Origin of the sequence: Agromyces ramosus, assembly GCF_030817175.1 — a bacterium.
GTDB classification, from domain to species: Bacteria; Actinomycetota; Actinomycetes; order Actinomycetales; family Microbacteriaceae; genus Agromyces; species Agromyces ramosus_A.
In genome coordinates, this window is the sequence record NZ_JAUSYY010000001.1 from 2,542,093 (window position 1) to 2,598,293 (window position 56,201).

Annotated in this window: 57 protein-coding genes and 2 pseudogenes (2 of these 59 only partly in view); 41 read left to right on the forward strand and 18 right to left on the reverse strand. The window is 66.2% G+C overall.

The features are described 5' to 3' along the window. From QFZ26_RS11910 to QFZ26_RS12020, 23 genes and pseudogenes are all read left to right on the forward strand, one after another. On the forward strand, positions 1-286 hold the 3' portion of the coding sequence (locus QFZ26_RS11910) for a LacI family DNA-binding transcriptional regulator (protein ID WP_307042348.1). It extends 734 nt beyond the left edge of the window; 286 of the gene's 1,020 nt are visible here — the last part of the coding sequence; its start codon lies off the left edge, out of view; it ends in the stop codon at positions 284-286. A gap of 269 nt (positions 287-555) precedes the next feature. Beyond that, positions 556-684, forward strand: coding sequence for a hypothetical protein (locus tag QFZ26_RS11915; RefSeq protein ID WP_307042350.1), 129 nt, complete (start codon positions 556-558; stop codon positions 682-684). Continuing rightward, the gene (locus QFZ26_RS11920; RefSeq protein ID WP_307042352.1) at positions 681-1,487 is read left to right on the forward strand and encodes an L-ribulose-5-phosphate 4-epimerase; all 807 of its coding nucleotides are present in this window, start codon (positions 681-683) and stop codon (positions 1,485-1,487) included. Before QFZ26_RS11915 ends, QFZ26_RS11920 begins: the two co-directional genes overlap by 4 nt. Beyond that, positions 1,484-1,615 (forward strand): hypothetical protein, encoded by a 132-nt coding sequence (locus tag QFZ26_RS11925; protein WP_307042354.1) that lies wholly within the window; start codon positions 1,484-1,486, stop codon positions 1,613-1,615. Before QFZ26_RS11920 ends, QFZ26_RS11925 begins: the two co-directional genes overlap by 4 nt. 190 nt (positions 1,616-1,805) lie before the next feature. Further along, positions 1,806-2,885, forward strand: a complete 1,080-nt coding sequence (gene chvE, locus QFZ26_RS11930) for a multiple monosaccharide ABC transporter substrate-binding protein (protein ID WP_307045064.1) — start codon at positions 1,806-1,808, stop codon at positions 2,883-2,885. 140 nt (positions 2,886-3,025) lie between these two features. Further along, positions 3,026-4,555 carry a multiple monosaccharide ABC transporter ATP-binding protein gene (gene mmsA, locus QFZ26_RS11935; RefSeq protein ID WP_307042356.1) on the forward strand — a complete coding sequence of 510 codons (1,530 nt, stop codon included), beginning with the start codon at positions 3,026-3,028 and terminating at the stop codon, positions 4,553-4,555. A 23-nt stretch (positions 4,556-4,578) separates the two neighbouring features. Further along, positions 4,579-5,832, forward strand: a complete 1,254-nt coding sequence (gene mmsB, locus QFZ26_RS11940; RefSeq protein ID WP_307042358.1) for a multiple monosaccharide ABC transporter permease — start codon at positions 4,579-4,581, stop codon at positions 5,830-5,832. Between the two features lie 341 nt (positions 5,833-6,173). Further along, positions 6,174-6,314 carry a hypothetical protein gene (locus QFZ26_RS11945; protein ID WP_307042360.1) on the forward strand — a complete coding sequence of 47 codons (141 nt, stop codon included), beginning with the start codon at positions 6,174-6,176 and terminating at the stop codon, positions 6,312-6,314. Then, positions 6,311-7,031: pseudogene (locus QFZ26_RS11950) on the forward strand (L-ribulose-5-phosphate 4-epimerase). The gene QFZ26_RS11945 and the pseudogene QFZ26_RS11950 overlap by 4 nt, the downstream one beginning before the upstream one ends. After that, the gene (locus tag QFZ26_RS11955) at positions 7,028-8,638 is read left to right on the forward strand and encodes a xylulokinase (RefSeq protein ID WP_307042362.1); all 1,611 of its coding nucleotides are present in this window, start codon (positions 7,028-7,030) and stop codon (positions 8,636-8,638) included. The pseudogene QFZ26_RS11950 and the gene QFZ26_RS11955 overlap by 4 nt, the downstream one beginning before the upstream one ends. Before the next feature lie 49 nt (positions 8,639-8,687). After that, positions 8,688-10,211 carry an L-arabinose isomerase gene (gene araA, locus QFZ26_RS11960; protein WP_307042364.1) on the forward strand — a complete coding sequence of 508 codons (1,524 nt, stop codon included), beginning with the start codon at positions 8,688-8,690 and terminating at the stop codon, positions 10,209-10,211. A 10-nt stretch (positions 10,212-10,221) separates the two neighbouring features. After that, positions 10,222-11,379, forward strand: coding sequence for a LacI family DNA-binding transcriptional regulator (locus tag QFZ26_RS11965; RefSeq protein WP_307042366.1), 1,158 nt, complete (start codon positions 10,222-10,224; stop codon positions 11,377-11,379). A 674-nt stretch (positions 11,380-12,053) separates the two neighbouring features. Then, on the forward strand, positions 12,054-12,683 hold the full coding sequence (locus QFZ26_RS11970) for a hypothetical protein (RefSeq protein WP_307042368.1): 630 nt from the start codon (positions 12,054-12,056) through the stop codon (positions 12,681-12,683). 86 nt (positions 12,684-12,769) lie between these two features. Beyond that, positions 12,770-13,813, forward strand: coding sequence for a hypothetical protein (locus tag QFZ26_RS11975; RefSeq protein WP_307042370.1), 1,044 nt, complete (start codon positions 12,770-12,772; stop codon positions 13,811-13,813). A 41-nt stretch (positions 13,814-13,854) separates the two neighbouring features. Next, positions 13,855-16,788, forward strand: coding sequence for a carbohydrate binding domain-containing protein (locus QFZ26_RS11980; RefSeq protein WP_307042372.1), 2,934 nt, complete (start codon positions 13,855-13,857; stop codon positions 16,786-16,788). Positions 16,789-16,973: 185 nt separating this feature from the next. Then, positions 16,974-19,325, forward strand: coding sequence for a family 43 glycosylhydrolase (locus QFZ26_RS11985; RefSeq protein WP_307042373.1), 2,352 nt, complete (start codon positions 16,974-16,976; stop codon positions 19,323-19,325). Between the two features lie 100 nt (positions 19,326-19,425). Next, positions 19,426-19,758 carry a hypothetical protein gene (locus QFZ26_RS11990; protein WP_307042375.1) on the forward strand — a complete coding sequence of 111 codons (333 nt, stop codon included), beginning with the start codon at positions 19,426-19,428 and terminating at the stop codon, positions 19,756-19,758. 97 nt (positions 19,759-19,855) lie between these two features. Beyond that, positions 19,856-20,884, forward strand: a complete 1,029-nt coding sequence (locus QFZ26_RS11995; RefSeq protein ID WP_307042378.1) for a LacI family DNA-binding transcriptional regulator — start codon at positions 19,856-19,858, stop codon at positions 20,882-20,884. After that, a complete protein-coding gene (locus QFZ26_RS12000; protein ID WP_307042380.1) occupies positions 20,881-22,425 on the forward strand; it encodes a sugar ABC transporter ATP-binding protein in 1,545 nt (514 codons plus the stop codon). Before QFZ26_RS11995 ends, QFZ26_RS12000 begins: the two co-directional genes overlap by 4 nt. Before the next feature lie 190 nt (positions 22,426-22,615). After that, entirely contained in the window at positions 22,616-23,617 is a 1,002-nt protein-coding gene (locus QFZ26_RS12005) for an ABC transporter substrate-binding protein (protein ID WP_307042382.1), read from the forward strand. 129 nt (positions 23,618-23,746) lie between these two features. Continuing rightward, positions 23,747-25,393, forward strand: a complete 1,647-nt coding sequence (locus QFZ26_RS12010; protein ID WP_307042383.1) for a sugar ABC transporter ATP-binding protein — start codon at positions 23,747-23,749, stop codon at positions 25,391-25,393. Continuing rightward, on the forward strand, positions 25,390-26,484 hold the full coding sequence (locus QFZ26_RS12015; protein WP_307042386.1) for an ABC transporter permease: 1,095 nt from the start codon (positions 25,390-25,392) through the stop codon (positions 26,482-26,484). Before QFZ26_RS12010 ends, QFZ26_RS12015 begins: the two co-directional genes overlap by 4 nt. Continuing rightward, complete coding sequence (locus QFZ26_RS12020) at positions 26,481-27,536, forward strand: ABC transporter permease (protein ID WP_307042388.1); 1,056 nt, start codon at positions 26,481-26,483, stop codon at positions 27,534-27,536. The genes QFZ26_RS12015 and QFZ26_RS12020 overlap by 4 nt, the downstream gene beginning before the upstream one ends. A 198-nt stretch (positions 27,537-27,734) precedes the next feature. Here the strand turns inward: QFZ26_RS12020 and QFZ26_RS12025 are convergent, their stop codons facing one another. Continuing rightward, on the reverse strand, positions 27,735-28,115 hold the full coding sequence (locus QFZ26_RS12025; protein WP_307042390.1) for a glyoxalase superfamily protein: 381 nt from the start codon (positions 28,113-28,115) through the stop codon (positions 27,735-27,737). 67 nt (positions 28,116-28,182) lie between these two features. Between QFZ26_RS12025 and QFZ26_RS12030 the strand changes: the two genes are divergently transcribed. Next, entirely contained in the window at positions 28,183-28,758 is a 576-nt protein-coding gene (locus tag QFZ26_RS12030) for an HhH-GPD-type base excision DNA repair protein (RefSeq protein WP_373460717.1), read from the forward strand. 37 nt (positions 28,759-28,795) lie between these two features. Here the strand turns inward: QFZ26_RS12030 and QFZ26_RS12035 are convergent, their stop codons facing one another. After that, on the reverse strand, positions 28,796-29,593 hold the full coding sequence (locus tag QFZ26_RS12035; RefSeq protein ID WP_307042394.1) for an alpha/beta fold hydrolase: 798 nt from the start codon (positions 29,591-29,593) through the stop codon (positions 28,796-28,798). A gap of 245 nt (positions 29,594-29,838) precedes the next feature. On the opposite strand from QFZ26_RS12035, the gene QFZ26_RS12040 reads away from it, so the two are divergent. The 6 genes from QFZ26_RS12040 (at position 29,839) to QFZ26_RS12065 (ending at position 35,782) form a co-directional block, all read left to right on the forward strand. Further along, positions 29,839-30,615 carry a class I SAM-dependent methyltransferase gene (locus tag QFZ26_RS12040; RefSeq protein ID WP_307042396.1) on the forward strand — a complete coding sequence of 259 codons (777 nt, stop codon included), beginning with the start codon at positions 29,839-29,841 and terminating at the stop codon, positions 30,613-30,615. Between the two features lie 392 nt (positions 30,616-31,007). Then, positions 31,008-31,241, forward strand: a complete 234-nt coding sequence (gene nrdH, locus QFZ26_RS12045) for a glutaredoxin-like protein NrdH (RefSeq protein ID WP_026481845.1) — start codon at positions 31,008-31,010, stop codon at positions 31,239-31,241. Between the two features lie 60 nt (positions 31,242-31,301). Next, positions 31,302-31,724: a class Ib ribonucleoside-diphosphate reductase assembly flavoprotein NrdI gene (gene nrdI, locus QFZ26_RS12050; RefSeq protein ID WP_307042399.1), complete on the forward strand. Its 423-nt coding sequence runs from the start codon at positions 31,302-31,304 to the stop codon at positions 31,722-31,724. Between the two features lie 26 nt (positions 31,725-31,750). Then, entirely contained in the window at positions 31,751-33,856 is a 2,106-nt protein-coding gene (gene nrdE / locus QFZ26_RS12055; protein ID WP_307045067.1) for a class 1b ribonucleoside-diphosphate reductase subunit alpha, read from the forward strand. A 61-nt stretch (positions 33,857-33,917) separates the two neighbouring features. Beyond that, the gene (gene nrdF / locus QFZ26_RS12060) at positions 33,918-34,940 is read left to right on the forward strand and encodes a class 1b ribonucleoside-diphosphate reductase subunit beta (RefSeq protein ID WP_307042401.1); all 1,023 of its coding nucleotides are present in this window, start codon (positions 33,918-33,920) and stop codon (positions 34,938-34,940) included. 98 nt (positions 34,941-35,038) lie between these two features. Next, complete coding sequence (locus QFZ26_RS12065) at positions 35,039-35,782, forward strand: hypothetical protein (RefSeq protein ID WP_307042403.1); 744 nt, start codon at positions 35,039-35,041, stop codon at positions 35,780-35,782. 337 nt (positions 35,783-36,119) lie between these two features. Here the strand turns inward: QFZ26_RS12065 and QFZ26_RS12070 are convergent, their stop codons facing one another. Beyond that, complete coding sequence (locus QFZ26_RS12070) at positions 36,120-36,635, reverse strand: hypothetical protein (RefSeq protein ID WP_307042405.1); 516 nt, start codon at positions 36,633-36,635, stop codon at positions 36,120-36,122. A 45-nt stretch (positions 36,636-36,680) separates the two neighbouring features. Between QFZ26_RS12070 and QFZ26_RS12075 the strand changes: the two genes are divergently transcribed. Then, positions 36,681-37,091: a hypothetical protein gene (locus QFZ26_RS12075; RefSeq protein WP_307042407.1), complete on the forward strand. Its 411-nt coding sequence runs from the start codon at positions 36,681-36,683 to the stop codon at positions 37,089-37,091. 258 nt (positions 37,092-37,349) lie between these two features. Then, positions 37,350-37,844, forward strand: coding sequence for a hypothetical protein (locus tag QFZ26_RS12080; protein WP_307042409.1), 495 nt, complete (start codon positions 37,350-37,352; stop codon positions 37,842-37,844). A gap of 201 nt (positions 37,845-38,045) precedes the next feature. Here the strand turns inward: QFZ26_RS12080 and QFZ26_RS12085 are convergent, their stop codons facing one another. The 3 genes from QFZ26_RS12085 to QFZ26_RS12095 all read right to left on the reverse strand — a co-directional run bounded on the left by QFZ26_RS12085 (position 38,046) and on the right by QFZ26_RS12095 (position 40,648). Further along, entirely contained in the window at positions 38,046-38,507 is a 462-nt protein-coding gene (locus QFZ26_RS12085; protein ID WP_307042411.1) for a hypothetical protein, read from the reverse strand. Positions 38,508-38,930: 423 nt separating this feature from the next. After that, entirely contained in the window at positions 38,931-39,686 is a 756-nt protein-coding gene (locus QFZ26_RS12090; RefSeq protein ID WP_307042413.1) for an SDR family oxidoreductase, read from the reverse strand. A gap of 116 nt (positions 39,687-39,802) precedes the next feature. Continuing rightward, positions 39,803-40,648 (reverse strand): SDR family NAD(P)-dependent oxidoreductase, encoded by an 846-nt coding sequence (locus QFZ26_RS12095; RefSeq protein ID WP_307042415.1) that lies wholly within the window; start codon positions 40,646-40,648, stop codon positions 39,803-39,805. Positions 40,649-40,770: 122 nt separating this feature from the next. Between QFZ26_RS12095 and QFZ26_RS12100 the strand changes: the two genes are divergently transcribed. Next, positions 40,771-41,679 (forward strand): helix-turn-helix transcriptional regulator, encoded by a 909-nt coding sequence (locus tag QFZ26_RS12100; RefSeq protein WP_307042418.1) that lies wholly within the window; start codon positions 40,771-40,773, stop codon positions 41,677-41,679. 529 nt (positions 41,680-42,208) lie between these two features. On the opposite strand, the gene QFZ26_RS12105 is transcribed toward QFZ26_RS12100, so the two are convergent. Further along, a complete protein-coding gene (locus QFZ26_RS12105) occupies positions 42,209-42,844 on the reverse strand; it encodes a hypothetical protein (protein ID WP_307042420.1) in 636 nt (211 codons plus the stop codon). 562 nt (positions 42,845-43,406) lie between these two features. Here QFZ26_RS12105 and QFZ26_RS12110 point away from each other — a divergent pair. Continuing rightward, positions 43,407-43,802: a hypothetical protein gene (locus QFZ26_RS12110; RefSeq protein ID WP_307042422.1), complete on the forward strand. Its 396-nt coding sequence runs from the start codon at positions 43,407-43,409 to the stop codon at positions 43,800-43,802. Positions 43,803-44,356: 554 nt separating this feature from the next. On the opposite strand, the pseudogene QFZ26_RS12115 reads toward QFZ26_RS12110, so the two are convergent. From QFZ26_RS12115 to QFZ26_RS12130, 4 genes and pseudogenes are all read right to left on the reverse strand, one after another. Next, positions 44,357-45,489: pseudogene (locus QFZ26_RS12115) on the reverse strand (IS30 family transposase). 79 nt (positions 45,490-45,568) lie between these two features. After that, entirely contained in the window at positions 45,569-45,733 is a 165-nt protein-coding gene (locus QFZ26_RS12120) for a hypothetical protein (protein WP_307042425.1), read from the reverse strand. A gap of 146 nt (positions 45,734-45,879) precedes the next feature. Beyond that, positions 45,880-46,482, reverse strand: a complete 603-nt coding sequence (locus tag QFZ26_RS12125) for a hypothetical protein (protein ID WP_307042426.1) — start codon at positions 46,480-46,482, stop codon at positions 45,880-45,882. Positions 46,483-46,564: 82 nt separating this feature from the next. After that, positions 46,565-46,969, reverse strand: coding sequence for a hypothetical protein (locus QFZ26_RS12130; protein ID WP_307042428.1), 405 nt, complete (start codon positions 46,967-46,969; stop codon positions 46,565-46,567). Positions 46,970-47,539: 570 nt separating this feature from the next. Between QFZ26_RS12130 and QFZ26_RS12135 the strand changes: the two genes are divergently transcribed. Next, positions 47,540-48,037 (forward strand): flavodoxin family protein, encoded by a 498-nt coding sequence (locus tag QFZ26_RS12135; protein ID WP_307042430.1) that lies wholly within the window; start codon positions 47,540-47,542, stop codon positions 48,035-48,037. A gap of 2 nt (positions 48,038-48,039) precedes the next feature. Here QFZ26_RS12135 and QFZ26_RS12140 read toward each other — a convergent pair whose 3' ends face one another. Together QFZ26_RS12140 and QFZ26_RS12145 are read right to left on the reverse strand one after the other, a co-directional pair. Continuing rightward, the gene (locus QFZ26_RS12140) at positions 48,040-48,684 is read right to left on the reverse strand and encodes a WS/DGAT domain-containing protein (RefSeq protein ID WP_307042433.1); all 645 of its coding nucleotides are present in this window, start codon (positions 48,682-48,684) and stop codon (positions 48,040-48,042) included. 29 nt (positions 48,685-48,713) lie between these two features. Continuing rightward, positions 48,714-49,319, reverse strand: a complete 606-nt coding sequence (locus QFZ26_RS12145; protein ID WP_307042435.1) for a wax ester/triacylglycerol synthase domain-containing protein — start codon at positions 49,317-49,319, stop codon at positions 48,714-48,716. A 374-nt stretch (positions 49,320-49,693) separates the two neighbouring features. On the opposite strand from QFZ26_RS12145, the gene QFZ26_RS12150 reads away from it, so the two are divergent. After that, positions 49,694-49,930 (forward strand): hypothetical protein, encoded by a 237-nt coding sequence (locus QFZ26_RS12150; RefSeq protein WP_307042437.1) that lies wholly within the window; start codon positions 49,694-49,696, stop codon positions 49,928-49,930. 518 nt (positions 49,931-50,448) lie between these two features. Beyond that, positions 50,449-50,820, forward strand: a complete 372-nt coding sequence (locus QFZ26_RS12155; protein WP_307042438.1) for a hypothetical protein — start codon at positions 50,449-50,451, stop codon at positions 50,818-50,820. A gap of 103 nt (positions 50,821-50,923) precedes the next feature. Here QFZ26_RS12155 and QFZ26_RS12160 read toward each other — a convergent pair whose 3' ends face one another. From QFZ26_RS12160 to QFZ26_RS12170, 3 genes are all read right to left on the reverse strand, one after another. Then, positions 50,924-51,079: a hypothetical protein gene (locus tag QFZ26_RS12160; RefSeq protein ID WP_307042440.1), complete on the reverse strand. Its 156-nt coding sequence runs from the start codon at positions 51,077-51,079 to the stop codon at positions 50,924-50,926. Positions 51,080-51,275: 196 nt separating this feature from the next. Continuing rightward, positions 51,276-52,082: a hypothetical protein gene (locus QFZ26_RS12165; protein WP_307042442.1), complete on the reverse strand. Its 807-nt coding sequence runs from the start codon at positions 52,080-52,082 to the stop codon at positions 51,276-51,278. A gap of 82 nt (positions 52,083-52,164) precedes the next feature. Next, a complete protein-coding gene (locus QFZ26_RS12170; protein ID WP_307042443.1) occupies positions 52,165-52,896 on the reverse strand; it encodes an NYN domain-containing protein in 732 nt (243 codons plus the stop codon). 55 nt (positions 52,897-52,951) lie between these two features. Here QFZ26_RS12170 and QFZ26_RS12175 point away from each other — a divergent pair, with 55 nt between their 5' ends. The 3 genes from QFZ26_RS12175 (at position 52,952) to QFZ26_RS12185 (ending at position 54,605) form a co-directional block, all read left to right on the forward strand. Then, entirely contained in the window at positions 52,952-53,482 is a 531-nt protein-coding gene (locus QFZ26_RS12175) for a GNAT family N-acetyltransferase (RefSeq protein WP_307042445.1), read from the forward strand. A gap of 76 nt (positions 53,483-53,558) precedes the next feature. Further along, positions 53,559-53,855: a hypothetical protein gene (locus QFZ26_RS12180; RefSeq protein ID WP_307042447.1), complete on the forward strand. Its 297-nt coding sequence runs from the start codon at positions 53,559-53,561 to the stop codon at positions 53,853-53,855. 84 nt (positions 53,856-53,939) lie between these two features. Continuing rightward, entirely contained in the window at positions 53,940-54,605 is a 666-nt protein-coding gene (locus QFZ26_RS12185) for a hypothetical protein (RefSeq protein ID WP_307042448.1), read from the forward strand. A gap of 503 nt (positions 54,606-55,108) precedes the next feature. Here the strand turns inward: QFZ26_RS12185 and QFZ26_RS12190 are convergent. Next, entirely contained in the window at positions 55,109-55,555 is a 447-nt protein-coding gene (locus tag QFZ26_RS12190; RefSeq protein WP_307042450.1) for a hypothetical protein, read from the reverse strand. Positions 55,556-55,582: 27 nt separating this feature from the next. Here QFZ26_RS12190 and QFZ26_RS12195 point away from each other — a divergent pair, with 27 nt between their 5' ends. Further along, positions 55,583-55,729: a hypothetical protein gene (locus QFZ26_RS12195; protein WP_307042452.1), complete on the forward strand. Its 147-nt coding sequence runs from the start codon at positions 55,583-55,585 to the stop codon at positions 55,727-55,729. Here the strand turns inward: QFZ26_RS12195 and QFZ26_RS12200 are convergent. Beyond that, positions 55,726-56,201, reverse strand: the final stretch of a protein-coding gene (locus QFZ26_RS12200) for a hypothetical protein (RefSeq protein WP_307042454.1). It continues 2,455 nt past the right edge of the window; only the last 476 of its 2,931 coding nucleotides appear in the window; its start codon lies off the right edge, out of view; its stop codon occupies positions 55,726-55,728. The genes QFZ26_RS12195 and QFZ26_RS12200 overlap by 4 nt on opposite strands.

The window sequence follows — 56,201 nt, forward strand, 5'->3', positions numbered from 1 at the left end:
CGCGATCTTCTCGTCGAACGACCAGATGGCGCTCGGCCTCATGCACGCGATCCGCGACGCCGGGCTCGAGATCCCGCGCGACGTGTCGATCATCGGCTTCGACGACATCCCCGAGGCGGCGCACTTCTGGCCGCCGCTCACGACCGTTCGCCAGGACTTCGCGGAGCTCGGGCGCCGCTGCGTGGCGCTGCTTCTCGGCGACCTCGACCCCGCGGCGCCCGACTACCGCGGCACGATCGTGCCCGAACTCATCGTGCGCGCCTCCACGGGCGCCCCGGCGTTCTGAAACCGGCGGGCTCCCGCCCGGGCGACGCATGCCGCGCGCGACGCTGCCCGGGCCGCTCCACCGCCGGGGCGTCGGGGCCGGCGAGCGGCGAGCGGCGAACGGACGCGGCATCCGCCCGGCGTTATCGTTCCGTGACCTCACCGAGTTGACAGGTCGAACGTCGATGTGGCTAACATGAAACTCGCCATGTGAACGGTCACATCGAAGCGTCACATTGCACGAAGACCGAAGCCTGCGACCTGAAACGCCCAGACGAAGGAGTCCACACCGTGAGTGTCACGCCCGCCGATGAGCACCTGAGCACCGAACGCGGTGCAGCGAACGAGGTCGGCGAGCGGTACGTCATCGGTGTCGACTACGGCACCGAGCACGACGGCGCCGAGGCGGTGACCGCATGAGCAGCTACGGGCCCCAGGTCGAGGTGGCGATCGCGCGAGTGCGGGCAGACGTCGCGAAGCTGCATGCCGAGCTCACCCGGTACGGCCTCGTCGTCTGGACCGGCGGCAACGTCTCGGGCCGCGTTCCGGGCGCCGACTTGTTCGTGATCAAGCCTTCGGGCGTCTCGTACGACGAGTTGGCACCCGAGAACATGATCCTCTGCGACCTCGACGGCAACGTCATCGAGGGCACGCCGGGCAGCGACCGGTCGCCGTCGAGCGACACGGCGGCGCACGCCTACGTCTACCGGCACATGCCCGAGGTCGGCGGGGTCGTGCACACCCACTCGACGTACGCGACCGCCTGGGCCGCCCGCGCCGAGGAGATCCCCTGCGTCATCACGGCGATGGCCGATGAGTTCGGCGGGCCGATCCCGGTCGGGCCGTTCGCGATCATCGGCGACGACTCGATCGGCCGCGGCATCGTCGAGACGCTCAACGGCCACCGCAGTCGCGCGGTGCTCATGCAGAACCACGGACCGTTCACGATCGGCTCGAACGCGAAGGATGCCGTGAAGGCCGCGGTCATGGTCGAGGATGTCGCGCGCACCGTGCACCTCGCCCGCGAGGCCGGCGCGCTCATCCCCATCCCGCAGGAGTCGATCGACCGGCTCTACGACCGCTACCAGAACGTCTACGGGCAGGCGAGCGACGCGCGCCGGCCCGAGTCGGCGGAGCAGGCCGAGCCGGCGGAGCAGGCCGAGCCGGCCGAGCAGTCGGACCACCCCGAGCAAGCCGAGCAGAAGGAAGTCAGCGCACGATGAGCCGCACCCCTCTCCTCACGGCGAAGGTGGCCGAGCTGCTCGTCATCGACGAGCAGACCACCCTCCCAGACTTCCAGCGCGAAGTGCGCTGGAACCAGGCCTACTACCGCCTCGCGCAGGGCCTGTAACACCCACAACTCAACACGCTTGCGACCTCCGCATTACCCGAGCGGATGCCGCGGGGGAGCCGGCTTTCATGGACGAAGCCTGCTCCGACTGTCACCAAGACAACGACGTCCAAGACGGACACACACAGTGAAAGGACACACCGTGAAGAACACGAAGAAGGTGCTTCTCGCAACGCTCGCGGCCGGTTCGATGCTCGCGCTCAGCGCGTGCGCGGGCGGCGCCGGCGGCGGAGGCGGCGAAGGCGGCGGCGACGGCGGCCTCATCGGCGTCGCGATGCCCACCAAGAGCTCGGAGCGCTGGATCCAGGACGGCGACGCCGTCAAGGAGCAGCTCGAGGAGCAGGGCTTCACCGTCGACCTGCAGTACGCGGAAGACGACATCCCCACGCAGGTCTCGCAGATCGAGAACATGATCACGAAGGGCGCCGAGGCGCTCATCATCGCGTCGATCGACGGCACCACGCTCACGAGCGTGCTGCAGGACGCCGCTGACGCGGACATCCCCGTCATCGCGTACGACCGACTCATCCGCGACACTGAGAACGTCGACTACTACGCGTCGTTCGACAACTTCGTCGTCGGACAGCAGCAGGCGTGGTCGGTGCTCAACGGCCTCGGCCTCGCCGAGCTCGACGGCACGCCGATCGAGGGCGCGCCCGCCGGTCCGTTCAACATCGAGCTCTTCGCCGGCTCGCTCGACGACAACAACGCGTTCTTCTTCTTCGACGGGGCGATGGACGTGCTCCAGCCGCTGATCGACGATGGAACGCTCGTCGTGAAGTCGGGCCAGACCGACATCGAGCAGGTCGCGACGCTCCGTTGGGACGGCGAGACCGCACAGAGCCGCATGGAGGACATCCTCACGGCCGACTACTCCGACGGCTCGACCGTCAACGCCGTGCTGTCGCCCTACGACGGCATCTCGCGAGGCATCATCTCGGCCCTCACCGACGCCGGCTACTCGGTCGGCGAAGGCTGGCCGGTCATCTCCGGCCAGGACGCCGAGCTCGACTCGGTCAAGGCGATCAACTCGGGTGAGCAGTACGCCACCATCTTCAAGGACACCCGCGAGCTCGCGGTCGTGGCCGTGGACATGGCGACCGCCCTGCTGAAGGGTGAGGAGCCCGAGGTGAACAACACCGAGGACTACGACAACGGCGTGAAGACCGTTCCCTCGTTCCTCCTCGACCCGGTCATCGTCGTCAAGGACAACATCACCGAGGTCCTCGTCGACAGCGGCTACTGGACCGAAGAGGAAATCAACGGCTAGTCACCACCGGTACACGCCGGCCGGATGACGGTCCACCCCCGCGTGTCGGGGCCTGAGCGGGAGTACTCTCGCCTCAGGTCCCGACCGCGGCGGCATCCGTCATCCGGCCGGCCCCACCCGGCAATGAAGCAGGAGCAAGGATGACCACCAACATTCTCGAGATGCGCGGCATCACGAAGACGTTCCCCGGCGTCAAGGCGCTCGCGAACGTCACCCTGTCGGTCGAGCGCGGCGAGGTGCACGCCATCTGCGGCGAGAACGGCGCCGGCAAGTCGACCCTCATGAAGGTGCTGTCGGGCGTCTACCCGCACGGCACCTACGACGGCGACATCGTCTTCGAGAACGAGACGGTGGAATTCCGCGACCTCACCGACAGTGAGGCCAAGGGCATCGTCATCATCCATCAGGAGCTCGCCCTCAGCCCGTACCTCTCGATCGCCGAGAACATCTTCCTCAACAACGAGCGCAAGGGCCGCGGCGGCCTCATCGACTGGAACCAGACCAACTTCGAGGCATCCAAGCTCCTCGCCCGGGTCGGCCTGCGCGAGAACCCGACGACGAAGATCATGGACATCGGCGTCGGCAAGCAGCAGCTCGTGGAGATCGCGAAGGCGCTCTCGAAAGAGGTGAAGCTCCTCATCCTCGACGAGCCGACGGCCGCCCTCAACGACGAGGACTCCGATCACCTGCTCGACCTGATCCTGCACCTGAAGGGGCAGGGCATCACGTCGATCATCATCAGCCACAAGCTGAACGAGATCAAGAAGGTCGCCGACTCGGTCACGGTCATCCGCGACGGCAAGACGATCGAGACGATCGCGAAGCAGGATGTCACGGAAGACCGCATCATCAAGGACATGGTCGGTCGGGATCTCGAGCACCGCTATCCCGACCACACGCCGCACATCGGCGAGGAGCTGCTCCGCGTCGAGGACTGGACGGCGCACCATCCCCAAGACACCACCCGCGTCATGGTCGACAACGTCAACCTGCACGTGCGCGCCGGGGAGATCGTCGGCATCGCGGGCCTGATGGGCGCCGGCCGCACCGAGTTCGCGATGAGCCTCTTCGGCCAGAGCTACGGCTCGAAGATCACCGGCAAGGTGTACCTGCGCGGCAAGGAGATCAAGACCCGCACGGTCGCCGAGGCGATCGAGCACGGCATCGCGTATGCGACCGAAGACCGCAAGACCTACGGCCTCAACCTCATCGAGGACATCAAGCGCAACATCTCGATGGCCTCACTGAAGAAGCTCGAAAAGTACGGACTCGTGCACGACAACGAGGAGTACAAGGTCGCCAACGAGTACCGCAAGTCGATGAACATCAAGGCGCCGAGCGTGCTCGTGAAGACCGGCAAGCTCTCGGGTGGCAACCAGCAGAAGGTGGTGCTGTCGAAGTGGATCTACTCCGACCCCGACGTGCTCATCCTCGACGAGCCCACCCGCGGCATCGACGTCGGCGCGAAGTACGAGATCTACTCGATCATCAATCGCCTCGCCGCCGAGGGCAAGGGGATCATCGTGATCTCGTCGGAGCTGCCCGAGCTCCTCGGCATCTCAGATCGCGTCTACGCGCTCTCCGAGGGCCGCATCACCGGTGAACTCCCGGTCGCCGATGCCACACCCGAGGCGATGCTCAAGCTCATGACCATGGAAAAGCCCCGCTAGCGCGCGGACGACCAGGAGACATCATGTCGAACCCAACCCCCACCCAGGCACCCCCGACCGGCGACTCGCAGGCTGTCGGCGGCACCATCAACCCCGTCGAGAACAAGTTCACCGAGCGACTGAGCCACGTGCTCGCCGACCTCGGCAAGAACGGCATCTTCATCGCGCTCATCGCGGTGGTCGTGCTGTTCTCGTTCCTCACCAACGGCATCCTCCTGCGGCCGCAGAACATCTCGAACCTCGTGGTGCAGAACGGCTACATCCTCGTGCTTGCGATCGGCATGGTGATGGTCATCATCGCCGGCCACATCGACCTGTCGGTCGGGTCGGTGGCGGCCTTCGTCGGCGCGTGTTCCGGCGTGTTCGCCGTGCAATGGGGGCTGCCATGGTGGCTCTCGGTGATCCTCTCGCTCGGCATCGGAGCCCTCGTCGGCGTCTGGCAGGGCTTCTGGATCGCCTACGTCGGCATACCCGCGTTCATCGTGACCTTGGCGGGCATGCTCATCTTCCGAGGGCTCGCGCTCGTCGTGCTCGGCAACGCGAACATCGGCTCGTTCCCGGTCGAGTACCGCGCCCTCGGCAACGGCTTCGTCACCGATGTGTTCGGCGAGTTCGAGATCGATCCGCTCACCATGGGCGTCGGTCTGATCGCGATCATCGCCCTTATCGTGCAGCAGGTGCGCACCCGCCGTGGCCGCCAGAAGTACGGCCAAGACGTCGAGCCCATGCTGTGGTTCATCACGAAGCTCGTGCTGATCTCGGCCGCGATCGGCTTCTTCGCCTACTCGCTCGCCTCCTACAAGGGCATCCCGATCACGCTGATCATCCTCGCGGTGCTCGTGCTGGTCTACGGCATCGTCATGAACCGCACGGTGTTCGGCCGCCACATCTACGCGATCGGCGGCAACCGCCACGCGGCCGAGCTCTCGGGCATCAAGACGCGCCGGGTCGACTTCTGGCTGTTCGTCAACATGGGCACCCTCGCCGCGCTCGCGGGCCTCATCTTCACCGCGCGACTCAACCTCGCCGGGCCCAAGGCGGGTGACGGCTTCGAGCTCGAGGCGATCTCGGCGGCGTTCATCGGAGGTGCGGCCGTGCAGGGCGGCGTCGGCACCATCGGCGGCGCGATCATCGGTGGTCTCATCATCGGTGTGCTCAACAACGGCATGTCGATCCTCGGCATCGGCATCGAGTGGCAGCAGGCCGTGAAGGGCCTCGTGCTGCTCCTCGCGGTGGCGTTCGACGTCTACAACAAGCGTCGCTCCGGCGGCAGCTGAGACGGATCGACCGAGGGGGCGGATGCTGCGGCATCCGCCCCTTTGTCGTGCCGGGGGCGGAGGCTGCGGCATCCGCCCCATTCGCTGTGTCCGGATGATGCGACATCCGCCGCAGTGTGGGCTCGCCCGCCAGAGGTACGAGCACAACGTGAGGAACTTCTGGCGTGCTCGCGGCGTGCCGCGGTGGGGCGGCGGCGTGTCGCGCGGTTCTTCCTGCAGTTGATCCGAGGCTGGACGGATGCCTCGGGCAGCGGGATCAGCCCGGGGTTGAACGAGCGCCTCGTTAGCGCTAACATCTTGCTTCGTTAGCGCTAACGAAACGCCATGACGAAGGAGTGCCCGTGTCGGACCAGCAGCGGTATGTGACCGGCACCGAGCTCGACGAGTTCGCCGACTTCGTCAAGGGCAACGAGGATGGGCACGAGGCCGCCGAGCTGATGGACCGCTGGTTCGAGCCATTCGAACGGGCGGCGTCGGCGTGAGCGGCCCGGCCTCCGAGGTTGCGCCCGAGGTCGATGCGGCGATCGCGCGAGTGCGGGCAGACGTCGCGAAGCTGCACGGCGAACTGACCCGCAACGGCCTCGTCGTCTGGACCGGCGGCAACGTCTCGGGCCGCGTTCCGGGCGCCGACTTGTTCGTGATCAAGCCTTCGGGCGTCTCGTACGACGAGTTGGCACCCGAGAACATGATCCTCTGCGACCTCGACGGCAACGTCATCGAGGGCACGCCGGGCAGCGACCGGTCGCCGTCGAGCGACACGGCGGCGCACGCCTACGTCTACCGGCACATGCCCGAGGTCGGCGGGGTCGTGCACACCCACTCGACGTACGCGACCGCCTGGGCCGCCCGCGCCGAGGAGATCCCCTGCGTCATCACGGCGATGGCCGATGAGTTCGGCGGGCCGATCCCGGTCGGGCCGTTCGCGATCATCGGCGACGACTCGATCGGCCGCGGCATCGTCGAGACGCTCAACGGCCACCGCAGTCGCGCGGTGCTCATGCAGAACCACGGACCGTTCACGATCGGCTCGAACGCGAAGGATGCCGTGAAGGCCGCGGTCATGGTCGAGGATGTCGCGCGCCACCGTGCACCTCGCCCGCGAGGCCGGCCCGCTCGTGCCGATCCCGCAGGAGTCGATCGACCGGCTCTACGACCGCTACCAGAACGTCTATGGACAGAGTGGAGATGCACGCCGATGAGCGAGACCGCAGAGACGACGGATGCCGCCCGCACCGCGATCCTCGAGGGGCGCACGTCGCTTGGGATCGAGTTCGGATCCACGCGCATCAAGGCCTGCCTCGTCGGGCCCGACCCGAGCGAGGTGCTCGCCGTCGGCAGCCACGAGTGGGAGAACCGCTTCGAGGACCGCGTCTGGACCTACTCGCTCGAGGACGTCTGGTCGGGTCTTCAGGCGGCGTACGCCGACCTCATGGCCGACGTGCGACGCCGCTACGACGTGCAGCCGCAGACGTTCGGTGCCATCGGCGTCTCGGCGATGATGCACGGCTACCTCGCGTTCGACGCCGGCGACGAGCTGCTCGTGCCATTCCGCACATGGCGGAACACGTCGACGGGCCCGGCCGCAGCCGAGCTGAGCGAGCAGTTCGGCGTGAACATCCCGCTCCGGTGGTCGATCGCCCACCTGCACCAGGCCGTGCTCGACGAGGAGCCGCACGTTCTGCAGATCGCCTTCCTCACGACCCTCGCCGGCTACGTGCACTGGCGCCTCACGGGCCGAAAGGTGCTCGGCGTCGGCGACGCGTCGGGCATGTTCCCGATCGACTCGACGACGGGCGACTACGACGCGCGGCTCATCGGCATCTTCGACGACCTCGTCGCAGATCGCGCGCCCCGACTGAATCTCGCCGAACTCCTGCCCGAGGTGCTGCCCGCGGGCCGCGACGCCGGGCACCTCACCGCCGAGGGCGCCGCGCTCCTCGACCCGTCAGGTGTGCTGCGGCAGGGCGCACCATTGTGCCCGCCCGAGGGCGACGCAGGCACCGGCATGGTCGCCACGAACTCGGTCGCCCCGCGCACCGGCAACGTCAGCGCCGGCACGAGCATCTTCGCGATGGTCGTCCTCGAGCGGCCGCTCTCGCACGCCCATCACGAACTCGACCTCGTCACCACTCCGGCGGGTGATCCCGTGGCGATGGTGCACTGCAACAACGGCGCGAGCGAGCTCGCCGCGTGGGCGGGCGTGTTCCGGCGGTTCGCCGCCGCGGCCGGCGCCGAACTCGACGGCGATGCCGTGTTCGAGCTGCTCTTCCGCGAGGCGCTCGAGGGCGAACCCGATGCCGGTGGCATCCTCGCCTACAACCACCTCGCGGGCGAGCCGATCGCCGGGCTCGCCGAGGGGCGTCCGATGGTCGTCCGCACGCCCGACAGCCGGCTCACGCTCGCCAACCTCATGCGCGCCCAGCTCTACGGTGTGTACGGCACGCTCGCGCTCGGGATGCGGGTGCTCGACGGCGAAGGCGTCGAACTCGATCGGATGTTCGCACACGGCGGCATCTTCCGCACCGCCGGAGTGGCCCAGCGGCTGCTCGCCGGCGCGCTCGACGCGCCGGTCGCGGTCGGCGAGACGGCATCCGAGGGCGGCGCGTGGGGCATCGCGGTGCTCGCGTCGTACCTCTCCGCCGCCGACGCGCTCGGCCTGGGCGGATACCTGAACGACCGCGTCTTCGCGGACGCCGGCTTCGACACCGTCGAGCCCGATCCCGACGACGTCGCCGGATTCGCCGCCTACCTCGACCGCTACCGGGCGGGCCTCGCGGCCGAGGCCGCCGCCGTCGACGCACTCTGACCGGCCGCCACCAGCTCGCACCGAAACCTCGCACCAGAAGGACACCAACATGACCCGCACCCCGCTCACCACGTCGCTCAACGGCTACGAGGTCTGGTTCCTCACCGGGAGCCAGCACCTCTACGGCGAAGAGACCCTGCGCCAAGTCGCCGCCCAGTCGCAGGCGATCGCGGCACAGCTCGGCGAGGCATCCGATGTGCCCGTTCGCATCGTGTGGAAGCCCGTGCTGACCGACTCCGACGCCATCCGCCGCATCGCCCTCGAGGCGAACGCGGCCGACCACGTCATCGGCCTCATCGCGTGGATGCACACCTTCAGCCCCGCCAAGATGTGGATCGCCGGCCTCGACGCGCTGCAGAAGCCGCTCCTGCACCTGCACACGCAGGCGAACGTCGAGCTGCCGTGGGGCGACATCGACTTCGACTTCATGAACCTGAACCAGGCCGCGCACGGCGACCGTGAGTTCGGCTACATCCAGACCCGCCTCGGCGTTCCCCGCAAGACCGTCGTCGGTCACGCGAGCGACCCGCGCGTCACGGCCGAGGTCGGCACGTGGCAGCGCGCCGCGGCCGGGCTTGCGGCATCCCGGAGCCTGAAGCTCGCCCGCTTCGGCGACAACATGCGCTTCGTCGCGGTCACCGAGGGCGACAAGACCGAGGCCGAGCTGCGCTTCGGCGTGCAGGTGAACACGTGGGGCGTCAACGAGCTGGCCGACGCCGTGCACGCGGCATCCGACGCGGACATCGACCTGCTCGTGGCCGAGTACGAGGAGACCTACGACGTCGTCGCCGAGCTGCGGAAAGGCGGCGAGCGGCACGACAGCCTCCGCTACGGCGCCGCGATCGAGCTGGGCCTGCGCTCGTTCCTCGAGGAGGGCGGCTTCGGTGCCTTCACGACGAGCTTCGAAGACCTCGGCGCGCTGCGTCAGCTGCCGGGCCTCGCCGTGCAGCGCCTGATGGCCGAGGGCTACGGCTTCGGCGCCGAGGGCGACTGGAAGACCGCCGTGCTCGTGCGCGTCGCGAACGTCATGGGGGCCGGCCTGCCCGGCGGCGCCTCGCTCATGGAGGACTACACCTACGACCTCACGCCCGGCGACGAGCTCATCCTCGGCGCGCACATGCTCGAGGTCTCGCCGTCGCTCACGACCGCGAAGCCGACCCTCGAGGTGCACCCGCTCGGCATCGGCGGCAAGGAAGACCCCGTCCGCCTCGTCTTCACCGCCGACCCGGGCCCCGCCGTCGTCGTCGCGCTCAGCGACATGCGCGACCGGTTCCGCCTCACGGCGAACGTGGTCGAGAACGTCGCGCCGCGGCATCCGCTGCCGAACCTGCCAGTCGGACGCGCCGTGTGGAAGCCCGCTCCCGACTTCGCCACGAGTGCCGCTGCGTGGCTCACCGCGGGCGCCGCCCACCACACCGTCATGTCGACCGCCGTCGGCGTCGACGTGTTCCGCGACTTCGCCGACATGTCGAAGACCGAGCTGCTCGTCATCGACGAGCAGACCACCCTCCCCGACTTCCAGCGCGAAGTGCGCTGGAACCAGGCCTACTACCGCCTCGCGCAGGGGCTCTGAGCGAGGCCGCATGAGCGCGACGGATGCCCCGGGCGGGCCAAACGAGTCCGCCCAGGCGTCGGGCGCGCCGCCGCAGCCGCAGCACGCCGACGAGGCGACGGACGCGACGGAGGGGGCAGGCGGGACGGCCGTGCCCCTCGAGGCTCCCGATGTCGGGGAGCCCGCCGGCGTCCCCACCATGTTCGACGTCGCCCGCCGGGCCGGCGTCTCGCACCAGACCGTGTCGCGCGTGCTCAACGACCTCACCGGCGTGGCCGCGTCAACGAGGCTGCGCGTGGAGCAGGCGATCGCCGAGCTCAACTACACGCCATCGCCGACCGCCCGGGCGATGGCCCGGCGTCGTTCGGGCTCGATCGGACTCATCCAGGCGGGGCGCCCCGACTACGGGCCGTCGAACGCCGCCCTCGGCTTCAACGAGGCGGCGCACTCGGCCGGGTACACCGTGACGCAGGCGAGCATGCGCTCGCTGGACTCCGACGTGCTGCGCCAGGCCGTGCACCGCCTCGCGCTCCAGCGCGTCGAGGCGATCGTGCTCATCTCGGGCGAGCGCGAGGGTGTCGGCGTCCTGGCGGGCATCGATGCGGGCGTGCCGCTCGTGGTCGTCGCGTCGGAGCCGGCTCCGGGCCTGCACCGCGTGTCGATCGATCAGTACGCGGGCGCGCGCCTCGCGACCGAGCACCTCCTCGCGCTCGGGCACCGCGAGATCCGCCATGTCACCGGGCCGGACGACTCGATGGATGCCGCGGAGCGCCGCCGCGGCTGGGCCGATGCGATGCGCGCCCACGGTCTCGACGCGCCGGCGCCGATCATGGGGGACTGGCTCGCCGCGTCGGGCGACTCCGCCGGACGCGCGATCCTCGCCGGCGACGGTGCCGCGACGGCGGTGTTCGTCGCGAACGACCAGATGTCGCTGGGATTCCTGCACGCCTGCCATGACCGCGGCGTGCGCGTGCCCGACGACCTCAGCGTCATCGGCTTCGACGACATCCCCGAGGCCGCCTACTTCACGCCGCCGCTCACGACCATGCGTCAGGACTTCGACTCCCTCGGTCGCGACATCATGGCCACCGTCCTCGATGTGCTGCGCGATGAGCCGGATGCCCCCGACCGCACGTCGCGGGTCCCCGACGTGGTCGTGAGGGCGAGCACGGCGGCGCCGCGACGCTGAGGTCATTCGGCCCCCGGATCCGCTCAGAATCTCACCCTCGACCCGTGCGAACCGATGCGCATGCTCTACCAGGGCGTAGCCCACACGGCAGAAGGGGCATCGAGTCAGCACAACTCGATGCCCCGTGGCTGCGGTCTGGCTCGACACGGTGTACTCGACCGTGAAGTCACTGTCGGCAGACGGGCGCATGGTTCTCTTTGCAGTCGCCATTGAGGGAGGGGGGCGGACGAGGAACGGCAGGCCGCGAGAATGTTACCGGACACATTGCCGGAAAACCAAGGATCTGAGACGAAGTGCCCGTCTGTCGAATGTGCTGGCGAGACTTCGCGACTCTGTGCTACGGTCTGGCGTTACCGGTAACAAACGCATGATCGCCGGATTCGCCGCCACCGAAGTCGTAGGCCCGAGGAGCTGTCAATGTCGACGCACGCTGCCACACCGCAACGTGCGTTCTCGACCCGTGAGGCACTCCTCATCGACCGATGCAGTCCAGTCGGCCTGCATCCCCACGCTGTTCCCGCCGACATGGCGGGACGACGCACGGCTCCCCCCGGAGTCGCGCGCGGCAAGGACGCCGGCCCCGGTCGCGCTCCGAGCCTGAAAGCGAACGTGTCAGCATCCTGGCTGCACGCCGATTCGGTTCGGCCGACGCCGTCCGAGGAACTGGAGAAATCATGATCAGCAAAGGTGCTGCGGCGCGCTGCGCCGCGGGCGTGCTCGGCGGGCTCATGCTCGTCGGAGTCGGAACGGCGGCGTTCGCCGCCTATCCCGACCCCGAAGGCAGCTCGGGCGTCGATGTGCGGGTCGACATCGCCGAGGTGCAGAACGGTGCCCTGAGCCTGACGGTGGAGAACACCGAGACGGCACTGACCGAGACCGGCTCGACGGCGGAATACCGCCAGTTCACCGGCGCCCTGCCGAACGTCACCGTCACCGACACGCGCACCGAGGTGCCCTCGGGCGTCTTCTGGTACGTGACGGGCCAGGCGAGCGACTTCGTGGGTGCGGCAGGTCAGCCGTCGATCACCCCCGATCACCTCGGCTGGTCGCCCGCGCTCGTGACCACGGGCAACGGCGAGGTCGCCGCGGGCGACGAGGTGAAGACGTCGCTCGATGCGGCGCCGAACAACGTCGGCCTGACCGGCGAGGAACTGCTTGCCCTCTCGCTCGACTCCGCGAGCTCGACCGCGGCTTCCGGCCAGTGGACGGCCGGCGCGACCCTCGTGCTGAAGACGCCGGTCGACGTCGCTCCGGGTGGCTATGCGTCGCTGCTGACGCTGTCGCTGTTCGAAGACGCGCTCTGACCCGGCTCCACCGGCGGTCGGGTCGGCGCGACATCGCCGACCCGACCCCACCTGCACCGACCGCACCCCTTCGACCAGGACTTGCCGTGAACAGAACTCGTCTCCGCACCGCGCTCGCCGCACTCGCGACCCTCGCCGGTGTCGCCGCACTCACGGTGACCGCGACCCCCGCTGGGGCCGATGAGGCCGCGGCGGTGTCGTGGTCGGTCACGCCGGCCGATGCATCCGGGCCCGACGGCCGAGTGGCCATCGAGCATTCGCTCGACGCGGGTGCGACGATCGACGATCATTTCGCGGTGCGCAACCTCGGCACCGAGGCGGTCTCGTTCCGGGTCGCGGCCGCCGACGGCTTCTACACCCGCAACGGGCGCTTCGACATGCTGCCGTCGGATCAGGAGTCGGTGGACGCCGGCACCTGGATCGCCCTGCCCGAGAGTGTCACGGTGGAACCCGGCGGCACCGTCGTCGTTCCCTTCACGATCTCGGTTCCCGAGAACGTGGAGCCCGGCGATCACGCCGCCGGCATCGCCGCCTCGGTGCTGTCGCTCAAACAGGGCGAGGGCGCAGAGGTCGGTGTGGAGAGCCGCGTGGGATTCCGTGTGATGACCCGCGTCACGGGCGAGCTCGCCCCGGCGTTCTCGGCTCAGAACGTGCGCGCCGACTACCGCACCTCGTGGAATCCGTTCGAACCCGGCCGCATCGATGTCTCGTTCGACGTGGTCAACGAGGGCAACACGCGTCTCGAGGTGGGCGGGGTGCTCGCTCTCGCCGGGCAGCAGGTTCCGTTCCCTGATGAGAGCGCGGGCGGGCAGGAGATCCTGCCGGAGGAGCGTCACACTCTCTCGCTCGTCGTCGACCAGGTGTGGCCGCTGTTCGCCTTCCCGGGCGAGATCGCACTCGCACCATCCGTCACCACTGCCGACGGCCAGTCGACCGAGGTCGTGCCTGCGGCCACACCACTGTTCATCTGGGCGATTCCGTGGCCGCAACTGCTGGTGCTCGCCGGACTCACCCTCATCGCCATGGCACTGCTCTGGCGCCGCAACCGCTCGACCCGTCGCATCGAAGAACTGGTCAGGCAGGCCCGCGAAGCAGGTCGTCGCGACGCGGTTCCCGAGCGCGCGGCATGAACTGAACGGTCTTTTCTCGCTGACGCATCAAAGGAGAACGCGTGTTCCAAACGAAGTTCGCACTCAGGTCGGTTTCACTCGCCACCGCGGCGCTGCTGGCCAGCGTCGGCCTCTTCGCGACGACGAGCGTCGCGCAGGCCGCCGACGAGTGGAACCCCGAGTCGTCGTATACGACGACGGACAACGGCGACGGTACCTACTCGGTTCCGCAGCTGAACGCCGACGTGCCCGATGTGAGCGTCGACCGCGTGCCTGCGTCGGAGAACGACGAGGGCCGCGACATCTACTACATGATCAGCACCACGATGCAGCTGAGCCCCGGCGCTCCGATCATGAAGTCGTACGACCTCGTGAACTGGGAGATTGTGAACTACGCGTTCGACCGGCTCAGCATCAGCGACGCGTACTCGTTGCGCAACGGATCGAACTCCTACGGGCAAGGCCAGTGGGCGTCCTCCTTGCGGTACCACGACGGTACCTTCTACGTGCTCGTCAACTCCCTGAACCTCGGTGGCGCCTACATCTACCGCACCGACGACATCGAGAACGGCGCATGGACGAGGACGGCGCTCGGCCGGAGCCTTCACGATCCGTCGCTGTTCTTTGACGACGCCAACGGTGGAACCCCATACATCATCTACGGCGGCGTCAGTGCGGTGCGGCTGAACCCGACCCTGACCGCGATCGAGCAGGACTATCCGAACTTCATCCAGCGCAGCGACTACGCGAGCCAACCATATGTCGGCAGCAGCGGGCTCTTCGAGGGCGCCCAGGCGTTCTACATCGACGGGTACTACTACGTCGTGATGATCACCTGGCCGAGCAGCGGTCGCCAGGTCGCCATGTTCCGGTCGACCGAGCTGCTGGGCCGCCTCGCCGGTTCCCCGACGCCCTATGAGTCTCGCGGCGTCCTGAACTCGAACGGATTCGCGCAGGGCAGCCTGGTGCCGATCGCCGACGACGACGGTACGGACGACTGGCATGGCTTCTTCTTCCGCGACACGTTCCCGATCGGTCGTATTCCGGCGTTGATCCCGGCGACCTGGAGCGACGGATGGCCCACGTTCGGCAACAACGGCGCGGTGCCGGTCAACGGAGTCTTCGAGAAGCCGATCGAGCTCACGCCGGAGCAGGAGCGCTTCGAGCGGCTCAAGAGCATCGTCGGCTCGGACGAGTTCGACAACGATGCGCCGCATCGGTCGTACCAAGACGAACAGTGGACGATCCCCACGCCCCCGGTGCTCGACCAGTCGCTGATCGGCGTCGAACTGTTCGGCAATCCTGGTGCCGAGTCCGGAACCACCGGCGGATGGATGGTCAACGACACCGCGACCCTCTCGACGACGACCGATGCGCGCACCGGCTCGTCGGCCATCGCGGTCACCGGGCGGACCACCACCGGATCAGGGCCGGCGCAGAGCGTCACCGGCAAGGTGCAGCACGGCGTCACGTATGACGTCTCCGCGTGGGTCAAGTACGAGAACCCTGCCAGCCCTGCGACCAAGCAGTTCTACATCACCGCTCGCTACGGCGGCAGCAGCACGACCTACACCAACCTGTCTTCCGCGACCACATTGACGCGTGGGAGCTGGGGCAAGGTGTCGGGAACCTTCACGATCCCGGCGTCGCAGGCTCTTTCCGACGTGCGCATCTTCATCGAGACGCCGTGGACGAGTACGCCGTCGTCCGCGCCCGACACTCACCTGATGGACTTCAAGGTCGACGATGCGTCGCTGATCGGGCGCCCGGTCACCACGGAGGTCGCTCATCCCGACGAAGTCGCCCCGAACGGGTCGAACCTCGACCTCGTCTGGGAGTGGAATCACGCGCCCGACAACCGCTACTGGTCGCTCACCGATCGGGACGGGTGGTTGCGCATGACGACCGGCAAGGTCGTGACCGGGGCGTACTCGCACCGCAACGCGGGCGGTGAACTCACCTGGCTCGAGGAGGCGCGCAACACGCTGTCGCAACGCACTTTCGGACCGCGGCAGTCGGTTGAGACCAAGCTCGACATCTCCGGGATGAAGGACGGGGACGTTGCCGGCCTCGCTGCGTACAACCGTGATTTCTCGTACGTCGCGGTGAAGCGCGTGAACGGCACGAACACGGTGGGCGTCGTCCATCGCGGGCAGCCCTTCGCCTCGTCCATCGACCAGGCGGCGATCGAGAGCTTCCTGCCGGGCCGGACGGCCGCACTCGACAACGCCTCGGAGGTCCACCTCAAGGCGGATCTGGACTTCGCCCGGACTCCGGGCCAGCTCTTCACGACCTTCTCCTACAGTCTCGACGGGATCGAATGGACCACGTTCGGCGACGCCGTCGGGCCGCTCCGGCTCGACGGAGGGCTGACGCACTTCATGGGACACCGGGTCGGACTGTTCAACTACGCGACACAGCAGGCCGGCGGCCACGTCGACTTCGACCGCTTCCTGCTGAGCGACACGCTGACATCGCAGAACCAGCCACTCGACGAGGGCGAGCTGGACGCCGCGATCGCACACGCCGAGGCACTCGATTCCAATGACTACCCCGTCGAGGAATGGGCGGCGATGCTCGATGCGCTCGCCGAAGCACGAACGGTCGCGGCCGCAGCAGTCGGAACGCAGAACCAGATCGACGCCCCCGAGCGCGCGCTGAGCTACCACCTGGCCCGCCTCGGAACGCTGAAGGCGCCCTCGCCGTCTCTCGATGTCGAGCTGACAGCCGGCACCCGTTGCGTGGCCGGAAAGGCGGTCATCACGGTGCACGCGACCAACGCGGAGGAGGTGCCGATCTCGATCGCCTTCGAGACGCCGTACGGCAGCAAGTCCTTCGCGTCGATCGCCCCCGGCAAGAACGCGGTGCATGCGTTCACGACCCGCCTGCCGAGCGTGCCCGCGGGAGCGGCATCCGCTCAGTTCTCGGCGACCATCGACGGGGAATCCGTCTCGATGGAGAGCGAGGCCGGGTACCCGGCCCGCGCGTGCAATTGATCTGGGCGGTCGGACCCGGTGGCCCCGGGTCCGTGCCGCTCGGAACCCGGTCCCGAGGCTGACCTCGGGACCGGGGCTCCAACGTCCCACGACACATCAATCAAGGAGGATTCGTGGAACTGCAACAGGAACGGCGCAGACGCGTGCCGAGGCGGACCATGGCCGGTCTCGCCCTGGCGGCGTTGATGACCGCATCATTCGCTGCGACGACGACATCGTACGCCGCCGATGAAGAGCTCGTGCTGAACGGCGGCTTCGAGAACGGCACGACCAACTGGATCGTGAACAACGGCAACGGGGCGGACGGCGGAACTCTCGCCACGACGACCGATGCGTACTCAGGTACGAGCGCGGGCATCGTGACCGGTCGCACCACGACCGGATCGGGTCCCATGCAGGACCTGACGGGCAAGGTGACCGCAGGGCAGACCTACGCGCTCAAGGGCAGGATCAAGTATGAGAACGCGAACGGGCCCGCGACGAAACAGTTCTTCGCCACCATGCACTACGGCGGGAGCACGTACACGAACCTGGTGAGCGTCACGGCGACGAAGGGGGAGTGGGCGTACTTCAACGGCACGTTCACCATCCCGGCCGGGCAGAGCGTGGCAACCGCCCGGCTCTTCTTCGAGACGCCGTGGACCCAGACTCCGTCGACGGCGCCCGACACGCACCTGATGGACTTCAAGCTCGACGACGTCTCGGTGATCGGCGCGCCGCCGCCTCCGCCGCCATCGAAGACCATCGAGGTCGCGGGCAAGCTCCCCGGCGAGCACAACCCCCTGATCGGCCACAAGTTCGGCGCCGACGGATTCGGGTTCGTCGACAACGGTCGCGTGTACATGTACATGACGAATGACACGCAGGGATACGCGCCGAATCCGACCACCGGTGTCTCGCCGTCGATCAACTACGGCAACATCAACCAGATCACCCTGATCTCCACGACGGACATGGTGAACTGGGTGGACCACGGTGAGATTCAGGTCGCCGGGCCGAACGGCGTCGCACCGTTCACGAACAACTCGTGGGCGCCCGGGATGGCAAAGCAGGTCGTCAACGGCGAGGAGAAGTACTTCCTCTACTATGCCAACGGCGGCGGCTCGAGCAACGTGATCACCGGTGAGAGCCCGACCGGCCCGTGGTCCAGCGAGCGCACGAGCACGCTGATCAACGGCAGCACTCCTGGCGCGCAGGGTGTCTCCTGGCTCTTCGACCCGGCGCCACTTGTGGACGACGACGGCGAGGAGTACCTCTTCTTCGGCGGCGGGCCCGCATCGACGAGCATGCCGGCAGCGGAGCGCTTCAACAACCCGAAGAACATCCGCGTCATCGAGCTCGGCGATGACATGATCTCGACGGAGGGCACGGCCGCGGTTGTGGACGCACCGGTGGCCTTCGAAGCCGCACAGGTGTTCAAGCGCGGCGACAAGTACTACCTCTCCTACTCGTCGCACTTCGGCGGCACGGACTTCGGCGGCAGTCAGACGCCGCTGCCCGGATACCCGGGCGGTGGCCAGATCGGCTACATGATGTCGGAGGATCCGATGTCGTGGCCGAAGGAGGCGTACGCCGGTGTCATGTTCCCGAACCAGTCGCAGTTCTTCGGAGCCGGCACTGGCGGCAACAACCACCAGTCGGTGTTCGAGTACGAGGGCAAGTACTACTTCACGTATCACGCCCCCACCCTGAACAAGCGCATCAACGGCAACACCACGCAGGGGTATCGCAGCCCGCATATCCAGGAACTGACCTTCAAGGAGGACGGCACCGTGAACCAGGTCGTCGGCACCTACGCGGGTGTCGATCAGGTGCGGGACTTCGATCCCTACCGCGTGTTCGAGGGCGAAACCCTCGGCTGGACGAAGGGCGTCGCGACGGCCAAGATCGATGGCGGATCCGCCGAGTTCGGCGCCTCGGCCCCGAACCTCGTGGTGAAGGACATCGACGCCGGGGACTGGACGGGCCTGTCGTCGGTGGCGTTCGGCGAGAACGGCGCAGCAACGGTCACGGCCAAGGTCAAGCCCATTCAGGCCGGCGGCGCGATCCAGGTGCGCCTGGACTCCGCCGACGGGCCCGTGGTGGGCACGATCGACGTCGACGGTGCAACCGGTGCGTGGGCGGAGGTGACCGCCGACCTCGAGGGGGCGACGGGCACGCACGACGTCTACTTCACGTACAGCGGTGCCACTGGCGACTTGTTCGAGCTCGACACCTTGGCGTTCACCGAGGGCGAGGCGGCTCCGTCGCTCGACGTCGCGGTGACGGCCGGCACCCGTTGCGTCGCCGGCAAGGCGGTCGTGACGGTGCAGGCGACGAACCACGAGGACGTGCCGGTCTCGCTCGTCATCGAGTCGTCGTTCGGCACCAAGTCGTTCGCATCGCTCGCTCCGGGCAAGAGCGTGGCCCACGCGTTCACGACGCGTCTGACGAGCGTGCCGGCGGGCGTGGCATCCATCGATGCCGCGGCGACCATCGAGGACGAGCTGGTGACGGCGTCGCACGACGCGCCGTACAACGCACGGTCCTGCGGCTGAACGCGGGTGGTGGGGTCGCCACCGGCGGTCCCACCACCCTCGATCTCGACCGGCCGGCGTGCACGACCGACAATGGACATGAAGGAGTAGGGAGAAGCGAATGACCCGCACCATCGCTGCAGTCGTCCTGCTCGGGCTGTTCGTCGGGGGGCTCCCTGCCCAGGCTGCGGCCGAACCGGTCGATGACGGGGCGGACATCGAGATCGGCGTTCTCATCGAACCCCGCGCCGACTGCGCCGACGTGCGGCCGCCCTGCCGCTGCGACGCCCTGGGCACCCCGACGCTGCCGCCGGGCCTCGCCAAGAAGCTCATCCTGCCACGGGGGCAAGCCAAGAAGGCGACGCTGCCGCCAGGACAAGCCAAGAAGGCGACGCCGCGCGACTGGTGCGCGCCCCGCCCCGCCGGCGCGTCGATTCAGGGGTCGAACGAATAGGCTGGTGCCGTCGGCGCGCCGGTGCGCGCTCGAATACGGCGCGTCCGCGCCCGGGGACGAATCAGCGGCGAGGGTTCCGCAAGGCAGGAGTTCGGTGGTGAGCGACATCGAGACCGGGGAGCGCCCCGAGAAGCTCGGCATCCGCGAAGTCGCCGCGCTTGCCGGGGTGTCGCACATGACCGTCTCGCGCGTGCTGAACGGGCACCCGAACATTCGGCCGGCCACCCGCCAGCGCGTCCTCGACGTCATTCAAGAGCTCGACTTCAAGCCGAACAGCGCGGCACGGGCGCTCGCGACGCAGCGCACCCAGCGCATCGGCGTCATCGTCGACAGCTCGGTCGAGTTCGGCCCGACCAGCACGCTCCGCGGCTTCGAGCTCGCCGCGCGATCGAGCGGCTACTCGGTGGCGTCCGTGGCGATGCAGGATGACGTGAGCCTCACGCCCGAGGGGGCGGCGGGCCATCTCATCGCCGAGGGTGTGGATGCCCTCTGCATCGTGGCCCCGCGCTCCTCGTTGGTGTCGGCGCTGCGCCGCATCTCGATCGACGTGCCCGTGCTCGTAGTCAAGGCCGCGAAGGACCCGAACTTCCTCACCGTCAGCGTCGACCAGCAGCTCGGCACGACGCTCGCAGTCGACCATCTGGTGTCGCTCGGCCACCGCGACATCCTGCACCTGGCGGGGCCGCTCGACTGGCTCGACGCCCGTGGCCGGGAGCGCGCGTTCCACACGCGCATCGAGCAGTGGGGACTGAAGGCGCGGCCGATCGTCGTCGGCGACTGGACCGCCGACTTCGGCTACGACTACGCGATGGGCCTCAAGGGCTTGCCCGAGTACACGGCGATGTTCGTGGCGAACGACGATATGGCTTTGGGCATCGTGCACGGCTTCCACGATCGCGGCATCCGGGTGCCCGATGACGTCAGCATCGTCGGGTTCGACGACCTGCCGCTGTCGCGGCACTTCATCCCGCCCCTCACGACGGTCAGGCAGGACTTCTACGCGCTCGGCATCAAGGCGATGGAGGTGCTGCGCGCGGCACTCGAGGGGCGCGAGATCCCGCAGCGCTCGAAGATCCCGAGCGAACTCGTCATCCGCTCGTCGACCGCGCCGCCGAGGGCATCATGACCGCGAAGGACGCCTCGACGCGGCCGGTCGTCGAAATGACGGGCATCACCGTCGAGATCGACGGCACCACCGTGCTGCACGACATCGACCTGCGACTGTTCGCGGGGGAGGTCCACGCCCTCATGGGCGGCAACGGTGCGGGCAAGTCCTCTCTCGTGAAGGCGCTCACGGGCGCGTACCGCATCGACCGCGGCGTGGTCAGGATCGACGGGGAACCGGTCGTGCTCTCCGGCCCGGCAGCGGCCGAGGCGGCGGGCATTGCGGCCGCGTTCCAGGATGTCGACCTGTGCGGCAACCTGTCGATCGCCGAGAACGTGATGATTGGTCACGAGGAGCGCCGCTGGTACGGCATCTCGTGGGCTCCGACCAGGCGAAGGGCCGTCGCCGCGCTCGACGAGCTCGGGCTCGGCCACCTCGATCCGCGACAGGCGGTGTCGACGCTCCCGCCCGCGATCCAGCAGCTGGTCGCCATCGCGCGGGCGATGGTCACCCACCCAAAGGTGCTCGTCCTCGACGAACCGACGTCGAGCCTCGACGCCGACGAGGTGGCCACCCTCTTCCGTGCGCTGCGGAGGCTGCGCGACCATGGCATTGCGATCCTCTTCGTCTCGCACTTCCTCGAACAGGTCTACGCGATCAGTGATCGCATCACTGTGCTGCGCGACGGCGTAGGGCAGGGCGAGTACTCGACTCGGGAACTCGATCGTGCCGTGCTCATCGCGAAGATGATCGGCAAGGATCTGACCGAACTGCGCCGTATCGGGTCCGAGCGGCGTGCCCACCGCGCTGACCCGACGGGGGAGCCCGTCTACCGGGCGATCGGCGTCGGTCGACGCGGCGAGTTCGAGGCGACCGACCTCGAGTTGCACCGCGGCGAAGTGGTCGGCTTCGGCGGCCTGCGCGGCTCGGGGCGGAGCGAGCTCGGCCAATTGCTCGCGGGCGTCGCGCGCCGCGACTCGGGCACGATCCGCATCGACGGCCGCGACGTCGCACTGCGCAACCCTGCGGCGGCGCTGCGACGCCGCATCGCCTTCGCGAGCGAGGATCGCCGCGACGGCGGCATCATCGATGAGCTGAGCGTGCGCGACAACATCATCCTGGCACTGCAGGGCATCCGCGGGTGGGCGAGGCCGATCTCCCGCGCCGAGGGCGATGCGCTCGTCGAACGCTTCACGGAGTCGCTCCTCATCGTCGCGCCCGGTCCCGATGCCCCGGCGCGCCAGCTCTCCGGGGGGAATCAGCAGAAGGTCCTGCTCGCGAGGTGGCTCGCCACGAGGCCGCATGTGATCGTGCTCGACGAGCCGACGCGCGGCGTCGACATCGCGGCGAAGGTCGAGATCCAGGCGCGGGTGGCCGAGATGGCCCGCGATGGGGTGGCCGTCGTCTTCATCTCCTCCGAGTTCGACGAGGTCGTGCGTTTGAGCGACCGCATCGCGATCTTCAAGGACCGCCGAAAGATCGGCGAGGTGAGCAACGGCCCGGGGCTCAGCGTCGACACGATCATCGAGATGATCGCGGCCGACGACGAGGACGACGCGTAGTCCCTCGTCCGGGGACGCTCAGCGACGTTTCTGGAATGTTATGTTTCCGGGAACAGTTTTGCTTGCTTTGCAGACTTTGTTCCCGGTAACATCGCCCGTGCGGCACGCATCGAGTGCTCTGCAATCACCAGAAGTCCGCGGAGCGGACCAATGCCGGCGCAACCGTGCCGGATCTCAAGGAGGAGATCTCATGTCAGTTCAGAGGCGATTCGCGAAGTTCGTCGGCCTGGCGGCCGTCGGCGCGATCAGCATCAGCCTCGCCGCGTGCTCGAGCGGCGGCGGTGACGGCGCGTCAGCCGGCGAGGGTGACGGCGACCTCACCACCGTCGGGTTCGTGGCGGTCGGTCCCGAGGGTGCGTGGCGAGAGGCCAACGAGAAGAACGTCCAGGAGACGTTCACCGAGGACGCCGGCTTCGAGCTGAAGTACGCGCCAGCCACGAACCTCGACCAGAAGTCGCAGATCGACGCGTTCACGTCGTTCGTCGACGAGGGCGTCGACGTCATCCTGCTCTCTGCCACCGAGGCATCCGGCTGGGAAAGCTCGCTCGAGCGTGCGCAGGAGGCGGAGATCCCCGTGATCCTGCTGGACCGCGGCATCGAGCCCGACGACGACAGCCTCTACGTCACCCGCATCGCGCCCGACAACGTCGAGGTTGCGAAGGAGGTCGGCGCGTGGGCCGTCGAGCAGCTTCCCGGCGGCGGCAACTACATCACCCTCGAGGGCCCGGCGGGCGTCGGCGTGGTGAACGAGCGCAATGAGGGCTGGGATGCCTCGGTCGACGGCTCGAAGCTCGTCGAGGTCGCCGCGCAGACCGCGAACTGGTCGGCCGAAGAGGGCAAGAGCGTCACCGAGACGTTGCTCAAGGCGAACGGCAACAACATCCAGCTGATCTTCGCGCAGAACGACGAGATGGGTCTCGGCGCCGCGCAGGCGGTCGAGGAGGCCGGTCTCACGCCGGGCGTCGACGTCAAGATCGCCACGATCGACGGCACGCTCGCCGCGATGGAGGCCCTTGCCGCCGGCCAGCTCAGCTACGTGCACGAGTACAACCCGCTGTTCGGCGAAACTGCGCTCGACGTCGTGAAGAAGACTCTCGATGGCGAGTCCGTGGAGTCCTACATCATCGTGCCGAGCGAGGAGTTCGACTCCGCCGAGGCGGCGCAGGCCGTGCTCGCCGACCGCCAATACTGACGGTCACGTCGCCGCGGCACGCTGCGGCGAACAGCACCTGCGATGCGGGGCCGGCTCCCACAGCGGTCCCGCACCGTCATATCCAACGGCCGATCGCAAGACGTGATCGGAGGACAGAATGCGATTGTCATGAGTGAAGCACTGCCCATCGTGGAGATGAGCGACATCTCCGTCGAGTTCCCGGGCGTCAAAGCACTGGACGGCGTGGACTTCCGCCTCTTCCCAGGCGAGGTCCATGCGCTGATGGGCGAGAACGGCGCGGGCAAGTCGACGCTGATCAAGGCCCTCACCGGCGTCTACAATATCGACGGCGGCTCGATCGTCGTCGCGGGCCAGGAGCGGCAACTCCACGGCACGCGCGACGCGCAGAGCGCCGGCATCTCGACGGTCTATCAAGAGGTCAACCTCGTCACCAACCTCACCATCGGCGAGAACGTGATGCTCGGCCACGAGGTTCGAGGCGCGTTCGGCGTGAATTGGCGGGCCACCCACGAGGCCGCCACCGACGCTCTCGCCCGGCTCGGGCTCGAGTATCTCGACACGCACAGGCTGCTCTCGACGCTCTCGATCGCGATGCAGCAGCTCGTCGCGATCAGTCGCGCGATGGCGATCAAGGCGAAGGTGCTCATCCTCGACGAGCCGACCTCGAGCCTCGATGCCGCCGAGGTCGAGGGGCTCTTCCAGGTCATGCGGTCGCTCCGCGAACAGGGCGTCGCCATCCTGTTCGTCTCGCACTTCCTCGACCAGGTCTACGCCATCAGTGACCGCCTGACCATCCTGCGCAACGGCCGCTACGAGGGCGAGTACCTCACGCGCGAACTCGACCGCCACGGGCTGATCTCCAAGATGATCGGCAAAGACCTCAGCACGCTCTCGTCGCTCGGCGGTAACCGCCGCGCCGAGGAGCGCGACTACGCCGCCGAAGAGCCGCTGTTCTCGGCGAAGGGCATCGGCCGTCGCGGCTCCATCGAGCCTACCGATCTCGACATCCACCGCGGCGAGGTGATCGGCTTCGCCGGCCTGCTCGGCTCGGGCCGCACCGAGCTCGCGCGCCTGCTCTACGGCGCCGACCGCACCGACGAGGGCGAGATCACGCTGCACGGCGCGCGCGCCGACATCAAGAGCCCGGCCGACGGCCTCGGCAAGCGCATCGCGTTCTCGACCGAGAACCGTCGCGACGAGGGCATCATCGGCGACCTGACCGTTCGAGAGAACATGATCCTCGCGGTGCAGGCCGAGCGCGGATGGGCCCGACCCATCCCGCGCAAAGAGCAGGACGAACTCGTGGAGAAATACATCACCGCGCTCAACGTGCGGCCCGCCGACCCGAATCGGCTGATCAGGAACCTGTCGGGCGGCAACCAGCAGAAGGTGCTGCTCGGCCGGTGGCTGGCGACGAAGCCAGAGCTGCTGATCCTCGACGAGCCGACGCGCGGCATCGACGTCGGCGCGAAGGCCGAGATCCAGGAGGCGGTCGCAGAGCTCGCCGAGGACGGCGTCTCGGTCGTCTTCATCTCCTCCGAACTGGAGGAGGTCGTTCGGCTCAGCGAGCGCATCATCGTCCTGAAGGACCACCAGAAGATCGGCGAGATCGTGAACGGCCCCGAGGTCACCGCCCAGCAGGTCGTCGACGTCATCGCCGCGCACGGCGTCGAGGCAGCGGTCGAGAATGGCATCATAAGTGCCGAGGCTCAACACCCGACTGATACATCGCACCCGACCGGGGCCCCGCACGCGACCGCGCCCGCGTTCGCTGCGACGGAGGAGGAATCATGAGCACCGCTGCTCGATCGTCTTGGCTGCGCGAGCTCATCCGCAAGCCGTTCTTCTGGGGGCTCATCGCGATCGTCGCGCTGCTCGCCCTCAACGTGGTCAAGGACCCGAACTACCTCGCGTTCTCGGTCAATCCGACGAACGGCAACCTGGTCGGCAACCTGATCGACATCCTGCGCGCGTCGGCGCCGATCCTGATGATCGCGGTCGGCATGTCGCTCGTCATCGCAACCGGCGGCATCGACCTCTCGGTCGGCTCGGTGATGGCGGTCTCGGGCGCGGTGTCGATGGTGGTCATGAAGGACGCCGGCCAGTCGGGTTCGCTCGGCGTCGCGCTCGGGGCGATGGGGCTCGCCCTGCTCGTCAGTGCGGTGCTCGGTGCTGTCAACGGGGTGCTGGTCGCCTACGTCGGTCTGCAACCGTTCATCAGCACCCTCATCATGATGCTCGCGGGTCGCGGCATCGCGAAGGTGATCACCGAGGGCCAGAACACCTCCGCCTCGAACGAGGCGTTCCGCTGGATCGCAAACGGCTTCCTCGTCGGCGTTCCCGTGGTGTTCCTCTTCGCGATCGCCATCGTGATCGTCGTCGGCCTGGTCGTGCGCCGCAGCGCACTCGGACTCATGATCGAGGCGATCGGCATCAATCCGAAGGCGAGCCGCATGGCGGGCATCAGGCCGAGCGGACTGCTGCTCACGGTGTACATCCTCAGCGCCGTGCTCGCGGGCGTCGCCGGCATCATGTCGGTCGGCACGGTGATGACGGTCGACGTCTCTCGTACGGGCTATCAGATGGAGCTCGACGCGATCCTCGCGGTCGTCATCGGCGGCACTTCGCTCTCGGGGGGCAAGTTCTCGATCGGCGGCGCCGTCGTCGGTGCCCTGCTCATCGCCACCCTCGACAAGACCATCGTCTTCCTCGGCATCTCGTCGTCGGCCACCCCGGCGTTCAAGGCGATCGTGATCGTCGTGCTGTGCCTCCTGCAGTCCGAACGGGTTCGCAGCTGGTTCGTGCAACGCCGCAAGCCCCCGCAGGGGCGGATGACATCGAGCCTGGCTCCGGTGAAGCAGGAGAACCAGGAGGTGACGGCATGACCGCCGTGCAGACCCCGCGGGTCGACTCGTCGGCCGAGGCATCCGCAGTCTCGAAGCTCGTCGAGCGGGTGAAGCGGGTCGTTTCCTCGAACCCGTCGGTGCTGCCGACCGTTGCGGCGATCGTGATCTTCGTCGGCATGGTGATCTATGGCGAAGTGGCCTACGGCCGCATTGTGCAGTACAACACGCTGTCGAACCTGCTCATCAACAACGCGCACCTGATCATCCTTGCGGTCGGGATGACGTTCGTGATCCTCACCGGCGGCATCGACCTCTCGGTGGGCTCGGTCATCGCGCTCTCGAGCGTCGCCGGCGTGATGCTCGCGAACGCCGGCTGGAGTCCGTGGCTCGTGATGCTGCTGATGGTGCTCATCGGCACGGCGTTCGGCCTCGCCAGCGGCATCCTGATCCAGTACTTCAACGTGCAGCCGTTCATCGCGACGCTTGCCATGATGTTCCTCGGCCGAGGACTCGCGGCGCTGCTCAGCACGCAACCCGAGCGCCTCGCCGACGATTCGCCGATCCTCTGGCTCGGCGAGCAGTTCAAGGTGATCGACGGCGAGAAGGTCAACGACGTCGTCGTGACGCCGGGGGTGATCATCGCCCTCGTGGTGGTGCTCGTCGCGTTCTTCCTTCTGCACCGCACTCGCACGGGCCGAACGGTGTACGCGATCGGCGGCTCCGAGAGCTCCTCGGCGCTCATGGGCCTCGCAGTGCCGCGCACGAAGGTGCTGGTGTACGTCATCAGCGGCACGCTCGCGGGCCTCGCCGCCGTCGTCTACACCTCGCGTCTCGGTATCGCGCAGAACATCACCGGCATCGGCTGGGAGCTCGACGCCATCGCCGCGACCGTGATCGGCGGCACGCTGCTGACCGGCGGTTACGGCTACGTGCTCGGTTCAGTGGTCGGCGCGCTCGTGCTCGGCCTCATGAACGTGCTGATCACGCGCGACGGCGGCATTCCGCCCGAGATGACGACGATCATCACCGGTGGCATCCTGCTGGTCTTCGTGCTGTTGCAGCGCGCGGTTACGTCGAAGCGGCATACTTAGCCGCCGGGCTCCGCGTCGTCACGACGGCCGGCACAGTGAAGGGCCGGATGCCTCGAGGCATCCGCCCTTCGTCGTTCACACGCGAGGTGTGCGACCCCATCAGTATGCGCGGGCGAACTGCGCCGCGTCGGCGCCGGCGCCGGCGCCCGCCGTCGCGAGCGGGCTGCAAGCCATCTCTGGGTCCTGCTCCGGCCTCGGCTACGCCGCCGAGTAGTCGGGCAGCTGCTGCAGGGTCCAGCGGTTGCCGTCGGGGTCCTTCAGTGTGATGAACCGGCCCCACGCCTGCTCGTCGACCCCCTCGGCCTCGACGCCCTTGGCGCGGAGCTCGGCGAGCACGGCGTCGGCGTCGGGGATGACGACCTGGATGACATCGAGCGTTCCCGGCTCGATCGCACTGCCGAGCCCCTCGCCGATCGCGATCGAGCACGCCGAGCCGGGCGGGGTCAACTGCACGAAGCGGAGGTTCTCGTTGACGCGCTGGTCGTGGTCGGCGTTGAAGCCGAGCTTCTCGACGTAGAACTCCTTCGCGCGGTCGACGTCGGTGACGGGCACGAAGATGAGCTCGATCTTCCAGTCCATTGGTGTCTCCATTCTGAGCGGTCGGTTCATCGTGACTCTCTCACTGCCCGGTGACAATATGGAACCCATGGCACTGCACATCACGGGAGACCCCAAGGCCGACGAGTTGCTGAGCGACGACGCATTCGCGTTGCTGACGGGCATGCTGCTCGACCAGCAGGTGCCGATGGAGACGGCGTTCGCGGGGCCCGAGAAGATCCGCGAGCGCGTCGGCGCGATCGACCCGGCCACGATCGCCGGCTACGACCCCGAGGCGTTCATCGAGGTGTTCAAGCAGCGGCCGTCGGTGCACCGCTTCCCCGGCTCGATGGCGGGCCGCGTGCAGGCGCTCGCCGAGGCGGTGCAGAGCGACTGGGGCGGCGAGGCATCCGCCATCTGGACCAAGGGTCACCCCGACGGCGCCGAGGTGCTGCGCCGGCTGCAGCAGCTGCCGGGCTTCGGCGAGCAGAAGGCGAAGATCTTCCTGGCCCTGCTCGGCAAGCAATGCGGACTTCAGGCGAGTGGATGGCGCGAGGCCGCCGGTCACTACGGCGACGAGGGCGCGTTCCGCTCGGTCGCCGACATCGTCGACGCCGAGTCGCTCACGAAGGTGCGGGCGACGAAGCAGGCGGCGAAGGCCGCCGCGAAGTCGGCCAAGGCCTGACGCCGGCGGGCGCGCATCCCCCGCCCGCGGCATCCGCTCAGTCGACCAGGAACTCCGCGATCGTCAGGGCCATCTGCTTCGGCTCCCACGTGTGCTCGGCCGCCGGGATGGTGCGCAGCTGCGCGTTCGGCAGTGTGGCGACGATCGACTCGGCGGCGGGCACCATGAAGTCGAGCGTCTCGTCGCCGATGAGCGCGAGGGTCGGCTGCGTGACGTCCGCCAAGAGCTCGGCACGCGGGGCGCTCTGCGTCCACGCGAGTACCTCGGCATCGGGCTCGAGGCTCGGCCCCATCGCCGTCATGATCGGCCAGCCGGGGCCGGCCTTGGCGCCCTCGAGCCACTCGCGCGGCATGTCCTTCATGAAGTACTCGATGGTCGCGTCGCCGTCGCCCGCCGCGATGCGCTCGCGCAGGCCCGCGAGGAACTCCGCCCCGTCGCCGCCGAGCTCCTCGCTGAGTGGCACCTCCCACAGCACGAGCTTCGAGATGGGCATTCCGGATGCCGCCGCCGCGAGCGAGATCGCACCACCCGACGAGCTGCCGAACAGTGCGACCGCGTCGTCGGCGCCCTCGGTGACGTCGGCGACCAGGGCACGCAGGTCGTCGAGCGTCTGCTCGAGGGTGATCGGGGGATCGGCCGGGCTCTCGCCGCGGCCGCGCCGGTCGTAGTGCACGACCGTGAAGCCGTGACTCGCGAGCGCCGTCGCCATCTCGGTGGTCGTGGGGTCGAACGCGCGGAACTGCATCGCCCCGATCACGAGGATGACCGGCGGTCCGGATCCCACGCGGTCGAACGCGATGCGCGTGCCGTCGGCGGATGTCACGTATTCGGTCATCAGAGTCCTCACTCCCCGTTGGGGGTCAGGCTACCCAGCACGTGCGACGGCCGCATCCGTCGGCGCGTGCTCGGGTCGCCGCGGGGGACGAGTCGCCGAGAGTGCGCGTCGTGTCGCTTCGGCGTCCGCGAAGCGACACGACGCGCACTCTCGATGCGCCCGCGGCAGCCGCGGGCGGCTGTCGGGGCGAGGCGCTAGGTTGCTGGCATGAACACGCGGGCGACGTCGCGGGCTGGGAGGGCGGCGTGAACGGGGCCGATCCCGACGGCTGGTCGGGCGTCGCGGCGAGCTGGGCCGAGCTCTGGGGTGGCTTCGCCGATCCGGCCAGACGCGCGCTCGTCGCGCACGCGGGCATCCGTGCCGGAATGCAAGTGCTCGATGTCGGATGCGGCAGCGGCGAGTTCCTCGCCCTGCTCACCGGGCTCGGGGTCGAAGCGGCCGGGGTCGACCCGGCGCCGGGAATGGTCGCCGTCGCGCGGCGGGCGCTCCCGAACGCCGACGTCCGCGAGGGCGACTTCAGCGCGCTCCCCTGGCCGGGCGCGACCTTCGACGTGGTCACCGCGGTGAACGCGCTGCAGTTCGCGGGCGACACCGATGCGCGAGTGGCGGCGCTCCGCGAGGCCGTGCGGATGCTGAAGCCGGGTGGCCGCATCGGCATCGCGAACTGGGCCGAAGACGCGGTCAACGACCTCGACACCGTCGAGGCCGCGGTCGCCCGCGCGGCGGGCGAAGAGCCGACGCCTGGTGGCGACTACCGGCGTGCGGGCGGGCTCGAGGCGCTCTTCGCGAAGGCGGGTCTCACGGTGGATGCCGCGGGGCTCGTCGAGACGCCGTGGCGCGTGCCCGACGACGAGACGCTCGTGCGCGGCGTGCTGCTCGGCGAGGATGCGGCGACCATGGCCTCCGTGCGCGACGTGGTGGTCGGAGCCGCGCGTCCGTTCCGCACCGCGGGCGGCGGGTACCTGCTGCGCAACGCCTTCCGCTACATCGTGGGACGCGACCGTCAAGCCGGCGACGACTGAGCGCGCGCGAGCGACGCGCAGCGCGCGGCATCCGCCGGAATGTCGGTGGGTGGCATCGTTGGAGTCACAACACCATATGTAGGGGTCGGCGGGCCGAAACGGCCCAAGGGCTCGTGCCGGGCGACACGCCGCGACACGCCCGGCATCCGTCCACAGGTCGAGATTCTTCGAACGAGGCACCTGTGGATAACCCGAAGACGAGGCCCGAGAATCCGCCGATCAGCGCAGCGCGAGTTGTTCACAACCGGTGGAAAACCCGGTGGATAACTACACGAATGTAACTACATCATGTTGTGGCAGTCGAGTTCCACAGGCACTAGATGTAGTATTAGAAGTCCAGTGAGGTACTGGGGGCGAGCTCCCTCGGGAGCCCGGAGAACGAGGGGAAAACAATGACGGTAACGGTTTACACCAAGCCTTCCTGCGTCCAGTGCAACGCGACCTATCGCGCCCTCGACAGCAAGGGCATCGAGTACGAAGTGCTCGACCTGTCTGTCGATGAGAACGCCCTCGCGCAGGTCAAAGAGCTCGGTTACCTGCAGGCGCCGGTCGTCATCACCGACGAAGGCCACTGGTCAGGATTCCGCCCCGACAAGATCGACGAACTCGCCTCACGCCTCGCATAGCGGCCTTCCGGCCGCTCGGGGGAGTCGGCCGGAAAGAGAACGCAGCGCGAAGGATGAACCATGACGAACCTGGTGTATTTCTCGAGCGTCTCGGGAAACACGAAGCGTTTCATCGGGAAGCTCGGCCGCCCGGCGGCCCGCATCCCCCTGTATGCGCGTGACGAAGCGCTTCGGGTCGACGAGCCGTACGTGCTCGTCGTTCCGACCTACGGTGGCGGCGACGGGCACGGCGCGGTGCCCAAGCAGGTCATCCGCTTCCTCAACGACCCGCACAACCGTGAACTCATCCGCGGCGTGATCAGCGCCGGCAACACCAACTTCGGTACGGCCTTCGGCCTCGCCGGCGACATCATCGCCGCCAAGACCGGGGTGCCACACCTCTACCGCTTCGAAGTATTCGGAACCCCTGACGACGTTCGCGCCGTCGACGATGGATTGGACGCATTTTGGCGAACTCAGCAGCTACAGACGGTGTCGCAGTGATCGATGCACCACGTGTGTCGACGGGGATGGATTACCACTCCCTCAACGCGATGCTCAACCTCTACGGTCCGAACGGCGAGATCCAGTTCGACAAAGACAAAGAGGCGGCGCGCGAGTATTTCCTCCAGCACGTCAACCAGAACACCGTCTTCTTCCACTCACTGAAGGAGCGGCTCGACTACCTCGTCGAGAAGGAGTACTACGAGCAGGCCGTGCTCGACCAGTACTCGTTCGACTTCATCCAGAAGCTCAACGACCTCGCCTACTCGAAGAAGTTCCGCTTCGAGACCTTCCTCGGCGCGTTCAAGTACTACACGAGCTACACGCTCAAGACGTTCGACGGCAAGCGCTACCTCGAGCGCTTCGAAGACCGCGTCGTGATGACCGCGCTCGGTCTCGCCCAGGGCGACGAGCAGCTCGCCGTCGACCTCGTCGAGGAGATCATCGGCGGCCGCTTCCAGCCGGCCACGCCCACATTCCTCAACACGGGCAAGGCGCAGCGCGGCGAGCTCGTCTCGTGCTTCCTGCTCCGCATCGAAGACAACATGGAGTCGATCGCCCGCGGCATCAACTCGGCGCTGCAGCTGTCGAAGCGTGGCGGTGGCGTCGCACTCTCGCTCAGCAACATCCGTGAATCGGGTGCGCCCATCAAGCAGATCGAGAACCAGTCGTCGGGCATCATCCCCGTCATGAAGCTGCTCGAAGACAGCTTCAGCTACGCCAACCAGCTCGGCGCACGCCAGGGCGCGGGCGCCGTGTACCTCAGCGCGCACCACCCCGACATCCTGCGCTTCCTCGACACCAAGCGTGAGAACGCCGACGAGAAGATCCGCATCAAGACGCTGAGCCTCGGCGTCGTCGTGCCCGACATCACGTTCGAGCTGGCGAAGAACAACGAAGACATGTACCTCTTCTCGCCGTACGACGTCGAGAAGGTCTACAAGAAGCCGTTCGGCGACGTGCCGATCACCGAGCACTACCGCGCCATGGTCGACGACCCGCGCATCAAGAAGACCAAGATCAACGCGCGCGAGTTCTTCCAGACCCTCGCCGAGATCCAGTTCGAGAGCGGCTACCCCTACATCGTGTTCGAGGACACGGTGAACAAGGCCAACCCCATCAAGGGCCGCATCAACATGTCGAACCTGTGCTCCGAGATCCTGCAGGTCAACACGCCGACGACGTACAACGAAGACCTCTCGTACAACGAGATCGGCAAGGACATCAGCTGCAACCTCGGTTCGCTGAACATCGCCCTCACCATGGACTCGCCCGACTTCGGCAAGACCGTCGAGACCGCCATCCGTGGCCTCACCGCGGTGTCGAACATGAGCCACATCACCTCGGTGCGCTCGATCGAAGACGGCAACGACAAGTCGCACGCCATCGGCCTCGGCCAGATGAACCTGCACGGCTACCTCGCCCGCGAGCGCATCTTCTACGGCAGCGAAGAGGGCATCGACTTCACGAACATCTACTTCTACACGGTGCTCTTCCACGCACTGCGCGCCTCGAACCGCATCGCCATCGAGCGCGGCGAGACCTTCGACGGCTTCGCCGACTCCAAGTACGCGTCGGGTGAGTTCTTCGACAAGTACACGGATGCCCCGTGGGCGCCCGCCACCGCTCGGGTGCAAGAGCTGTTCGACGCATCCGGCGTTCACGTGCCCACGCAGGCCGACTGGGTCGAGTTGAAGGCGTCCATTCAGGAGCACGGCATCTACAACCAGAACCTGCAGGCCGTGCCGCCCACCGGGTCGATCTCGTACATCAACAACTCGACGGCGTCGATCCACCCGATCGCGTCGAAGATCGAGATCCGCAAAGAGGGCAAGCTCGGCCGCGTCTACTACCCGGCGGCGTTCATGACGAACGACAACCTCGAGTACTACCAAGACGCCTACGAGATCGGCTACGAGAAGGTCATCGACACCTACGCCGCGGCGACGCAGCACGTCGACCAGGGCCTCTCGCTCACGCTCTTCTTCAAGGACACGGCGACCACCCGCGACATCAACCGCGCGCAGATCTACGCGTGGAAGAAGGGCATCAAGACCATCTACTACATCCGCCTCCGGCAGATGGCGCTCGAGGGCACGGAGCTCGACATGTGCGTCTCCTGCATGCTGTGAGCAGCTCGCTCGTTTTGAAGACTCGTAGCCACGCGACATCCGCTCAGAAGGACTGACAGACATGACCCTCACAGACCCGGTGAACTCGGCGAAGAACGACCCGGCGCACGTCGGCGGCAAGCTCAAGCTGGTCACGCACGTCAACGCCATCAACTGGAACAAGATCCAGGATGAGAAAGACGTCGACGTGTGGAACCGTCTCGTCAACAACTTCTGGCTGCCCGAGAAGGTGCCGCTGTCGAACGACATCCAGTCGTGGAACACGCTCACGCCCGACGAGCAGACGCTCACGATGCGCGTCTTCACGGGCCTCACGCTGCTCGACACCATCCAGGGCACGGTCGGCGCGGTCTCGCTCATCCCCGATTCGCTCACCCCGCACGAAGAAGCGGTGTACACGAACATCGCGTTCATGGAGTCGGTGCACGCGAAGAGCTACTCGTCGATCTTCTCGACGCTGTGCTCGACGAAAGACATCGACGAGGCGTTCCGCTGGTCGGTCGAGAACGAGAACCTGCAGAAGAAGGCCTCCATCGTCATGGAGTACTACCAGGGCGACTCGCCGCTGAAGCGTAAGGTCGCCTCGACCCTGCTCGAGAGCTTCCTGTTCTACTCGGGCTTCTACCTGCCCATGTACTGGTCGTCGCGGGCGAAGCTCACCAACACGGCCGACATGATCCGCCTCATCATTCGCGATGAGGCCGTGCACGGCTACTACATCGGCTACAAGTTCCAGAAGGGACTCGAGCTGGTCAGCCAGGCCGAGCGCGACGAGCTGAAGGACTACACGTTCTCGCTGCTCTACGAGCTCTACGACAACGAGGTGCAGTACACGCAAGACCTCTACGACGGCGTCGGCCTCACCGAAGACGTCAAGAAGTTCCTGCACTACAACGCCAACAAGGCCCTCATGAACCTCGGCTACGAGGCGATGTTCCCCTCATCGGTCACCGACGTGAACCCGGCGATCCTCTCGGCGCTGTCACCGAACGCCGACGAAAACCACGACTTCTTCTCGGGGTCGGGCTCTTCGTACGTGATCGGCAAGGCCGTGGTTACCGAGGATGAGGACTGGGACTTCTGACGAACGGAACCGATCCGACCCTCGAGACGCTCCCGTATCCTGCGCCTGAAGGGTGGCTGCCGGACGCGCAGTACTTCCCGACGCCGGTGGTGTGGGCGGTGGGTGGTCTCGCGGTGGCGGCCGGCATTGGTTCAGCGCTGCTCACAACGGTGGGGTCGCCGGTGTGGGGTGTCGTGCTCGCCGTGCTCTTCGGGTTGCTGGCGCTGGCCGCTACCGCATTCGGCCTCTTCGCCGTGCGTCGGAGTCCTCCGCAGCTGATCAATGCCGTGACGCTCGGCCGAGCCACGGTGCGGCCGGTCGACGACTGGGTGCACTTCTGCCGTGAACGCCCAGTGCGGGTCTGGAGCGTGCTGTGGCTGACCTTGACCGGGCTCGGCTCCGGTGTGCTGCTCGGGCTGGCGATGCCGGGCGTGCTGGGCGCATCCGGTGGCCTCTGGTGGCTGTTCCTGTTCGTTCCGTTGCTCGCGCTCTGCTTCGTGCCTGTTGGGGCCGGGATGCTCCAACTCGTGCTCGACCGAAAGAACACCTCCTTCGGTAGGATCCCGGTCGGACTCACCCTCAGTCGTCATGGCGTGGCGCGGTATCTGGTCGCCGGTGTGCGATGGGTGCCATGGGAGACGATCAGCGGCGTCGAGGCGCAGATCCACTCTCGCGTCAGCATTCGTCGCATCGGTGGAGCCGAGCCATTGGAGTTCACCGCGGGTGTCTTCGAGCAGGACGCGGTGCTCGTGTACTGTGCGGTGCGTTTCTACATCGAGCACCCCGAGTTGCGTAAGGAGCTCAGCACGATCGTCGCACAGCGCCGCTTCGAGAGTTGGGATCGCGCGCTCAGCCTTCGCTGAAAGACCGGATCTCTCAGCGCTGTCGTCGAACGCGGAGGAGCCGCGCTTCGTCAGCAGCTCGGGCTCGTCATACGTCATCGGCACGGGTACTACATCGGCTACAAGTTCCAGAAGGGACTCGAACTGGTCAGCCAGGCCGAGCCTAGTCGAAAGGCGTGCGACCTCTCAGGAGCATCACGTCAGCGTTCTTGGAACTATTACTGCTGGCAGTCGGCGTCGAGGATTCGCAGTCGATGAGAGTCTTGAGGCTGTGGCGTTTGAGGCCGCTTCACCGGGCACTTTCGCGGGCGGGTGTTACGAGAATAGGCAAACCGCGAGACGCAGGTCGCGGCCTGCGTCACGCGGTGCTCACCAGTAGGAACGGGGGAAGGATCTCGTGGCAAAGGTCTTCAGCACGTTCCACTACAGCGATCGCGATGCCGAGCATCTGCATGAAGAGATGCGCAAGCTCGTCGCCGCCCTTGATGAACGCGCCGCGGAGTTTGGGCGCGGAGCGCGAGGATGATGAGGTTGTCGTCGCTCGAGGAGAGCGGGCGGCCGAGCTGTTCCCAGTCCGTTCGAGTGCCGGACGAACGTTCCACCACGTGGACGCGGGGTAGAGGCCCGACGTCACGAAGCGCGGGCGTGTGCCGCGCAGTGCGTATCGGGCAGCGAATGCAGCTCGTTCTCGTTCGACAACAGCCGGGCCCGGGTGCCATTCCACGTCCAGCGCGCTGGTGAGGTCGTCAATGCCGGGATCCGGAGTGCCCGCGGTGAGGCTTCTTGTCTGAACAGGTTTTTCGAGTGGTGTCGGATTCGCGCGAAGTCGTTCGTTGACTTCATGAATGGCCCCCAATGTGGGTGCCGAAGTCATGGAGAACCAAACCAATGAAACTTACGACGATCACGCAGCTCACTCTTGACGGAGTGTCAGGGTAACGGCGGCCCAACTGTTGAAGACCTCGAGGGGGGATTCGAACGCGGCGGATGGGCGAGGGGAGCGGGTGACGACACGACCCGCGACCACATTGCCGCGACGTTCCAGCGAGCCGACGCGTTCCTCTTCGGCCGACGAACATACGACATCCTCCACGAATTCTGGGGCACCATCGAGGACCTGAAACGGCACCCGATCGGAGTGGTCTTTGCACTCGCGCTACTCACTGCGGTCATCTGCCTGATCGTGTTCCTCATCTCGGCGACGAAGGCCTCAGCCGTCATGGCCCGCTACCGTCGGGTGCAGACGGAACTGCTCCTCGCAGATGCCTCGGACGGCGGGCCACATGACGACGACATCAGCGGCGACACTCGCCCGCCCGCCGCGCCCTGACCACGGTGCGCAATCGGCCACCCGAGCCGATGCGACCTGAATTGCACCGGAGGTCGATCCCCTTACCGGACACCCGCACCACACCTCGACTGCGATCGCAGATTCCGGTCTCATTCGACACGAACAACGTCACTCCTTCCAACAGGCGATACTGAGCAAACGAAGTGTTCGTTGTTCAGCATTTCCGGAGTATGTGAGGACGGGACCAATGCCGAAATCTGTTCAAGGCAGGGCAGGCTTCGCCGGCGGGAACGATCCATGCTGGTGAACAGACGGCAGGCGTTGGCGATCGGAGCGCTCGTGATCGCCGTCGGGGTTGTGATGGCAGGCTGCGCACCGATTCGCCTCCAACCGCCAATGGCCGCAGCAATCCGGCAGCACGGAGCTGACCTGGAGCTAGCCGTGTGCGAAGCCATCACGGCCGAGCGCATCTATGTCGGTGTCCGGAACTCGGAGACCGACGGTGACTGGCTGACACTGACCGACCTGCAGGGATCGACGACGATCGAACCAGGGTCAGTCCTCCGCGTAGGAGACGAGCTCCCGGGCATGAGCGCCATCATCGACCCCTCGCCCCGAACGCGCTTGGATGGGGAGGACTTCAGTGTTAGCATCCGGAACGACAGCGACGCGTTGACCATCTTCTTCGCCGCTGTCCCGTGGGATGATCTCAGCGGCGACTGGTTCTATACCGACGGCAAGAGCTCCGAAGAACCATGCGGACACTTTCAGGAATGGATCTCGACGCACTGACCCTTCGTCAATCGCCGCGACCATTGCGCAGGCGACTCAGGCCGGCACGTAGCTGTTTTCGCCTGTAGGTGCAGTGGTGAAGCATGAGGCATCGCACCGACTGAAGCTGCCCAAGATCGGCGGCCGCAGCGGACGCCACGACGTCGGTAACCGCGAAGGATCCTCGAGCCGTTCCGCAACCGGATCCCCAACCTGGTAATTCTAGCGGCCGGCGTTCACCTCGGCCTCGTAGGCGTCGCCAGCCGCACGCATTTCGTCCTCGGTGACGAAGCCGGACTCGGCGAGCAGGATCGGGCGGAACGACTCAACACCGTTGCGGCAGATCACGTCGTCGTGCCAGTCGTTGTTCATGGACGGCTCGTAGAAGCAATCCCACGCCCCCGACATCGCATCTTCAATCTCGTTCTGCGTCGGATCCTCTATGACCGACTCGGGTGCAACGTATGCCTGATCGGTCGGGCCTCCACCCGACTCATCTGAAGCAGCAAGCTCGATGAATCGGAAGATTTCCCCGCCTGACCACACGTTGAAGACGACCAAGATCAACGCAGGGATCCCCACGACCGTTAGCACCCGCCAGACCAATGGGAGCTCGTCGGAGTTGCGTTTCGATGGTTGGTAAGGCATCAGACGCTGGCTCTCCCTGTCGAGTCGATTCATCATGACGGTTACGCGACCGCGGAAGAAGCCCACATGCGGGGGTCGCCGGGACCGCGATAACGGCCGCTGTCGTTGGTAAGGCGGACCCCGTCATCACACGCGTCACTTTGCCCGCCTGAGCCTCGTCGATGAGGCCTTGCCGTGTTCCCTCCCTGACCAAGTACTACTCGATGACGCCCGAGGAACGTCGCACGAAGCGGCCCGGCAAGGGACCGGCTAGTGGGCGCCGGGTGACTGCTGATTCGACGTGGCGCCAGAAACGTTCGAAACCCCGAGTTTCGACCGCGCGCGGCGCAATGGAGTCCGGGACGGCAGAATCAGGGGTCTTCCTCGGAGGCCCCGCATGGTTCTGACCACCTCGATACGACGGGTCAAAAACCATCGTTTGTGATGCTCCGGGCGCTGTCCTGCTTTGGCGCCCGGGGGTCAGCCCTGTTCGGTGGGCATGATCCACAGCTCCCCGATAGCGGTGTGCCGGGGGCGGGTAACCATGTAGGCGACCCCGTCGGCGATGTCTTCGGGGTCGAGCATTTTGAAGCCGCCGAAGTTCTTCTCGATGTCGGCGAGGATGTCGTCGCTGTTGTGGGAGTCGAGTTCGGTGTCCACTTTGCCGGGTTCGAGAACGCCGACGCGGAGGTGGCCGGCTGCGAGTTCTTGGCGGAGGGCTTCGCTGAAGCCGTTCACGCCGAACTTCGTCATGTTGTACGCGGCCATTGTGGGGAACGAGGTTCGGCCGGCGATGGAGGAGACGTTCACGATGTCCGCGACGTGACGGGGATGCTCGCCGGCCGCGTTCTGCAGGTGCGGGAGCGCGGCTTTGGTCATGTACAGCAGGCCCTGCTGGTTTACTGCGATCATCCGGTCCCATTGGTCGAGGTCGGCGTCCGCGACGGTGCCGAGGATCATGTAGCCGGCGTTATTCACCAAGATGTCGAGCCGGCCGAAACGTTCGACCGCTTGTGCGACGGCGGCCTCTGCCTGGCTGCGGTCGGTGATGTCGGTGGGGATGGCGTAGGCGGTGCCGCCGACATCCTCGATCGCCGCGGCGAGCTCGTCGATCCGGTCCTTTCGGCGCGCGACCAGAGCGACGGCCGCGCCCTGCTGGGCGAGGTGCACGGCGGTGGCGCGGCCGATGCCACTGCTGGCGCCGGTGATGAGAGCGACGGTTCCGGTCAGCTTCATTGAGGGTCCTTCTTCTTGGCATGCGTCGACGTCGAGCCGCAGGGGCGCGGCTGGGTGGTGAGGGCACGGGGCCAGATGACGCCGTGCCGGGGCAACGGATTGAGGCGTGCGAGTTCTTAGGCGTCGTTGTGGTTGAGGGAGGTCGACAGTTCACGGAACGCGTCCGCCTGTGCGCGAAGGTCGTTGCCCTTCTGCTCCGCGATCTGGACCGCGTCAGCTCCGGCGAGCCACCGCAGCGGCGGCTCGTCGCGGTCGACGACGGAGATCAGCGCGGCGGCGAGCTTGGCGGGGTCACCGGGCTGCTTGCCGTTCACGCTCTTCCATCCCTCGATGGTCGCCTTCGTGCGGTCGGCGTAGTCGGGGATCGACAGTTCCGGCCACAGCGTCGAGGACCCCTCGACGAGCAGCTCGGTGCGGAAGAACCCGGGCTCGACGACCGTGGTGGTGATGCCGTACGGGGCGAGATCGAAGCGGATGGATTCCATCCAGCCCTCGAGCGCGAACTTCGACGCGCAGTACGCGGCGACGAACTCCTGACCGATCAGGCCCGCGGTCGAGCTGAACGTGACGACTTGGCCGCTGCGCTGGTTGCGCATGACCGGGAGGACGGCGCGGGTGACGTTCAGCGGGCCGAAGAAGTTCACCTCCATCTGGTGGCGGAACTGCTCCGGGCTGATCTCCTCGAAGAACCCCGCGTAGAACAAGCCCGCGTTGTTGACGAGCACATCGATCCGGCCGAAGCGCGCAACAGTGGCATCCACGGCGGCCTGCGCGGCGTTCTCATCGGTGATGTCCAGCGCGACCGGAAGCAGGTTCTCCCGCTCGCCGAAGACTTCCGTGACGCGTGCCGCATCGCGGGCGGTAGCGACCACCGAGTGGCCGGCGGCCAGTGCCGCGTTGACGATGTCGACGCCCATGCCGCGTGCTGCGCCGGTGATGAACCAAACCTTGCTGTCACTCATCGGTGACCCCTTCCGTGTCGGTGATTCCAGTGAACGCGGCTTCCCACACACGAGGCAGACCCTACGTATCCGGTTAACACCAGGGACCCCCTACCCGACACAGATCGGCGTACCGTCGAAGCATGGACAGCCGCAGCGAGATCCGCGAGTTCCTCATCACTCGCCGAGCCCGGCTGACCCCCGAACGAGCCGGGCTCCCCGACTTCGGAGGTCGCCGCCGCGTCGCGGGCCTGCGACGCGAAGAGGTCGCCCTCGTAGCCGGTATCAGCGTTGAGTACTACACCCGCCTCGAGCGAGGCAACGCCGCCGGAGTCTCCGAAGCAGTCCTCGATGGCATCAGCCGCGCCTTGCAACTCGATGACGCAGAGCACGCCCACCTGCACGACCTCGTCAGGGCCGCGAACGCGAGCCCGGGAACGGCCCGTCGTCGCAGCCCCGCCAGGGCGCAACAGATTGCACCAAGTGTTCGACAGATGATCGACGCCATGAAGGACGTCGCCGTCGTCATCCAGAACGGCCGGGGCGACATCGTTGCAGCAAATGGCCTGGGCCAAGCGGTGTACTCCGAGATGTTTCTGCAGCCGCTGAAACCCCCGAACTTCGGACGGTTCGTGTTTCTCGATCCGCGGTCTCAGGACTTCTACCTCGACTGGGACGAGGCCGCACGGCAAACCGTGGCCATTCTCCGGAGCGAGGCCGGCCGCGCGCCGCACGACCGCAGCCTGAGCAACCTCATCGGTGAGCTCTCTACCCGCAGCGCTACCTTTCGCACGCTCTGGGCATCGCACAACGTCCGCGAGCACCGCACCGGGCGCAAGGAGATCCACCACCCCCTCGTCGGCGACATGGCCCTCTCATTCGAAGGCCTTCAGGTCACCAGCGCACCAGGCCTGCTGATGCTGGCCTACACGGCCGAGCCGGGCTCCACATCACACGACAAGCTCCAACTCCTCGCCAACTGGACAGCGCCCACCAGCCACGAGAACCCCATCCAGGAACCGGCACAACCCGACTCAGTCGCCCACGAGTGAGACACGGTAGTCACAAACGATGGCGGTCTCAACCGATCAGTGCACCACCCGATGCATCAAGGTTAAGACAGCGTCTGGGAACACGTCGGTGTCAGGTTGACTCGTTGATCGGTTGAGACCGCGATCGTTTCTGACCCTGACCTGGTTCGAGCTCGCGCGACACGCACCGACTGGTGACGGATCGATCTACTCCGTCTTGACCGATACGTTCTCGGTCAGGTCCGTGGAGACGTCGTCGGGCAGCGGTGTGCCATCGGAGCGGCTGCAGATCGCAGATCGGGGCGGAGCTCGGCCGGCACGCTCCTTCGATCAGTCGGAGCTGTGCGCCGACACTGTGACGCGAACGGGAATCATTTGCCCCGCACGCCGATCACGACGCCTGCTGTCAACGCGCCCGACCGAAGTAATCCACAAACCGCAGAATTGCACGATTCCAGGCGTGCTCATCGCGCTTCGAGGGTCCGAAGAACGGCAAGGAATGTGGGTGGTGTTGCAGCCGCAGCACCACCCACATTCACCCTTAGCCGATCTATCTTTCGTTCGGCATCCCGGCAGGTTCAAGCAGACCCATCACGAAGTCGGGTTGCTTTTTTGATTGGATGTTGTTGGCACGCTTTTCGGCGGACATGCCCCGTGTGTCACCAACGAGGAGGTTCGTTCCGAGCGGCCTCAGCGAGGCATCCGGTGTCACCGGCTCGACGCCGTCAGGAAAGAGGTACGCCTCCGAGTATTCCCCTGATCCGGGAACTTCGTACTTGAGCGCAACGCCATGACTTATGAAGTCCTCTACCTTGGTGCAGCCACTCGACATGCCGCCTTTGGAGAGCGAGACCACTAGGCAGACATTGCCTGAATAGTCTTCACCAGCCCAGTATGACGCCGCACCGTTCTTCCCAAGGAAGCGGGTCGATGATAGGTCGATGCCAGACTCACCATGATCCTCACTGGCGGTCTTCCGGTCACGCTCCGGAAGCGCATCGATCGGGCGGCCGGACGAACCGAGTGCAGCGAGCACCGAGGATGCCGGTTTCACTTGGTCGGCCGCTGACGCTGCTACCCCCGCACTTGCCGCAGGCAAACCAACTATCGCAGCGATACCGATTCCTGCCACCATAGCGCCAGACAGCCCTGCAGTGATGCCGAAGGTCTTAATCAACTTGTGCATTGTTCAATCCCTTCTAGTAGGTGACTCTGCCGGAGAGCGGGAAATTGTAGGGGATCGACTCGACCGGCGGCCAGTTCCACCACACCATGGTGTAGCCCTGGGCGGGTGCGACGTTGCTCCAAGTCGTCCAGACATTAGGGCCGGACTGGACCGAACCCAATACGCCACTTGGTCCCCTTGACATGCCGTAAGACTGGACGTTCAACCACCCCTGCAAACCGACTCCGACACGGGTCTGGCCGCCCCTAACAGGGTTATACGTTGAGCTCACCCGGGATATGCCCTCGGCGGTCTGCAAGTTGGTGACGTATTCAAGGGTTGTTGCTTGCGCAACCCCGACACCGCCGATACTGCCCACAGTTATGCCAAACGCGACTGCAAGCCCGTAGATCATACGAGAGCGCCCACGAGGGCGAGGAGTGACTGTTGTTTGCATTTTTCTCCATCCACTTCGTTGTGAAGTGGGAGTCAATCTTCCACATAAAGATTGCTAAGTAAACAGGGAATAAATTGCCGATGCGGGGATACGATGTAGACAATGACTTCCAGCCCAAGACACCCGATGACCGCAACAGCGATGACGGTCGCCATGCTCAGTGTCACGTTTCTCACTGCTTGCACTTCTGACTTGCCGACCTACGCGATCTTCGAACGTCCGGCGGAGGCGAGCGATGCGCTTCCCGCCGATCTGCCGCAGGATGCCTTGGACACCTTGAGCCCAGAAACTGCTCGCCTGGCGGGCGAGGACGCTGGGAGTGAGCTATACCTAGTGCGAAGCAGCGACCTGACGCAGACATGCCTCCTTGCGTATGCCACAGCCGAGGATTGGTTGTTGGGGTGCAGCGAAGGTGACTCATTCAAGGTCGGGATGAGCCCGATCTCGTATGAGGTGCGGGCAGATGGAATGCCGGCTCCGAAAGAGAAGACCAAGCTCACAACCAACGTCTACAAGCCCTAATCGCGCCGACCCAATCTGCCCGCAGCCGAGCAGAATCGATGGCGGTCTCAACCGATCAGTGCACCACCCGATGCATCAAGGTTAAGACAGCGTCTGGGAACACGTCGGTGTCAGGTTGACTCGTTGATCGGTTGAGACCGCGATCGTTTCTGACCCTCGTACGTTGCGAGTGGGTCTGAGGCTGTCTCCTACCACCCCTCACGACACGACACCGCTGATATCGTGTGCTCAAACGGAAGCGGAGGGCCGCGATGGAGTGGGTAGCTGGGGCGCTGCTTGTAATCGTCGTGCTCGGTGTCGTAGCGACGGTGCTCCTCATCGTGCGCGATCGGCGGAATCGTTCGCTTAGCGCGCATCACTCTGAGTTCCACGGAGATGCGTCGCATGCTGAGGCGATGGGGCGCGCATATGCGGCGGATGTTTCGCGGGACACGGGGATCGGAAGTTCCTAGCTCCGAGATGGGACCCATACGCCACGGTCGCCGTGCCCAGATGACCGCGCGGCTGTAACCCTAGAAGCGGGGCTGCCTGGTGTCCGGCCGGTCAAGCATCCCCTACGGTTCCCATGCTTCGAGTCGCGGTTGGAAGAGCTCCTGCGCGGTCCGCCATTCGAGGACGCGGCGCGGTCGGGTGTTGATGCGTTCGGCGATGTCGTCGAGAACCGGTTCAGGTCGTCGCCTTTGGCGAGGTATTGCCGGAGGAGCCGGTTCGCGTTCTCGTTCGATCCGCGCTGCCATGGGCTCTTCGGATCGCAGAAGTACACCTGCAGGTCGAGGTCGGCGGCCAGTTCCTGATGTTCGGCCATCTCCCGGCCGCGGTCCCAGGTCAGCGATCGCCTGAGCGTGGGCGGCAAGAATCGAAGGTCCCCGGCCACCGCCCGGCGCACGGCGTCGGCCTTGTACCCGTTCGGGAGAGGCACGATGCGCACGAACCGGGTCTGCCGCTCGACGAGTGTGGCGACGGCTGAGGGACGCTTGCCCATCACCAGGTCGCCCTCCCAGTGACCGATCTGGGCACGCTCGAGCACTTCGACGGGCCGGGCGTGGATCGAGGTCATGTTCCGCAGGCGCCCTCGCCCGTGCGAGGACCGGACCCGGCGCGGCCGCCGCACTGACCGGCCTGACCGCAGGTGGCGCGCTGCTCGTGCGCCGAGTTCCTGGCGGGCGGTGACGTAGATGGACCGGTAGATCGTCTCGTGCGAAATCCACCGGGCCCGATCGGTTGGGTGCTGTCTTCGCAGCCAGGCAGCGATCTGTTCGGGCGACCAGTCCTGCTCGAGTTTCGAACGCACCACGGCAAGGAGTGCGGGATCGGTGCCGAGCCGGGTCGGCTTCGGCCGCCGAGCACGATGAGTTGCGGCGGCGTCCGCGGCCGTGGCGCGATAGGAGGCGCGACCGCCATTGCGTCGGATCTCACGGGAGATCGTCGACGGCGACCGGCCGAGCTGCCGCGCGATCGTGCGTGCAGACAAGCCGGCGGCGAGGCCGCGGGACACTTCCTCACGCTCGTTCGCGGTGAGATGCGCGATCGCGCGACGTCGCCGGGGCGGGCGTACTCCGCCACTTCGGCCCAGGCACGACTGCACACTCGACGGATGACACTTCAGCACCCGTGCGATCAGTCGGACCGAATCACCCTCACGCCAACGCTTCCACAGCTCGTCTTCCTCCTCGATCGAGAACGCCATCGCTCGCTACCTCCAACCGGTCATCATTCCGGAAGGTGATGCGTTGATGGGCTGAGACCGCCATGGTTTGTGAGCTGTGTCAGAAGCGAAGGTTTTCGGCCCCTGGTGCCTCGCTCAGCCTTTGTTCTGTGGTGCGCGAGTTGCTCGTGCGGCGTGTCCTCTGCTCGGCTGAAGGAACCATCATCAAGCCGACGATCGCCACCGCCATCACCACCAGCGCGGGCCAGATCACCGGGGTGCCCATGAAGACACGGCAGCGCTTCTCTCAGGGTGCCGCGATAGGCGCTGTGACATCGGGACCGGGTGTAACGCGGGCATTTGGACGCGGTAAGGCGGCCACGCGGCCGCTGTCGTAAACGATCGTTTTCGGTGGTGCCACACGAAGGAGGATCACGCGTCGGATTCAGCGCCGCCATACGTCCAGGTGACCGTACCGTTCCACCCGCCCTCAACGTCGCCCAGTAGCAACGACCGCCAGGTGGTCTGTCCTGCCAGGTATCCGCGCGCCGCCCGTAGTCGCCATGTCTCAGCCGAGAGCGTCAGCACGACCTCGATGGCTCTGCCTAGTGTGACGAGTGTGACCGCCGGAACGCCCGCCTTCTGCGTAAGGCGCAGCAGGTAGTAGTCATTGGTCTGCTTGATGCGATTCGGGTCGGGGATTAATTCGTCGGCGACGTCGGCAGCGAGGAGGTCATGCATGTAACGGTTGCGCTCGTCATACGCTGCGGCGGCGCTGTCCACCGCCGCTCCAATCGCCGAGTGAATCGCAGCATTAGGTACAGGTGCGCAGGCGATCATCGTCCGGCATTGATCGGCAACGATCGTCCAGTTCTGCGAAGCCGACAGAAGAGCCTCGCGCGTGTCTAGACCCCGTAGCTGAGCATGCAAACCGCGCAGAGCGGCATCCAGCTCGACGGACGCCTCAGCGATCCTGCCGCGCACGAACGTCCACTGGTCAGAAAGCGGGAGCTCCGCGAGTTGTTCTAGATCCATGCGCTCAGCATTCCACGGGCCCGTCGAGGATTGCCGATAACGAGCGTTTCTAACGTGACGTGCAACAGGGGTTTAGTAGGTTTCAGCGGTGCGATCGCGGTGGAGTCAGCAGTAGCCAAAGGCCGACTGCGGCACCAGCGACGACGATGCTCATCGGTATCAGGATTGTCCAAACGGGTTCCTGTTGGCGGGCCGCTGCTGCGAATGGAATGAACATTATCGGCAAGGCCGTCAGTCCGAGGAAGATGAGTGCGCCCGGAGCTGTGGCTGATCCGAGCGGGCGGCGGCGCAGGAGCAGTAGTCCGCTGAGGAACACCGCGGGTAGGAAGATCGCCAGATCGAGCACGTGCACAGGGTTTGTCGGGATCTCCCATGTGGATGCGGAGGTGGAAGCTCGTCCGGCGAGGAGGTCGGGGATGATCTCGCTCAGCCATAGCACGGCGAACAATACGGCCGAAGCGATGAGGAACCCGCCAGGGAACAGCACCCGTCGAGTGCCAGTTCCGCTGTCGACGACTCGGTACACGCTGGCCAGTCCGCCGAGCAGGCTGAAGATGGACAGCCCCAGAAACTGCCACCCACATGAGGAACAGAGGCCCGAATTGAATGGAGAGGCAGTAGATGGCGTAGTTGTAGGCGGTGAAGGCAAGGAAGCCGAGTAGGGCGAACCATGACCTGAGCGAGTCGCGTCGCGCACTGACCGCGAGCACCACGACCATCGGCGACACGACGAAGAGGTTGACGAGGTCCTGCGCAATGCCCGCATTGAAGAGGTCAGGCGTCTCCTGCCCGTAGATGCGGTCCGGTCCGATGAGCCCGATGACGCTCCCCACTGCACCGAGAGTGGCGCCGACGACGGAGGTGATGAACCAGGCTCGAGGCAGCCTCGATTGGCGGGCCTTCATGGGTTCCGCTGAAGTGGTCACCCGCCCAACACCGCACACCCGTGGGGTCAAAGACAGGGTGCGGGGCAGCCTCCTCACGGGAGCTATCGTGCGAGCGGGATGTCGGCCTGCCATTGACGGGGCGTACGCTGAGTCGCCTACGAGGAGTCGTCATGCGCGCAGTAGTGGTCTTCGAGTCGATTTGGGGAAACACCGAGCAGCTCGCCCGCGAGGTCGCGGCGGGGATCGGTGGGGAACGCACGGATGTGGTCGACGCGGCATCGGCCCCGGCCGCGCTGGCTGACGACGTCGACCTGCTCGTGGTCGGTGGACCGACACACGCGTTCTCGATGTCCACCGAACAGACTCGCGAATCGGCGCGCCAACAGGGTGCCGTGCACATCCCGGCCAGTGGCATCCGCGAGTGGATCGAGGCGCATCCGTCGCCGGGTCGCGATGTGCGGGTGGCGACGTTCGACACGCGAGTTGTTAGTCCTCGGCTGCCGGGGTCGGCCGCGAAGAAGGCGATGAAACGGCTCGTCGGCCTGGGGTTCCGCCCGATCGCGAAACCTGAGACGTTCGGCGTGTATGGCTACTCGGGGCCGGTTGCCGACGGTGAGCTTGAACGCGCGCGACGCTGGGGAACAGAGCTCGCGGGCCTCCTGCCGTGAGGTCACTCGCTGAGGCGCGCCAGTTCTTCGCTCATGGCGCGCCCGAAGGTGGCGCCAGGCACGTTCGCCGCGTCGTAGTGGACGCCGCAGTAGAGCCGGCCGGCATAGGAGACCGCCGCGACGCCGAGCCGGACGTTCGCGGCTAATACCGCAACCGGCCAGATCGCTACGACTGTGGCACCCGCGAGGCGAACTGTGGCAGCCGGGCCCGGCACATTGGTGACGAACCCGCCGACGAGATGCTGCCGCCGCGCAACCCGGTCCATGATGCGCGCCCCGATTGGGCCGCGCATGAACTCGAGGGTGCCCTGGCCCCGCGCCTGCGTCTTCTCCGCTCGGGTCTGCTCCGCGATCAGCCGCAGGCGATCTTCGGGCGCCGGCACGTCGAGCGGCAGCCGCACCAGCATGACCCCCACCTGATTGCCTGATGTTCCGCGTCGCTGCAGGGCGACCGGAACTGAGACCGGCAGTTGTGCCGGGATCTGCTCACCGGCTGCCGGTAGCGCCGCTCGGTACCCCGAAGCGACGGAGGCGAGCAGCGCGTCATTTACGGTGGCACCGAGCGGCCGCACCCGCGACTCGAGCGCAGCGAGGTCGACGTCAACGAAGGCGACCCCGCGGCGCGCACTACGCTCTCCGAGCAGCACCGTGGACCCAACCTCACGGCCCGTGAGTGTCATCCGGATGCGGTGCAGGCCGAAGCCGAGCCTTCGGAGAACGCGCCGCAAGTCGCGTCGTGGCCTTTGCTCTGCGCCCGGCAGGGACTGTGGAACGAAGACACAGACGCTGGCGTTAGTCCCGGTTCTGAGGGATCGAATAGCCGCTGCGAGATCGCGACCGCAGCCATTCCGTCCGCAACCGCGTGGTGGATGCGCAGCACGACCCCGACCTGCCCGGGGCTTGCACCGGGCACGATCAAGATCTCCCAGAGCGGTCGATCGAGCCCCAGCGGCACGCTCATCAGCTCCCCGCACAACCTCTCGAGGCCCGCGAGCCCGTCGACGGCCTCTACGAGCCGGACGTGATGTTCGAGGTCCGGCGACACCTCATCCCAGCGGTGCCGGCGACCGGCAGCAACCGGCACTTTGCGGAGCGGTGGCAGCTCGGCGATCCGCTCGCGAAGGGCCGAGCGCAGCAACTCAAAATCGGGGGTGCCATCGGGACCGACGAAGCCGCCGTTGGAGAGGAGGCCGGCGACGAGAAACACGTTCACCTGGCCGGCGTGGTCGAGGACAATGTTCGCCTCGTCCACCGCGGCGAGCCGTTGTGTCGCCGGGCGCATGCCAACAGGGTAGCGATCCCCTCTGCTGGGGAGAAGGGATCGATGGGGTCGGATCACACCACCGAGATTTGTGCACCGTGTCAGAAACGATCGTTTTCGACCCGTCAGTTCCAGGTGGTCATAACCTCGCAGGCTGAGGGCCGCCAAGGCCTCATTCCGTGGCCGCAGGCGCCGGGCGCCGAGTGAGGTCGAAACTCGGGGTTTTGAACGTTTGTGGCCAGCGTCGACCGGTCGCCAGTGCTCTAGCCCGGCAGCCGGTCCGTCAGCGGGCGTTCGCAAGCGGATCCGCTTGCGGTTCGGTGACGCGCCTCTGCGGGTGCATCAGCGATCCGCCTGTACCCGTGCGAGTCGCGTGGGGACGATATGTTCGACGGATGTACGAGCTCTTCAACTTCGGCGCCTTCTACGGCGTGATCTGGCTGGTCTTCGCACTCGCGCTACTCACTGCGGTCGTCTGCCTGATCGTTTTCCTCATTTCGGCGACGAAGGCCTCAGCCGCCATGGCCCGCTATCGTCGGGTGCAGACGGAATTGCTGCTCGCAGATGCCTCGGACGGCGGGCCACATGACGACGACATCAGCGGCGACACACGCCCGCCCGCCGCGCCCTGATCAGGGTGCGCAATCGGTCACCCGAGCCGATGCGACCTGAATTGCACCATAGATCGTCCACTACCGAGACAGACGACTGCAGTCGCGCCGATAGGTTCTTGATATGGAGACACGGCGATGGCGCGATGCGTGGAGCAAGCGGCACGCTCGAGGAGCTCGAACCCGCGTGATGATGGAGCTCTGCGACGGCTGCCGTCACCCTTGGATTGAGCACCTCGGTGCATTTGCGGACGCGGATGACTTCGGCGGCTGTGGCGAATGCGTATACGAGATAGAGCACGGCGAGCGGGAGCTGGCGTCGATCTGCAAGACGACCGTGCCACAGGTCGTTCTAAGCCGAGCTCGGGCCAGTGACGAGACCGCTTGAGGATCCCTTAGCGACACGAATGCGGTCAGGCTGCATTCGATGACACCGGCAAGTGGTCGATGACAGGATCTCCCGTATGGCCCAACCCGCACGACTGAAACCACCGCGATCGAAGCACGTCCCATACGTCAGGCACGGGACGCGGCCCGAGGTGATTCGACACCTGCCGATCGGACCGGATGATGTCCTCACCGTTGAGCGGGTCGAACGTTTCGTCAAGGAGACCAAGCGCAAGCCCGACGTTCGACTCGCGGTGCTGGGAACACTCCGAGCGCACGCGGTCAACGGCGCCGAAGTGCCGTTAGCGGGTGCCGGCACGTTCTTCGCAGCCCTCGCCCTTTTCCTCACCGCGGTTGTCGGCCCGAGCGTCCCGGCAGGGTGGCTCTGGTTGCTGTGGCTGGGGTGGGGAGTCGCTGTCACCATCGCCGCGTTCTGGGTAGTGCGGGTGTCATTCGCAGCGCATACCCGCCGAGTCACCGCAACCACCTGGCTCGGCGCCTACGAGGACAGCCTCAAGAATTAGGCTCCGCCACAGGTGCTGATGCACTACTCGGCGTACACACCTTCCTGAGCGAACTGTCGGCCGAGTTCGTTGTGGCCGGACAGCACTCGCGACTCCTACCGCCTCACCGTCCGCGCCGAAATGGCCAGATGGAACGCGCCGTCAACAGCATCGTCCTGCATCCGCGGTCGAGGTCGACACGGTCGGAGCGCAGCACCCGCCGACGCAGCGGGAACGTCGCCTCCACGGTCACCTCGACGACCTCGAGCGGGTCTGCCACGAAGGAAAACGTACCCCCTACCCGGGTCCCAGCAGTCAATGTCCTCACTTCCATTTGAGGATCCCTGATCGGTTCATCGCAGCCAGTTTGGCGCTGGAGCGAGCTGCTCGAGGAGGCGAACCCCCACTTGTAATCAGGCGAGGTCGTCCGGGCATCCGTGATGGGGGTTTCAACTCATCTAATAATCCGAGCCTCTTCAGTCGCGCAGTACCGACGCAAGGCGATGCACCGCCCCGGTCGCTGCCTGCATAAAGGCGTCTCCGTCAGACTTCGATAATCCCCATGACCGGATCAATTGGGCCGTCGCGATCAGGGTGACACTGCAGAGCGTGGTGCAGTACTTGTTGAGGTTGTCGCTGGGTAGGGCGACAACACTATCTGTGCCTGTCCAAGGGCGTTGAGTTAGCGATTCCGTGAAGACCGATTCTCCGTGCGCGACACCGGAAAGATGCGAGTAGATGGCGGCTGCAGGAGTCGCGCCGCAGTCCTCCAGCAGCTTCTTCACGAGGTTCGTGGGCGTCGGGACGCCCTCCGGCGACATGACCTTGATGCTGTCTCGTTCACCCTTCGCCCGCTTGATGCCGTCGCCGATCCGTTCGGTTGAAAGGAGCGCGATGCCACGCTTCGCGCCAGCTTCTAGTTCGGCAACAACCATCGCTCGTGCGCGGTACTCGGCCCGTGTGGAACTAGTTGCCTCCATCACCCACCATGCCCGCGCCCAGGTCTCGCAGAAACTCCGATCGAGCGTCGCGAGGCTTGGCCCGTGCGAGCCGGGGAGCGCGAGCAGTGCAGTGAAGGCAGCCAAGTGATCGGTGGCGACCCCCTGGTGGAGGCCAACAAGACGTGACGCCGCGTTGATCCTTCGTGAAGGATCGCGCTCTAACACTCCGGCGGGCGTCGTCTCGCGAATGGCTACCTGGATCTGCTGGCACGCGGCGACAAGCTCATTGAGACAATCCGCGGCGGCGGTTCGCTCGTCGTGGGTCGAGGCATAGCCGCTCATATACTCATCCCTTCCTCAGCCGGCACCGATTCCTCCTCGATGTCGAACGATGCCATGTCTTGATCGGCGGCGTTCGGCGGGATCAATCGCCGTTCTTCTTTCGGTGATGCACATGCAATCCGCCAGCGGGGAGGGGCTCGATGAGGAAGAGTTCCGTCGCTCGAACCAGGTCGGAGAGTTTCGCGTACCCCCAGTTTCGTGAGTCGAAATCGGGGTGTTGCTTCCGCATCAGCACGCCCACAGCCGAGAGGTTCGCCCATCCGTCCTCGCCCGACGCGGTGGTGACACTCGTCCGCAACCCTGAGACGAGCTTGGTGTCGCCGCGTAGCTTCGGGGACGGAACGCGCGTAGGCGCTGCAGAGGTGCTCTCCGCTGCCTCGTCGAGCACGTCGAGGTAGGTGAATCGGTCGCACGCATTACGGAAGGCTTCGGGCGTCTTCCTCTCTCCGAACCCATAGACCGTGACGCCTTCTTCCCGAATACGTGATGCGAGACGGGTGAAATCGCTGTCGGATGACACGATGCAGAACCCGTGGAAGCGACGCGTGTAGAGCAGATCCATGGCGTCGATGATCAGGGCACTGTCGGTCGCGTTCTTTCCGACCGTATTGGCGAACTGCTGCATCGGCTGAATCACGTGCTCGCTGGCGACCGGCTTCCAACTGCTCAAGTTCGGCCTGGTCCAATCCCCGTAGACCCGCTTCACAGAGGCCGTGCCGAACCGCGCAATCTCCGTGAGGACAGCACCGATCTTCGAAGGCGGCACGTTGTCAGCGTCGACAAGGACAGCAAGGAGGTCGTTCGGCTGCGACATGCGACAAGCATGGCAGTCAGCGCCCAGCACTTCCTGCCCGCCTACGGATCCTCAAATGGAAGTGAGGACATTGACTGCTGGGACCCGGGTAGGGGGTACGTTTTCCTTCGTGGCAGACCCGTTCGAGGTGGTCGAGGTGACCGTGGAGGCGACGTTCCCGCTGCGTCGGCGGGTGCTGCGCTCCGACCGTGTCGACCTCGACCTGCGGATGCCGGACGATGCTGTCGACGGCGCGTTCCATCTGGCCATTTTCGGCGCGGACGGTGAGGCGGTAGGAGTCGCGACGGCGATGCCGGCCGAGCCGCCCTTCGACGCCGAGCCTCCGGCGTGGCGGATCCGGCAGATGGCCGTCGACCCGGCCGTGCAGGGAACCGGCATCGGCGCCGCGCTCTTCGACGCGGTTGTGCAGCACATCCGTGAGCGGCGCGGCGCCACGGTGTGGGCGGAGTCGCGTGACAGCAGTGTCGGATTCTACCTCGCGCAGGGAATGTCGGTCGTCGCCGGGCGAGCGCACCGCGCCGGAGGTGTGGACTACACGGATGTCGTCATGCGACTCGGCCGTTCTGAGGACCGGCAACCTCTCTGACCTGTCCTTTAGACGATCGACCATCGGGCAAGGTTCGCCACGGTATCGGGCGCTGTCGAGCACTAGTTTTGGCACCATGGATTCGTGGAGCGGACTGAAGATCGACACCCAGGAACTCCGCGAGGTATTCGAACGATTGATCACTCATCTGGAGCAGAGCAGAGGCGAGTCCGTGACACTGCACGAGGACTACTTCTATTCGCTACCCTTCCCTGAAATCTACGATGTGACGAACGACCCGCCATCGCCAACTATTGGGCAGCTCGCCGAATCGTGGACGAACCTCCAGCGCACCCAAGACATCGGCTCCACCGTCACGTTCGAGCTTGTGTGGCTAGGCGACCTGCTCAAGGCTCTCGGGCATTTGGCGTAGAGGGATCGCTACCGCGTAGACGGGCAGAATCGTTTCATGACGAAAAGGCGGGTCGGCCCGGCGCGGACTAGGAGATCGCATCGAATGCGGTTCGGTCGGCCGCTGCCCGCGGCTTCAATTGTGGTCCTCCTGGCGGGATGCTCTCCGTACTGGGCAGCGAGTGGCGACACGTTCGTCGAGTACAGCGGGAGCGACCGGGGGAAGGTTCAGGCATGCGCCGATTTCTCCGCCAACTCCGAGCACCAAGCGAGCGCAGGAATCCCCCTGTATGTCGTTGTCACCGACATCGACGTCGCGCAGATGGACGGCGCATGGGATATCACTGGCACGACTCTCCTGGTCAATGACCATGATGAATACCTCGCCTGGTCGTGTCGAGTGACCATCGACGCTGAGAGTCGAAGTATGCACGCCCAACTTATGACCACCCGACCGGGTCAGGAGCTTCCGCTCTGCGGGAACGCCTGCTCGGCACCGACTCATGGCTCGATCGAGATCGAATTTGGCGATTCGCTCCACTCTCCTAGTTCGCTGCCATGCATCGACCTCGCCGCAGCGGTCGCCTCACCGCCAGATCATGCCAGACCCATCCGCGCAACGGTGAGAGGCGATCATGATGCCCCGACCCGACGGTTCCACGGGACGCTCGAGGTGGGATCGCGCGCGGCTTACCAGTGGACTTGTGAGCTCTCCAAGGCCGACGATCCGTGGGCGCTCGACTACGAGTTGACCGCCTTTGAACCTTCGTGATCCGTGCCAACGCACCGAGCTCATGCGCCCCGATAGTGGATTCCCGAGCGGGCGATCGACCCCATTGCCGGCAAGTCCGTCGAGCGGCATCATCATGGAGAGACTTGTTACACGAGCTCTGGAACGACCCAGAACCGGTCGAGAGCGGGTATCTGACGTACTGTCTAGCGGACCTGCGCGGAGACGCTGCGCGATCGAACTTGTCATCAAGAGCGGAGCGGATTTGGACCGTTGAGGCCCGCAGTCACTTTGCGGCTATGACGCTCTACTACGAGCACATGGGCTGGGGCGAGTACACGACCGACTTTCCCGAAGTCGACAGCAGCCGTACGGGGCGCGTGGTTGGGAATAGGTCAGCAGCCGGCGCACCGTCGAGTTGGCGGGCTCACATGGCCGGCCACGATCTGGCGGTTGGTCAAGTGCCCGATAGCCGGTCCGCCTGCGGGCGCTCGAAAGCCGGTCCGAACATGCAGCAGTTTTCTCGAATGGAGGCTCCACCGCGACTACTGCAATTTCAAGCGGCTCTGGTCGAGCGTCGTCGAACACACATGCTCATAGCCGGCGATGGCCTCGACTAGTTCCGCCCTACGGTCAAGGGTTTCAGCAGTGAGGCGCTCCACGGCCTCGGAAGATGGATCAGTGTCAAGCCAATCGAGCGTCTCCTGCAGCGTTGCGTTGTAGGTCGTCATGGCGGACTGAAGCTCTGAGAAAGCCTCCTGCTCTTCTCCACCAGCTGCGTCTACGGAGCTGCGGAGCTCGTCAGCGGCAGACTCCAATTTCGGTAGCTCGGCACGAACGCGGTCTGCGGTGACCGTCGCTTGATCCAGCAGTTTCGTGTACTTGTAGGTTGATTCGGCGACTTGAGCGCACCTATCGGCTGTGCCGCTTGTGCAGCCAGTCAGTGAGATGACGACAGCAGATGCGGCGACGGCGACAATGACAAGTTTCACGGTTCTCCGAGACGACAGTGCCCAGCGATGCAGATCTGGATGATCCCGGCGATGATCATGACGGTCGGCGACATGATGTGGAGTCTAGGTCTGGACGACGTCGAAGGCGATTGGGGCGCCGCCCCTTCGGGCGAGCGCCCCAATCTTGGGCCGTCCGTGATCGTTGAGAGTTAGTTCTTGGTGACCACCTTCTTGATCTTGATCGTGCCGTCGGCCGTGATCGAGGAACCAGCGCCCGCGGCGGCGACCGTCAGATCACCGTGCGGGGTACCTGCAGGGATGACGAAGCTGAGCTTCACCGACCCGTCGGCGGCCGTGACGGCGTTGCCGAGTACGGTGGCGCCGGCCGTGACGGCGACGGATTCGCCGGTTCGGAATCCCTTGCCGGTGATGGTGACCGGTGCGCCAGGAGCCACGGGCTTGTTGGGAATGGACAGTGAAGCGCCCTTCGCACGAGCGGCCACCTCGGCGCAGGCGTCGTTGGCGACACCCACGAGCGGAAGCTCGGTTGCGCCGATGACACCGTCGTCCTCGCGGACGACCACCTGTGCGAACGCGTCGTCTCCCATTACCACCCCTCGGGTGTTGGTCACCGCGACCGTGTACACCGTCGAGGCGGCGGTCGCGGCGGTCGTGTCGCCGTAGG

Excerpts from the sequence above, each read along its gene's own strand:
- QFZ26_RS11920 (WP_307042352.1), top strand. The coding sequence starts at position 681 with ATGAGCAGCTACGGGCCCCAGGTCGAGGTGGCGATCGCGCGAGTGCGG.
- QFZ26_RS11925 (WP_307042354.1), top strand. The coding sequence starts at position 1,484 with ATGAGCCGCACCCCTCTCCTCACGGCGAAGGTGGCCGAGCTGCTCGTC.
- chvE (WP_307045064.1), top strand. The coding sequence starts at position 1,806 with ATGCTCGCGCTCAGCGCGTGCGCGGGCGGCGCCGGCGGCGGAGGCGGC.
- mmsA (WP_307042356.1), top strand. The coding sequence starts at position 3,026 with ATGACCACCAACATTCTCGAGATGCGCGGCATCACGAAGACGTTCCCC.
- mmsB (WP_307042358.1), top strand. The coding sequence starts at position 4,579 with ATGTCGAACCCAACCCCCACCCAGGCACCCCCGACCGGCGACTCGCAG.
- QFZ26_RS11955 (WP_307042362.1), top strand. The coding sequence starts at position 7,028 with ATGAGCGAGACCGCAGAGACGACGGATGCCGCCCGCACCGCGATCCTC.
- araA (WP_307042364.1), top strand. The coding sequence starts at position 8,688 with ATGACCCGCACCCCGCTCACCACGTCGCTCAACGGCTACGAGGTCTGG.
- QFZ26_RS11965 (WP_307042366.1), top strand. The coding sequence starts at position 10,222 with ATGAGCGCGACGGATGCCCCGGGCGGGCCAAACGAGTCCGCCCAGGCG.
- QFZ26_RS11970 (WP_307042368.1), top strand. The coding sequence starts at position 12,054 with ATGATCAGCAAAGGTGCTGCGGCGCGCTGCGCCGCGGGCGTGCTCGGC.
- QFZ26_RS11985 (WP_307042373.1), top strand. The coding sequence starts at position 16,974 with ATGACCGCATCATTCGCTGCGACGACGACATCGTACGCCGCCGATGAA.
- QFZ26_RS11990 (WP_307042375.1), top strand. The coding sequence starts at position 19,426 with ATGACCCGCACCATCGCTGCAGTCGTCCTGCTCGGGCTGTTCGTCGGG.
- QFZ26_RS12000 (WP_307042380.1), top strand. The coding sequence starts at position 20,881 with ATGACCGCGAAGGACGCCTCGACGCGGCCGGTCGTCGAAATGACGGGC.
- QFZ26_RS12005 (WP_307042382.1), top strand. The coding sequence starts at position 22,616 with ATGTCAGTTCAGAGGCGATTCGCGAAGTTCGTCGGCCTGGCGGCCGTC.
- QFZ26_RS12010 (WP_307042383.1), top strand. The coding sequence starts at position 23,747 with ATGAGTGAAGCACTGCCCATCGTGGAGATGAGCGACATCTCCGTCGAG.
- QFZ26_RS12015 (WP_307042386.1), top strand. The coding sequence starts at position 25,390 with ATGAGCACCGCTGCTCGATCGTCTTGGCTGCGCGAGCTCATCCGCAAG.
- QFZ26_RS12020 (WP_307042388.1), top strand. The coding sequence starts at position 26,481 with ATGACCGCCGTGCAGACCCCGCGGGTCGACTCGTCGGCCGAGGCATCC.
- QFZ26_RS12025 (WP_307042390.1), bottom strand. The coding sequence starts at position 28,115 with ATGGACTGGAAGATCGAGCTCATCTTCGTGCCCGTCACCGACGTCGAC.
- QFZ26_RS12030 (WP_373460717.1), top strand. The coding sequence starts at position 28,183 with ATGGCACTGCACATCACGGGAGACCCCAAGGCCGACGAGTTGCTGAGC.
- QFZ26_RS12035 (WP_307042394.1), bottom strand. The coding sequence starts at position 29,593 with ATGACCGAATACGTGACATCCGCCGACGGCACGCGCATCGCGTTCGAC.
- nrdH (WP_026481845.1), top strand. The coding sequence starts at position 31,008 with ATGACGGTAACGGTTTACACCAAGCCTTCCTGCGTCCAGTGCAACGCG.
- nrdI (WP_307042399.1), top strand. The coding sequence starts at position 31,302 with ATGACGAACCTGGTGTATTTCTCGAGCGTCTCGGGAAACACGAAGCGT.
- nrdE (WP_307045067.1), top strand. The coding sequence starts at position 31,751 with ATGGATTACCACTCCCTCAACGCGATGCTCAACCTCTACGGTCCGAAC.
- nrdF (WP_307042401.1), top strand. The coding sequence starts at position 33,918 with ATGACCCTCACAGACCCGGTGAACTCGGCGAAGAACGACCCGGCGCAC.
- QFZ26_RS12070 (WP_307042405.1), bottom strand. The coding sequence starts at position 36,635 with ATGACTTCGGCACCCACATTGGGGGCCATTCATGAAGTCAACGAACGA.
- QFZ26_RS12080 (WP_307042409.1), top strand. The coding sequence starts at position 37,350 with ATGCTGGTGAACAGACGGCAGGCGTTGGCGATCGGAGCGCTCGTGATC.
- QFZ26_RS12085 (WP_307042411.1), bottom strand. The coding sequence starts at position 38,507 with ATGATGAATCGACTCGACAGGGAGAGCCAGCGTCTGATGCCTTACCAA.
- QFZ26_RS12090 (WP_307042413.1), bottom strand. The coding sequence starts at position 39,686 with ATGAAGCTGACCGGAACCGTCGCTCTCATCACCGGCGCCAGCAGTGGC.
- QFZ26_RS12095 (WP_307042415.1), bottom strand. The coding sequence starts at position 40,648 with ATGAGTGACAGCAAGGTTTGGTTCATCACCGGCGCAGCACGCGGCATG.
- QFZ26_RS12100 (WP_307042418.1), top strand. The coding sequence starts at position 40,771 with ATGGACAGCCGCAGCGAGATCCGCGAGTTCCTCATCACTCGCCGAGCC.
- QFZ26_RS12105 (WP_307042420.1), bottom strand. The coding sequence starts at position 42,844 with ATGCACAAGTTGATTAAGACCTTCGGCATCACTGCAGGGCTGTCTGGC.
- QFZ26_RS12110 (WP_307042422.1), top strand. The coding sequence starts at position 43,407 with ATGACCGCAACAGCGATGACGGTCGCCATGCTCAGTGTCACGTTTCTC.
- QFZ26_RS12120 (WP_307042425.1), bottom strand. The coding sequence starts at position 45,733 with ATGGGCACCCCGGTGATCTGGCCCGCGCTGGTGGTGATGGCGGTGGCG.
- QFZ26_RS12125 (WP_307042426.1), bottom strand. The coding sequence starts at position 46,482 with ATGGATCTAGAACAACTCGCGGAGCTCCCGCTTTCTGACCAGTGGACG.
- QFZ26_RS12135 (WP_307042430.1), top strand. The coding sequence starts at position 47,540 with ATGCGCGCAGTAGTGGTCTTCGAGTCGATTTGGGGAAACACCGAGCAG.
- QFZ26_RS12145 (WP_307042435.1), bottom strand. The coding sequence starts at position 49,319 with ATGCGCCCGGCGACACAACGGCTCGCCGCGGTGGACGAGGCGAACATT.
- QFZ26_RS12150 (WP_307042437.1), top strand. The coding sequence starts at position 49,694 with ATGTACGAGCTCTTCAACTTCGGCGCCTTCTACGGCGTGATCTGGCTG.
- QFZ26_RS12165 (WP_307042442.1), bottom strand. The coding sequence starts at position 52,082 with ATGAGCGGCTATGCCTCGACCCACGACGAGCGAACCGCCGCCGCGGAT.
- QFZ26_RS12170 (WP_307042443.1), bottom strand. The coding sequence starts at position 52,896 with ATGTCGCAGCCGAACGACCTCCTTGCTGTCCTTGTCGACGCTGACAAC.
- QFZ26_RS12175 (WP_307042445.1), top strand. The coding sequence starts at position 52,952 with ATGGAAGTGAGGACATTGACTGCTGGGACCCGGGTAGGGGGTACGTTT.
- QFZ26_RS12180 (WP_307042447.1), top strand. The coding sequence starts at position 53,559 with ATGGATTCGTGGAGCGGACTGAAGATCGACACCCAGGAACTCCGCGAG.
- QFZ26_RS12185 (WP_307042448.1), top strand. The coding sequence starts at position 53,940 with ATGCGGTTCGGTCGGCCGCTGCCCGCGGCTTCAATTGTGGTCCTCCTG.
- QFZ26_RS12195 (WP_307042452.1), top strand. The coding sequence starts at position 55,583 with ATGCAGATCTGGATGATCCCGGCGATGATCATGACGGTCGGCGACATG.